This window comes from Spirosoma arcticum (assembly GCF_054779955.1).
Genome location: NZ_BAAGXG010000002.1, coordinates 1 through 57,671, shown reverse-complemented (window position 1 = coordinate 57,671; position 57,671 = coordinate 1). Strand labels below are relative to the sequence as shown.

At 48.9% G+C, this 57,671-nt stretch carries 44 protein-coding genes (1 of these 44 running past the window's edge); 9 read left to right on the top strand and 35 right to left on the bottom strand.

The window, feature by feature from the left end; genetic code table 11:
- The 3 genes from der to ACYVHB_RS04730 form a co-directional block, all read left to right on the top strand.
- Positions 1-739, top strand: the 3' portion of a protein-coding gene (der, locus tag ACYVHB_RS04740; RefSeq protein WP_461050120.1) for a ribosome biogenesis GTPase Der. Its footprint begins 569 nt before the window's first position; the window shows 739 of its 1,308 coding nt (coding positions 570-1,308); the start codon falls outside the window, past its left edge; it ends in the stop codon at positions 737-739.
- 83 nt (positions 740-822) lie between these two features.
- Positions 823-1,761, top strand: coding sequence for a DMT family transporter (locus ACYVHB_RS04735; protein ID WP_461050118.1), 939 nt, complete (start codon positions 823-825; stop codon positions 1,759-1,761).
- 202 nt (positions 1,762-1,963) lie between these two features.
- A complete protein-coding gene (locus ACYVHB_RS04730; protein ID WP_461050116.1) occupies positions 1,964-2,272 on the top strand; it encodes an ArsR/SmtB family transcription factor in 309 nt (102 codons plus the stop codon).
- Between the two features lie 97 nt (positions 2,273-2,369).
- Here ACYVHB_RS04730 and ruvB read toward each other — a convergent pair whose 3' ends face one another.
- Both ruvB and ACYVHB_RS04720 read right to left on the bottom strand, forming a co-directional pair.
- A complete protein-coding gene (ruvB, locus tag ACYVHB_RS04725; RefSeq protein ID WP_461050114.1) occupies positions 2,370-3,398 on the bottom strand; it encodes a Holliday junction branch migration DNA helicase RuvB in 1,029 nt (342 codons plus the stop codon).
- A gap of 99 nt (positions 3,399-3,497) precedes the next feature.
- Positions 3,498-7,166: a PKD domain-containing protein gene (locus ACYVHB_RS04720; RefSeq protein ID WP_461050113.1), complete on the bottom strand. Its 3,669-nt coding sequence runs from the start codon at positions 7,164-7,166 to the stop codon at positions 3,498-3,500.
- 233 nt (positions 7,167-7,399) lie between these two features.
- Here ACYVHB_RS04720 and ACYVHB_RS04715 point away from each other — a divergent pair, with 233 nt between their 5' ends.
- On the top strand, positions 7,400-8,431 hold the full coding sequence (locus tag ACYVHB_RS04715) for a PorP/SprF family type IX secretion system membrane protein (RefSeq protein ID WP_461050111.1): 1,032 nt from the start codon (positions 7,400-7,402) through the stop codon (positions 8,429-8,431).
- A 4-nt stretch (positions 8,432-8,435) separates the two neighbouring features.
- On the opposite strand, the gene ACYVHB_RS04710 is transcribed toward ACYVHB_RS04715, so the two are convergent.
- The 8 genes from ACYVHB_RS04710 to ACYVHB_RS04675 all read right to left on the bottom strand — a co-directional run bounded on the left by ACYVHB_RS04710 (position 8,436) and on the right by ACYVHB_RS04675 (position 19,453).
- Positions 8,436-9,674 (bottom strand): aspartate kinase, encoded by a 1,239-nt coding sequence (locus ACYVHB_RS04710; RefSeq protein ID WP_461050109.1) that lies wholly within the window; start codon positions 9,672-9,674, stop codon positions 8,436-8,438.
- Positions 9,675-9,770: 96 nt separating this feature from the next.
- Positions 9,771-11,705 carry a 1-deoxy-D-xylulose-5-phosphate synthase gene (dxs, locus tag ACYVHB_RS04705; protein ID WP_461050107.1) on the bottom strand — a complete coding sequence of 645 codons (1,935 nt, stop codon included), beginning with the start codon at positions 11,703-11,705 and terminating at the stop codon, positions 9,771-9,773.
- 246 nt (positions 11,706-11,951) lie between these two features.
- Positions 11,952-12,878, bottom strand: a complete 927-nt coding sequence (locus tag ACYVHB_RS04700; protein ID WP_461050105.1) for a rhomboid family intramembrane serine protease — start codon at positions 12,876-12,878, stop codon at positions 11,952-11,954.
- Positions 12,879-12,880: 2 nt separating this feature from the next.
- Positions 12,881-13,660: a rhomboid family intramembrane serine protease gene (locus tag ACYVHB_RS04695; protein WP_461050103.1), complete on the bottom strand. Its 780-nt coding sequence runs from the start codon at positions 13,658-13,660 to the stop codon at positions 12,881-12,883.
- A gap of 36 nt (positions 13,661-13,696) precedes the next feature.
- Positions 13,697-15,745, bottom strand: coding sequence for a DNA mismatch repair endonuclease MutL (gene mutL / locus ACYVHB_RS04690; RefSeq protein WP_461050101.1), 2,049 nt, complete (start codon positions 15,743-15,745; stop codon positions 13,697-13,699).
- A gap of 185 nt (positions 15,746-15,930) precedes the next feature.
- Positions 15,931-16,236 carry a 30S ribosomal protein S10 gene (rpsJ, locus tag ACYVHB_RS04685; RefSeq protein ID WP_077922220.1) on the bottom strand — a complete coding sequence of 102 codons (306 nt, stop codon included), beginning with the start codon at positions 16,234-16,236 and terminating at the stop codon, positions 15,931-15,933.
- A gap of 110 nt (positions 16,237-16,346) precedes the next feature.
- On the bottom strand, positions 16,347-18,464 hold the full coding sequence (gene fusA, locus ACYVHB_RS04680; protein WP_461050099.1) for an elongation factor G: 2,118 nt from the start codon (positions 18,462-18,464) through the stop codon (positions 16,347-16,349).
- 311 nt (positions 18,465-18,775) lie between these two features.
- Complete coding sequence (locus ACYVHB_RS04675) at positions 18,776-19,453, bottom strand: LexA family transcriptional regulator (protein ID WP_461050097.1); 678 nt, start codon at positions 19,451-19,453, stop codon at positions 18,776-18,778.
- Between the two features lie 155 nt (positions 19,454-19,608).
- On the opposite strand from ACYVHB_RS04675, the gene ACYVHB_RS04670 reads away from it, so the two are divergent.
- Positions 19,609-20,874, top strand: coding sequence for a DNA polymerase Y family protein (locus ACYVHB_RS04670; RefSeq protein WP_461050095.1), 1,266 nt, complete (start codon positions 19,609-19,611; stop codon positions 20,872-20,874).
- A 77-nt stretch (positions 20,875-20,951) separates the two neighbouring features.
- Here ACYVHB_RS04670 and ACYVHB_RS04665 read toward each other — a convergent pair whose 3' ends face one another.
- Positions 20,952-21,812: a pirin family protein gene (locus ACYVHB_RS04665; protein WP_461050093.1), complete on the bottom strand. Its 861-nt coding sequence runs from the start codon at positions 21,810-21,812 to the stop codon at positions 20,952-20,954.
- A gap of 79 nt (positions 21,813-21,891) precedes the next feature.
- Positions 21,892-22,716, bottom strand: coding sequence for an Fpg/Nei family DNA glycosylase (locus ACYVHB_RS04660; RefSeq protein WP_461050091.1), 825 nt, complete (start codon positions 22,714-22,716; stop codon positions 21,892-21,894).
- Positions 22,717-23,060: 344 nt separating this feature from the next.
- Between ACYVHB_RS04660 and ACYVHB_RS04655 the strand changes: the two genes are divergently transcribed.
- Positions 23,061-24,008, top strand: a complete 948-nt coding sequence (locus ACYVHB_RS04655) for a hypothetical protein (RefSeq protein WP_461050089.1) — start codon at positions 23,061-23,063, stop codon at positions 24,006-24,008.
- Positions 24,009-24,081: 73 nt separating this feature from the next.
- Here ACYVHB_RS04655 and ACYVHB_RS04650 read toward each other — a convergent pair whose 3' ends face one another.
- The 8 genes from ACYVHB_RS04650 to ACYVHB_RS04615 form a co-directional block, all read right to left on the bottom strand.
- A complete protein-coding gene (locus ACYVHB_RS04650; RefSeq protein ID WP_461050087.1) occupies positions 24,082-24,522 on the bottom strand; it encodes a hypothetical protein in 441 nt (146 codons plus the stop codon).
- The gene (locus ACYVHB_RS04645) at positions 24,519-25,406 is read right to left on the bottom strand and encodes a transglutaminase-like domain-containing protein (protein ID WP_461050085.1); all 888 of its coding nucleotides are present in this window, start codon (positions 25,404-25,406) and stop codon (positions 24,519-24,521) included. Before ACYVHB_RS04645 ends, ACYVHB_RS04650 begins: the two co-directional genes overlap by 4 nt.
- A gap of 107 nt (positions 25,407-25,513) precedes the next feature.
- On the bottom strand, positions 25,514-27,127 hold the full coding sequence (locus ACYVHB_RS04640) for an OmpA family protein (protein WP_461050083.1): 1,614 nt from the start codon (positions 27,125-27,127) through the stop codon (positions 25,514-25,516).
- Positions 27,128-27,382: 255 nt separating this feature from the next.
- Complete coding sequence (locus ACYVHB_RS04635; protein ID WP_461050082.1) at positions 27,383-28,156, bottom strand: hypothetical protein; 774 nt, start codon at positions 28,154-28,156, stop codon at positions 27,383-27,385.
- Positions 28,157-28,300: 144 nt separating this feature from the next.
- Positions 28,301-28,972: a hypothetical protein gene (locus ACYVHB_RS04630; RefSeq protein ID WP_461050080.1), complete on the bottom strand. Its 672-nt coding sequence runs from the start codon at positions 28,970-28,972 to the stop codon at positions 28,301-28,303.
- Positions 28,973-29,011: 39 nt separating this feature from the next.
- Positions 29,012-29,851 (bottom strand): DUF4097 family beta strand repeat-containing protein, encoded by an 840-nt coding sequence (locus ACYVHB_RS04625; RefSeq protein WP_461050078.1) that lies wholly within the window; start codon positions 29,849-29,851, stop codon positions 29,012-29,014.
- Between the two features lie 185 nt (positions 29,852-30,036).
- Positions 30,037-30,615 carry a hypothetical protein gene (locus tag ACYVHB_RS04620; RefSeq protein ID WP_461050076.1) on the bottom strand — a complete coding sequence of 193 codons (579 nt, stop codon included), beginning with the start codon at positions 30,613-30,615 and terminating at the stop codon, positions 30,037-30,039.
- Entirely contained in the window at positions 30,612-31,163 is a 552-nt protein-coding gene (locus ACYVHB_RS04615) for an RNA polymerase sigma factor (RefSeq protein WP_461050074.1), read from the bottom strand. The genes ACYVHB_RS04620 and ACYVHB_RS04615 overlap by 4 nt, the downstream gene beginning before the upstream one ends.
- A gap of 235 nt (positions 31,164-31,398) precedes the next feature.
- Here ACYVHB_RS04615 and ACYVHB_RS04610 point away from each other — a divergent pair, with 235 nt between their 5' ends.
- A complete protein-coding gene (locus ACYVHB_RS04610) occupies positions 31,399-32,628 on the top strand; it encodes an acyltransferase family protein (RefSeq protein WP_461050073.1) in 1,230 nt (409 codons plus the stop codon).
- Here ACYVHB_RS04610 and ACYVHB_RS04605 read toward each other — a convergent pair.
- Entirely contained in the window at positions 32,605-33,411 is an 807-nt protein-coding gene (locus tag ACYVHB_RS04605; protein WP_461050071.1) for a polysaccharide deacetylase family protein, read from the bottom strand. The two genes, ACYVHB_RS04610 and ACYVHB_RS04605, sit on opposite strands and share 24 nt — an antisense overlap.
- 185 nt (positions 33,412-33,596) lie before the next feature.
- Here ACYVHB_RS04605 and prmA point away from each other — a divergent pair, with 185 nt between their 5' ends.
- Together prmA and ACYVHB_RS04595 are read left to right on the top strand one after the other, a co-directional pair.
- Positions 33,597-34,499, top strand: coding sequence for a 50S ribosomal protein L11 methyltransferase (gene prmA, locus ACYVHB_RS04600; protein WP_461050070.1), 903 nt, complete (start codon positions 33,597-33,599; stop codon positions 34,497-34,499).
- 40 nt (positions 34,500-34,539) lie between these two features.
- Positions 34,540-39,561: a hypothetical protein gene (locus ACYVHB_RS04595; protein ID WP_461050068.1), complete on the top strand. Its 5,022-nt coding sequence runs from the start codon at positions 34,540-34,542 to the stop codon at positions 39,559-39,561.
- Positions 39,562-39,626: 65 nt separating this feature from the next.
- Here ACYVHB_RS04595 and ACYVHB_RS04590 read toward each other — a convergent pair whose 3' ends face one another.
- From ACYVHB_RS04590 to ACYVHB_RS04525, 14 genes are all read right to left on the bottom strand, one after another.
- The gene (locus tag ACYVHB_RS04590) at positions 39,627-40,022 is read right to left on the bottom strand and encodes a hypothetical protein (protein ID WP_461050067.1); all 396 of its coding nucleotides are present in this window, start codon (positions 40,020-40,022) and stop codon (positions 39,627-39,629) included.
- A 95-nt stretch (positions 40,023-40,117) separates the two neighbouring features.
- Entirely contained in the window at positions 40,118-40,342 is a 225-nt protein-coding gene (locus ACYVHB_RS04585) for a hypothetical protein (RefSeq protein WP_461050065.1), read from the bottom strand.
- A 108-nt stretch (positions 40,343-40,450) separates the two neighbouring features.
- Positions 40,451-41,578, bottom strand: a complete 1,128-nt coding sequence (locus ACYVHB_RS04580; RefSeq protein WP_461050064.1) for a DUF7005 family protein — start codon at positions 41,576-41,578, stop codon at positions 40,451-40,453.
- Positions 41,579-41,581: 3 nt separating this feature from the next.
- Positions 41,582-44,497, bottom strand: coding sequence for an NHLP bacteriocin export ABC transporter permease/ATPase subunit (locus ACYVHB_RS04575; RefSeq protein ID WP_461050062.1), 2,916 nt, complete (start codon positions 44,495-44,497; stop codon positions 41,582-41,584).
- An 11-nt stretch (positions 44,498-44,508) separates the two neighbouring features.
- The gene (locus tag ACYVHB_RS04570) at positions 44,509-46,701 is read right to left on the bottom strand and encodes an NHLP family bacteriocin export ABC transporter peptidase/permease/ATPase subunit (RefSeq protein WP_461050060.1); all 2,193 of its coding nucleotides are present in this window, start codon (positions 46,699-46,701) and stop codon (positions 44,509-44,511) included.
- A 15-nt stretch (positions 46,702-46,716) separates the two neighbouring features.
- Positions 46,717-47,979, bottom strand: a complete 1,263-nt coding sequence (locus ACYVHB_RS04565; protein ID WP_461050058.1) for an NHLP bacteriocin system secretion protein — start codon at positions 47,977-47,979, stop codon at positions 46,717-46,719.
- 11 nt (positions 47,980-47,990) lie between these two features.
- On the bottom strand, positions 47,991-49,568 hold the full coding sequence (locus ACYVHB_RS04560; RefSeq protein WP_461050056.1) for a TolC family protein: 1,578 nt from the start codon (positions 49,566-49,568) through the stop codon (positions 47,991-47,993).
- A 20-nt stretch (positions 49,569-49,588) separates the two neighbouring features.
- Positions 49,589-50,110, bottom strand: coding sequence for a cyclic nucleotide-binding domain-containing protein (locus ACYVHB_RS04555; protein WP_461050055.1), 522 nt, complete (start codon positions 50,108-50,110; stop codon positions 49,589-49,591).
- Between the two features lie 120 nt (positions 50,111-50,230).
- Complete coding sequence (locus ACYVHB_RS04550; protein WP_461050053.1) at positions 50,231-50,692, bottom strand: helix-turn-helix domain-containing protein; 462 nt, start codon at positions 50,690-50,692, stop codon at positions 50,231-50,233.
- A 297-nt stretch (positions 50,693-50,989) separates the two neighbouring features.
- Positions 50,990-52,594 carry a vitamin K epoxide reductase family protein gene (locus ACYVHB_RS04545; RefSeq protein ID WP_461050051.1) on the bottom strand — a complete coding sequence of 535 codons (1,605 nt, stop codon included), beginning with the start codon at positions 52,592-52,594 and terminating at the stop codon, positions 50,990-50,992.
- Complete coding sequence (locus tag ACYVHB_RS04540; protein WP_461050049.1) at positions 52,591-53,934, bottom strand: glycosyltransferase; 1,344 nt, start codon at positions 53,932-53,934, stop codon at positions 52,591-52,593. The genes ACYVHB_RS04545 and ACYVHB_RS04540 overlap by 4 nt, the downstream gene beginning before the upstream one ends.
- Before the next feature lie 128 nt (positions 53,935-54,062).
- On the bottom strand, positions 54,063-54,929 hold the full coding sequence (locus tag ACYVHB_RS04535; RefSeq protein ID WP_461050047.1) for a glycosyltransferase: 867 nt from the start codon (positions 54,927-54,929) through the stop codon (positions 54,063-54,065).
- A 397-nt stretch (positions 54,930-55,326) separates the two neighbouring features.
- Positions 55,327-56,862, bottom strand: a complete 1,536-nt coding sequence (locus ACYVHB_RS04530) for a type 2 lanthipeptide synthetase LanM (protein ID WP_461050046.1) — start codon at positions 56,860-56,862, stop codon at positions 55,327-55,329.
- A 48-nt stretch (positions 56,863-56,910) separates the two neighbouring features.
- On the bottom strand, positions 56,911-57,525 hold the full coding sequence (locus ACYVHB_RS04525) for a class I SAM-dependent methyltransferase (protein WP_461050044.1): 615 nt from the start codon (positions 57,523-57,525) through the stop codon (positions 56,911-56,913).
- Between the last annotated feature and the right edge of the window lie 146 nt (positions 57,526-57,671).

Genomic DNA, 57,671 nt, shown 5'->3' with positions numbered 1-57,671 from the left:
GTATCTGAACGTGCTGACGGGGCAGGAGCGCAGCATTGTCACCAGTATAGCGGGCACTACCCGCGACGCCATCAATACCCGATACAAGGCGTATGGCAAGGATTTCATCCTGACCGATACGGCCGGAATCCGGCGCAAATCCCGCGTCGACTCAAACATTGAATTCTACTCGACTCTGCGGGCATTGAAGGCAATGGAGGACTCGGACGTGTGCATTGTCATGCTCGACGCCACGCGCGGGATGGAAGCCCAGGACATGAACATCATTGGGCAAGCCATTAAGGCAAAGAAAGGAGTCGTCATCATGGTGAATAAGTGGGACGCCGTTGAAAAAGATCAGCGAACCGCCGATGTGCTGCGGAAGGAGATGATTCAGCGCCTGATGCCCATCGACTACCTGCCGATCATTTTTGCATCGGTGCATGAGAAGCAGCGCATTTTCCAGGTGATGGAAAAAGCCATGCAGGTGTACGAAAATAAGAGTAAGAAGGTTACGACCTCCAAGTTAAACGAAGCCATGCAGGCGGAGATTGAAAAATACCCACCTCCATCACTTAAAGGCAAATTCGTCAAAATTAAATATATGGTGCAGGTCCCAACGCCCTCGCCGACGTTCGTATTCTTCTGTAACCTGCCGCAGTACGTGCCGGAAGCGTACCAGCGCTTTTTGGAAAATAAACTTCGGGAACATTTCGACTTCGAGGGCGTGCCGATAACCGTGTTTTTCCGGCAGAAGTAACGACTGATGTTTGGGTTTATTAGCGTGCAGGTGTTTAGTTTTCGGGGCAACTGTAACTAAACATCTGCACGTGGCTTGTTTTAATGCAACAAATCATTCGCTCCCGCTACTGGATTGGCACTTTTCTGGTATTTCTGGCGGCTTTTTGTTTTGCCACGAAGGGCATTCTGATTAAGCTGGCGTATGCGTACCCAATTGACTCGATCTCGCTGCTCACGTTGCGGATGTTGTTCGCATTGCCATTTTACGTGGGTATTGCGCTCAATCTGGCGCGACAGGGACCACCAATGCACCTAACAGCCAAACAATGGACAACGCTGTTTGTGCTGGGCATTACTGGCTATTATGCCGCCAGTTTCTTTGACTTTTTAGGGTTGATTTACATCACCGCCAGTTTGGAGCGGGTCTTGCTGTTCACTTACCCAACATTCGTTTTGCTGTTGAATGCCATCGGATTTGGGCGACGGGTTTCACGATTGCAACTACTGGCGCTTGGCCTGACCTACGCGGGCATCTTGTTCGCATTTGTGGGTAACATCGATGCGACAGTTCAGAGAAACGTTGTACTGGGTGCGTTTTGGGTTGTTCTGAGCGGACTGGTCTACGCGATCTACTTAGTTGGCAGCGACCGGATGATTGCCCGCGTTGGATCGCAGCGATTTACATGTTATGCCATGATGGCAGCCACCGTTCCAACGGTGCTGCACTGCGCCATTCAGAATGGATTACAACTCGGCAACTACCCAATGCCTGTTTATGCGCTGGGGTTAAGCATGGGGGTTTTTGTGACGGTTGTTCCTACTCTCTTACTCGCAGAGGGCATTAAGCATGTCGGGTCGGGCAATGCATCGATCATTGGCAGCGTCGGACCGGTTTTCACCATTATTCTATCAGCAACGGTTCTGAACGAGACAGTTAGCTGGAAACAGATAATCGGTACATTATTCGTGTTAGCGGGCGTACTTCTGATCGGCTGGCGGGGAAACCGGCAGGCCAGACCTGTTTCGGCACTTAACGATTAATTAGCTACTGATTACAGCTCATCTGAAGCTATCGAGGCCATTTACTTATGAATATTCATACGAATCAATGCGTTCTCATTGTATTATAGGATTTCAACGACCTTTAAATAAATTGTAGCTCACATTCAATCAGTTATCCGCTATATATGCGCTATATTAATATAAATTTATTCATTACACGCGTCTGATGGACTCCACTACCATGACTACTAACAATGTTACAACCGACGATAAACGCATTGATAAAGCAGCTTATGTGCTGAAAGCTATAGCGCACCCATTGCGTATTAAAATTATTCAGATGCTGAATGAGAACAAGGAACTCAACGTGTCGGCGATTTACAAGAATCTAAATGCCGAGCAGTCCCTAATCTCTCATCACCTTATTAATATGCGCGATAAGGGCATTTTGGACATTCGGCGTAGTGGCAAGAACATCTATTATTTTCTGGTGGATAGCGCCGTATCAGAGGTTATCGAGTGCATCTATAAGAGCAAAATTCTGAATTAGTACCGGATTACGACCAGCCAACAAAAACGCGGGTTAATGGCCTATTTACGTATAGGTCCATCAACCCGCGTTTTTGCGTGTTAATCTACGGTGGAAACTACCCAAACAATTCGCCTGCCTTAAAAGGCGGTACAATACCTAAGTGCAGATACGCTTTCTCGGTTGCTTCCCGGCCGCGTGACGTACGCTTCAGGAAACCTTCCTTAATAAGGAACGGCTCATACACTTCCTCAATCGTCTCCGACTCCTCGCCACAGGCCGTTGCAATGGTTGTCAAACCAACCGGACCGCCTTTGAACTTCTCTATAATGGTAGACAATATACGGTTGTCCATATCGTCCAGACCGTTCTGGTCAACCTCCAGAGCGCTCAGCGCAATTTCGGCAATGTCGACGTTGATGTAGCCGTTTCCTTTCACCTGCGCGAAGTCGCGGGTACGGCGCAGGAGATTATTGGCAATACGTGGTGTTCCCCGGCTGCGTCGGGCAATTTCGTAAGCGCCCATTTCGTCGATGGCCGTACCCAGAATCGCCGATGATCGCATTACAATACTCGTCAGCAGTTCAGCATCGTAATACTCTAACCGGCAACTGATGCCAAACCGCGCCCGCAAGGGCGATGTAAGCATACCAGCGCGGGTGGTGGCACCAATCAGCGTAAACGGGTTCAGCTTGATCTGGACGGTGCGGGCGTTAGGGCCCGAATCGAGCATGATGTCGATTTTGTAGTCCTCCATAGCCGAGTACAGGTACTCCTCCACAATGGGATTGAGCCGGTGAATCTCGTCGATGAACAGAACGTCGTTGGGCTGGAGATTGGTGAGCAGCCCGGCCAGGTCGCTGGGTTTGTCCAGAACCGGCCCGGACGTCATTTTGATATTGGCATTAAGCTCGTTGGAAATGATGTGCGACAGAGTCGTTTTGCCCAGACCAGGGGGGCCGTGGAGCAGCACATGGTCCAGCGCGTCGCCCCGCTGCATGGCCGCCCGAACAAACACTTCGAGGTTGTCGAGCACCTTGGCCTGCCCCGTAAAATCGGCGAACGAGAGCGGCCGGAGTGCCCGTTCGATCTCTTTGTCAGTGGCCGTCATTCCTTCGCCGGAGCCTTTCAAAAATTCGTTTCGCATAAGTTGTGGTTGATGCAAAATTGGGCCTGATTCCCCAAAAACCAGCGAATCAGGTCATATCGTTTACGTCAAATTTACAAAAAAAACCACAGAAAAACACTACCGAATTAAGAGGACAGAGCCCTGTTTTACCACCCGTTTTCGCTCGGGAAACGACTCGCTTTTGTAGCTAAGCACGTACGGATATAACATGGGAGGATAGGCCGTTCCTTTGTACATACCATCCCATTTCTGCTCAGGATTGTTGCTTACAAAAATCACCTCACCCCAGCGGTTGTACACCCGAAACTCATAATCGGATACGTAAGCAGTGAATACCTGCAATACATCGTTCAGGCCATCATCGTTTGGCGTAAACGCGTCGGGGACACTCGCCCTCGGTTCGCACTGGTTCAGGACGCGGGCGACGGCCGTGGCGGTGCATCCCTGCGGGTCAGTTACAAGAACGCCGTACTGCCCCGCCTGGTTAACCGTAATGATTCGGGTGGTATCATTGCTCGCAAGCCACAGATAGCGCAAACCAGCGGCTCCACTGGCCGAGAGCTGCACGTTGCCCCGGTCGCCTTCGCAGAGCGCAGCCTCCCGCGTGAGCGCGAACGCCGGTGCCGCACGGTCGTTTACCCGCACACTGCTACGGCCAACGCATCCGTTCTGGGTGTTCCGGACAACAATGCTGTAAGCACCCGGCTGTGTAACAGAGATTGTTGGCGAAGTTGCGCCGGTACTCCATTGATAGATGTTACCCGGCAGGTCGCCGTCGCGGGTGGCGAGCGTAACAGGATTACCTAAGCACTTGAGTGTATCGGGAACGAGCCGGGCAAAGCCAGTACTATCCAACCCCACCCGGATACTGTCGAGCAACACTTTGCAGCCATTTGCGTCGGTAACCTGTACATTGTATAAGCCCGGTGCTGCTTTGTCAAATACCGGCGTCGTTGCCAGCGGGCTATTGGCCGGATTAAGCCAGGTATAAACGGCGGCCGTTCCACCCGACACAGTCAGGCTGATTGTCCCACTATTGGGTACGCTGCACAGCGCATCTTTCACCACCGGCGTTAATGACAGCGTGTTAGCCGACGATTTCAGCGTGAAAGCGGTATCTGCTTTACAGGCGTATACGGAGTCGGTAGCGCTGATTGTGTAGGTGCCTTCGGGCAAGTTAACCTGCCGGTTGGTGTTCTGGACTAACGCTGTGCTATCCCCCCCACCCCAGGTGTACAAATACGTACCGGCCGGGCTGGGAGTCAACTCAATAACGCCATCGGCCGACGTACACGCCTTCGGTGCGGTCAGCGCGGCCCGCAACGTGAGTTTAGGCAGTTCGTTTACCCGAATTGTATCGGAATTTTCGCAACCGGACGGGTTCGTAGCCGTAACCGTGTACGTACCAGCCTTCGACACGCTCGTGGTTCGTTCTGTACCTCCATTGCTCCACGCAAACTGGTTCCAGGTCTGCTGGGGTACTCGCAACGTGACCGCCGACCTATAACAAAAGACGGTGTCCGGTCCCAGATCGAGCGAAGGCACGGGCTTTATCTGCACTTCAATGGTGTCGCTCTTGAAACAGCCACCGTTAGCGGCTATGCCCACTACCAAATAGTAGCCCGGCCGGTCGAGTTTTAAGGTCTTTTCCCGGCTGACTACCCGGCCACTGACAAGCCAAACATACACTTTAGCCTCAACTTTGAGGTCGAGCGTAATTCCCTTTTTATTACAAATGGCGGTGTCGGCCCCCAGATTAATGTCGGGTGGTGTTTCAACAATGGTGATCGTATCGGTGATTGTGGTGTCTTTACAAATGCCCCTGCCGTTGCTCAGTTGCGTCACAATCCGCAGACTGACCGTGTAGTCACCTACCTGCGCGTATGTATGTACCTGGGGTTGTAGAGCCGTCGTTGAAACAGGGCGGCTACCATCGCCAAATGTCCAAGTGTAGGTTTCTTTTAGCTTAGGGCAGTTGGGACTGGCCTGGAAAATAGTCGGTTGCCTGGCGCACGTGTCGGCGTAAGTAAAGCCTGGTCCGCTGGAGTTGTCGTTGAAATTGGCAACCAAGTTCGGCAAGCCCAGTTGACTATTTTTGCCGCCCAGTGTTTGCCCGTTTGGATTAAAGATCAGGCTATCCAGTAATCCGCCGTTCGGATTTTCGATGGTTCCGAGCGAACTACTACCCTGAATGGCTACGTAGAGCCGCCCGTCCGGCCCAACCTGAATGGAGCCGTACTGCCGCGTGGTACTGCTATCGACCACCGTTCGGGAACCGGTTAGGAGCGAATCCTTCTGATTCAGGTCATACTTTACAATGTAGGACGCTCCTTTCTGGCTACCGTCGGTATTCGTATCGGCCAGCATCGTCACATATAGAGTCTTACCATCAGGCGAAAACTCGACGCCATACGCTTTGGGGGGCGCGGGGCCTAACTGAAGCGTTCGGTTAAAGGTCATATTACCCGTCGAGTCGTTAAAGGTGTAGAGATCAACCGAGTTCTGGGGCGGTCCCGGAATAACGACGGCCATTGGCCGGTTGCCTTCGTTGCCGCCGGTGGTATCGGCCGGTCCAATCTTGATGTAGCCTTCGGCTTGTCCCAGCGAGTCAATCTTCTGGCCTCCTTCGTACGTGGTGAGGGTAGGCGTTTCGGCGCGGGTCAGGTGCCGAATTTCAAACCGGTTCGTTCCGAAAACGCGTGTGATGACCCAATACGTTGAGTCGCGCTCGTTTTGAACCGACGCCGACTGCTCAGTACCTTGGCTCGATACGGGAACGTTCTTCTCGACAATAGCACCCTTGCCGCCGTTTTGGCGCATGTCGACTACGCTATAGGTCAGCAGTTTCCGACCCCGAATCTCGGACGTCGTGTACACGTAGTATAAATATTCGCACCCCCGGCAGGTAGGTTTGGGCACGATAAGGGCAGATTGAGTCGAGCGGGAGTTGCCACCCAGCGGCTGCTGCACCGTGCTGGTATCACCCGGCACGAGTGACTTCAGCGGCTTACCATCTTTATCAAAAATTATGACGCCATCCGTGTAAAATAGCAGTATGCCCTTTGTGTTGGCAATGGACGATGACCCTTCGATTGTGCTCAAATTGCCATCGGTGATCGGTTTTGGCGTGCCGCCCCCGCTGAAATCCAGCCCGGCATTCTGCCCGAAATACCATTTCACGCCCTGCGATTCTTTCTTCTCTCCGCACACATCCACGTTGATGCGATCCTGATAGGTACACCCATTAACGTCAATGGCTTCGACCGAGTAACAACCTGAGCTATCAACCTGAATACTTTGGGTCGTATCGCCCTTGGGATACCATAAAAATCGAACTCCCGGCGGAGTCTGACCGCCCGCGTATGGATCGAGAGTTATTTTCTCGCCTGTACAAATGGTGGTATCAGTCTTCCACTGTGGAAACGGTTGCGGCCGGTTATAGATCGTAACCCTCCTCTCCACTGTCTGCGTCACCCCATTGACCGTTCGGGTCAGGCGAACCGTGTACGTGCCGGGCTGCTGATAAACGTGCCGCGCCACCGAGTCTTGCTGCTTCGTGACGGTACCACCGTCACCAAAATCCCACACCCGCGTCGTAACGCCAGTCAGTGCACTATCGTTGAATGTGATGGAGTCGGCATTACATTCCTGGTCAGGAACGCAGGCTTTGCCACTGATGCGGAAAGCAGGAGCCGATGACTGAGCAAAAGCCGCACTTAGCCCCGCCAGCGAAAGCAGCAGCACCCAAAGTCCGACGAAACGTGAATGACTATTAGACCTAAACATGAAGAAATGCTGACAGTGCCCACCTACTCAAATTCATCCCTCGACATAACAGACAACGGGGGCATTACGTTAGTATAAACGAAGCGGCTGCGTTAAAATTTTATCGCTCTACAACCGGAAAACGGCTATAAAACCACCTAACTTTAAGGGTAGCTTAGGCCTACGATCTAATCTGTTTTTCGTCTGTCAACGTACCTGATTAGTTGGCTTAATCTTTGCCCCACTTTGTCATTATGAGTAAGCAATACGCACTGGCGATTCTGATCGTTGCACTGAGTCGCCTGGCCTTAGCGCAAGACCCGCAGTTCACGCAGTTTTATGCGGCCCCCCAATACCTGAATCCGGCTTTCGCTGGTTCGGCATTAGCTCCGCGCATCACGGCAAACTACCGTAATCAATGGCCCGCCATCACCAATTACGTGACATCGATGGTTGGCGTTGATCATTACATTGATAAATTTAACAGTGGCGTTGGATTACTGCTCATGAACGACAATCAGGGACAGGGCAACATTCGATCAACGGAAATTGGTCTGCAATACGCTTACCAGTTTCAGGTCAGTGAGTCGTCGTTTGTGCGATTGGGATTGCAAGGCTCGTATGTGACCCGAAACATCAATTACTTCGGCCTGACATTTGGCGATCAATACACCGACCGGGGCTTCATTCAGGGCAGCGTGAGTGGCGATGCCGGGCTTTTGGGCGGTTCGCCCCGCAATAGATATCTTGACTTTTCAACGGGTGGGCTGTTCTACTCCGACTGGTTTTGGGTGGGCGCTTCGGCGCACCACATCAATCGGCCCAATCAGGATTTTGTGGTTAGTGCAAATAATAGGTTACCCGTCAAGGGCAGTATTCATGCCGGACTGCGAATTCCACTGGCGGGCTACACGGGTTTAGCCGATGAGCAGGACCGAGAAATCAGCTTCTCGCCGGTCATTCTGTACAAATTTCAGGGTAAATACGATCAGTTGGATTTGGGGGCATACCTGACCTATTCGCCCATTACCCTCGGCGCATATTACCGGGGTATTCCGTTCAAGAAATACAACCAGACCATCAATAACCACGACGCGGTTGCGCTGCTAGCGGGTTACCGGGTCGACAAGTTTTCGATTGGCTACAGCTACGACGTTACTGTTTCGACACTCGGCAACAGCGGTGGTTCCCACGAACTATCCCTATCGTACATTTTCGACAGGCCCGAAGGTCGACGGGGAGGTCCCAGAAGAAAGAACCGTGCTTTGCCGTGTCCGAAATTCTAAGGTATCACGGACGGACGACCAATTGCACCGTGTAGCGGCTCTTCTGCTCTACTAACAGCTTCTTATTTATCAGCACCCGGTCGATGGTTGCCTGATCGTAATAACGGATGGTGATAAGTTCCAGACCGTCGTTGTAGCTCACCCGGAAATCCTGCTTCAGTTGCTCCAGCAATGCCGGAACCCGTTCAGAATCGCTATCGACCACGACCGAGAAGCTGATTGCGGTATTCTGCATCAGATTGATTTTAACGCCCATTTGTGCAAATCGGCCGAAGATCCGACTTAGATTATCCTCCGCGATAAACGAAAAATCGTTTGGATGCAGCGAAATCAGCACTTGATTGATTTTGAAGATGAACGACGGAATGGCCAAATGCTGCTCAAATTTGCCAATGACCGTTCCGGGTGCGTCGGGCTGCACAAACGAGCGGACGTAGAGCGGGATGCCCTTATTTTGTAACGGCTTAATGGTTTTCGGGTGAATGACCGTTGCACCGTAGTACGCCAGTTCAATAGCATCCTGGTAGGTCAATTGCTCCAGCAGCACCGTCTCGTCGAACCATTTCGGGTCTGCATTCAGCACCCCCGGCACGTCTTTCCAGATCGTGACACTCTCGGCGTTTAAGCAGTAGGCGAAGATAGCGGCTGTGTAGTCGGAACCTTCGCGACCAAGGGTTGTGGTCCGCCCCGGTTCGGCTTGCCCAATAAATCCCTGGGTCACGGTGACGACATCGGCCGATACGGCTGTGTTTATTTGCCGACTGGTTTCATCCCAATTCACGCGCCCTTCGCGAAATGTGGAATCGGTACGCACAAGCAGCCGGGCGTCGGTCCAGCGCGTTGGAATGCCGGTCTGCGTCAGATAAGCGGCTACGATCTGGGTGGATATAACTTCGCCAAGCGAAACGATCTGATCATACGTTTCGTCGTAAGAACTGGTAGTGGGTTGCGTCAGATAAGTCTCAAGACCCTCCATCGTTTGGTAAACAGCCGCAAAATCACCCGGCAACTCACGCATGATACCTTCATGGTAAGATCGCAGCGTTTGTAGCTCGCGTTGGACGTCACCGGTCTGCTGGTCCACATAAGCCCGGACCAGTCGTTCCAGCGCATTTGTCGTTTTGCCCATTGCCGAAACAACGACCACCGCCCCTTTTCCCTGCGTTCGAAGGATTTCTGCCAGGTTGCGCACCCCGACCGCGTCTTTTACCGACGCCCCACCAAACTTGAAAACCCTTCTCAAAATAGAATGAACAATGTAAAATGGATAATGCTTAACGAAGAACAGATAATGAGACAGTCAGCCATTATCCATTCTTCATTAAGCACTATCCATTGATTAAACTGCAACAGCCCGGCCAGTGAAAAGCAACTCCCGAACGGCGTCCGCAATGCCCTGGGGGTCGAAACCGCACTCGTGATGCAACTCGATTTGCTCACCATGTTCAATAACGGCATCGGGAATACCCAGCCGTTTGACGCGGGCCATGTAACCATGATTGGCCATGAACTCCAGTACCGCGCTGCCAAAGCCCCCCATTACGCAGCCATCCTCAACGGTCAGCACTCGGTCGAACCGGCTGAAGATTTGGTGCAGCAACGTTTCGTCCAATGGCTTCACGTACCGCATATCGAAATGCGCGGGGCGAATGCCTTCTTTGGCCAGCATCCGGGTAGCGTCAACGGCGTAGTTGCCAATATGACCAATGGTTAATATTGCCACGTCCTCGCCATCACTAACCAGTCGGCCCCGGCCAATAACCTGCTTTTCGAGCGGGGTCTTCCAGTTGGGCATCACACCTTCACCCCGTGGGTAGCGAATAGTGAACGCCCGTTTTCCCTGTTGCACCTCGTCGGACTGAGCCGTGAACATCATGTTCCGCAATTCCTGCTCGTTCATCGGCGCGGCCACAATCATGTTCGGAATGCAGCGCATATAAGCCAAATCATAAGCCCCGTGATGCGTTGGCCCATCCGCCCCGGCAAATCCGGCTCGGTCGAGACAGAAAATAACGGGTAGCTCCTGAATGCACACGTCGTGAATGACCTGATCGTAGGCCCGCTGCATAAACGTGGAGTAAATATTGCAGAACACCACTTCGCCCTGCGTAGCCATACCGGCCGAGAAGGTCACCGCGTGTTGCTCAGCAATGCCCACATCAAACGCCCGTGTCGGCATGGCTTTCATCATAATATTCATCGATGAACCCGAAGGCATGGCTGGCGTGACGCCCACAATGCGAGGGTTTTCCGCAGCCAACTCGACCAGTGTATGCCCGAACACATCCTGGTATTTAGGCGGCTGGGGAGTATCATACACTTTCTTTTTGATCTCGCCCGTCACCTTGTCGAACAAACCGGGCGCGTGCCATTTAGTCTGATCTTTCTCCGCCAACGCATAGCCTTTACCTTTAACGGTAAGCACGTGGAGCAGTTTCGGGCCGGGAATATTCTTCAGATCATCCAGAACGCTCACCAAATGGTCTATGTCATGACCGTCGATGGGACCAAAATACCGCAGGTGTAAGGACTCGAACAGGTTACTTTGCTCCAACAGCGAGCTTTTAACACCCGACTGCACCTGCGACACCAGTTCCTGAGCCGTTTTGCCGAGTTTATTCATTTTACCCAGCAGGTTCCAAACCTCGTCTTTTACCCGGTTATAGGTTTGCGACGTTGTAATATCAGTCAGGTATTCGCGCAGGGCACCCACGTTTGGGTCAATGCTCATGCAGTTATCATTCAGTACGATGAGCAGATTGCTGTCAGTAGCGCCTGCGTGGTTCATACCTTCAAAGGCTTCGCCAGCGGTCAGAGCGCCATCACCAATAACCGCAATGTGGTTGCGCGTTGTATTGCCCTGCAACTGCGAAGCCATAGCCATGCCTAAAGCCGCCGAGATGGACGTGGATGAGTGACCAACCCCGAACGAATCGTATTCGCTTTCCTTCCGTTTCGGAAAGCCAGATAAGCCCTTGTAAAAGCGGTTGGTGTGAAACCGGTCGCGCCGACCCGTAAGAATCTTGTGTCCGTAAGCCTGATGGCCCACGTCCCAGACCAATTGGTCGTCGGGCGTGTTAAACACATAATGCAACGCAACCGTTAGCTCAACTACGCCAAGACTGGCACCAAAATGCCCACCATAAACCGATACATCATCGATGATAAACTGTCGAAGTTCGTCGGCAACCTGAGGTAAGCGGGATTTATCGAGTTTACGAAGGTCATCGGGCGTGTTGATGGTGGCCAGTAAGTTGCCGGGGGTAATCAGCATATTGGTGACAGGTATGCGTCTGTGTAACAACAACAAACGTACAGATTACAATGTTTCCCTGAGCGGTCAGTCCAGGAGTTTATACTACGAAAGTACCTTAATTTTAGATTCGATTATAAAAAAACAAAGCCCAACATTGCCTGAATACGTTCAAATGCAATAAGGGCTATTATTTTTTGAGGATACAGAAATAAATTATCAGACGGTCTGTGGCCATCGGATGGCAGGGAATATGCAAACTAAGTTTTAATTTCGCTGACTGGCCCGGAACAACTTCTGTTTTTCTTCGCGGGTTAGACTTTCGTAGCCAGATCGCGAAATTTTATCCAGAATCATGTCCACCTCGTCCTGGTCGGGCGTTGCCGAGGTAGACGGCTGTCCTCCAGTCGACGCGAATGGACTGACTTGAGGACTGGCACCACTCCGCTGCCGGTACGATACTTTCACGGCGGGTTTTGGCCGCAGCATACTACTCCATCCCTCCATGAGCCAATAAATCGGTCGGCCGAGATCAGTACCGCTCTGGAGGAATTTTACATAGAAAAAGCCCATGATGGCGCCACCAAGATGCGCCAGGTTTCCACCAGCATTTGACCCTGCCGACTGAGCGATGGACAAAACGATGAAGAAGAAAACAATGTATTTAATTCGAACGGGTCCGAAAAACAGCAGGTGAAACGTATAATTCGGCAATAGCGTGGCCGCGCCCACAGCGACTGAAAAAGCAGCCGCCGACGCACCCAGCATTCGGGCAGCCGCATCGGACGTGTTCTGAAAGTACGGAACCGTGTTGAACATCAGCAAATAAAGCAATCCACCGGCTACGCCACCCATGATGTACAGACCAACCAGCCGACGATTTCCTAGGTACTCGTCGATCAGCCGACCAAACCAGTACAGAAACAGCATGTTGTACAGGATGTGGAAAATATCTTCATGCGTAAAGAAGTACGTGAACAGCGTCCAAGGCTTATGCAAAAAGCTCATGATTCCGGCCGGAATCAACAGTTGATTCTGAATAAGGTAGTAATTAGGCAGTTGCCCAGCCATTGTTAAACCGACTTTCGTCAGTAACAACACCAGGAACACCACCGTATTCACCAATATCAATTGCACCAACGTGTTGTTGGGCTTGCTGAATTCGCTCCGAAAATCATCAAACAACCCGCTCATCACTAATAAAATGTTTTCCGTTGTGAACCCCAGTACTTAATTAATATAAATGCAAACAACATGCCACCGATATGGGCAAAATGCGCTACGTTGTCGGCTTGCGTCTGGTATAATCCCGAATAAACCTCCATTGCTCCGTAAAAGATAACGAAGTATTTTACTTTTATCGGTATAGGTGGAAACAATAAAAATAGCTGAGTGTTCGGAAACAACAATGCGACCCCCATCATTACCCCAAATATAGCGCCCGACGCACCAACCATCGGCTGATCGACCTGTTCGAGATACAAGCGGTTAACAATCTGCAGGCTACCTTCAATCAGTTGCGGGTTGGTTGGCTGCTGCTCGTACCGCTCCACAAACGACGCTACCTGATCGTAGAACGATTGCGCCTGCGTATCGACGAACCCAATAAATCCTTCCGGCGTTGGGTTGGCCCGGTAGTCCCGAACCGCATCGTATACGTCGCGAATCTCAAAATAGTTTATGCCCGAAAACAGGAGCGCGGCCCCGATTCCACAGAAAAAGTAAAAGAACGTAAACCGGCTGGGGCCCCAAGACCGCTCCAGCATTGGCCCAAACACAATCAACCCGAACATGTTGCTCAAAATATGCCTAAACCCACCATGCAGAAACATGTGCGTAAGCAACTGAATTGGGTTGAACTCATCCGACAGGAATGAATGCAGACCAAACTGCTGAATTATGTTTTCATTCGTGATAAGGAAAACCAGTACGTTTATAATCAACAGAGCACGAACAACCGGGGTAAAAGAAAACATCTTGTTTTGACTAATTTACACTGCTTAACCCAATTTTTAGCGAAAAAGTCCCGCAATTTTATCCAACGTCAACACAACCGTCACCAAGTCACCGGTTGGGGTGTAAGTAGGATTGGTAGAAGCAAACAATTGATCGATAAGTGCCTTGCGCTCAGTAGCGCTAAGACGGGTTGTGTGCCGCATGGATGACCGCCGGGCCAGCGACCGGGCCAGCGACTCAGCCCGGTCCAGTTTTAAATGACCGGTATCGGACCGAAATTGGGCCAGCAGGTTGGCAAACAACTCTTCTTCATTTTCACCCATCGTCAGCGTTGGCACGCCCCTAATCACAAACGTATTCTGCCCTAACTCATCAAATTCAAAGCCCAGATTCGTCAGGTCGTCGCGCAGTTCGGTGGCTAACTGGAAATCGACGGGGCTAAGCGTAACTGTTTTGGGAAACAGCAACTGCTGCGAAGCACCGTTGCGCGTGGTTAGTGATGCCTGGAACTGATCGTATAAAATTCGCTCGTAAGCCCGGCGCTGGTCAATCAGCAACATCCCCGACTTCACCGGAGACATCAGATACCGATTTAGTACCTGCACGATGTTATCTTCCTCAATGACCACCTGACTGATCGGCTCCTGTGCATCAACAGCCTCTTTCAATTGATTGACCCGGCTTCCCAGCGTAACCGATTCGCTCTCGGGCGACGCCGGGGCAGTGGATATCGAACCGGATCGGGCCGGAGTGAGCCAGTCTCCACCCTCTCCTGGTTTGGCGGGCTCATGCGTTGGTGATTCAGTTCCGGCAACACCCTCGAACAAAGCCTGCCAATTGTTAACCGATGGCCGGGGCTTAGCCATATCGAAACTGCTTCCTGCTGCGCCATCCAACGATTCACTCCGGGAAGATGACGCACTGGTAGACCGACGTTCTGTAGTAGATCGGTCCGCCGATGCGGGAGGAGCGCTGGCTGATGCGCCTGCCGCCCATGACGCCGTAATGGGCTTGGCATCGGGGCGACCTTCGGCCCCCGACGCTTTGCCAGAACTGTTACCCCGCCCACCCGACAGGAAATTAACATCTGATTCAAAGTCGAGCGACGGCGACAGGTTATAAACGCCCACCGCCTTCCGAACGGCCGCCATCATAATAGCATACACGGAACGCTCATCGTCGAATTTAATTTCAGTTTTAGTCGGATGGATATTGATGTCGATGTGTGATGGATCTATTTCGATGAAGAGGACATAAAACGGATGGCTTCCTTCGGGCAACGTACCTTCGTACGCCCCCACTACGGCATGGTGCAGGTAATTATGCTTGATGAACCGGTTGTTGACAAAAAAGAACTGCTCGTTGCGGGCTTTCTTAGCCGACTCAGGCTTACCGATGAATCCATGCACCGTTACGTAGGGCGTCTGCTCATCACACTGATTCAACTGCTCGCGGTAGTTCTTACCGAACATGTCGATGATGCGTCGGCTAAGCTTTCCAGCGGGTAAATTATAAACCTCCTGATCGTTGTGAAATAGTGAAAATGCCACCTCCGGATTGGCCAGCGCCACCCGTTGAAATTCGTCCAGAACATGGCGCATCTCGACTGAGTTTGATTTCAGAAAGTTGCGCCGGGCCGGGACATTAAAAAACAGGTTCTTTATTAGTAAGTTCGTTCCTGGCAGACACGATATTGATTCCTGCGCTTTGATTTCTGACCCTTCAATGCGGATGAGTGTACCGAGCTCCTCCTCTGCCCGGCGTGTTCGCATCTCAATCTGAGACACGGCCGCGATGGACGCGAGTGCTTCTCCCCGGAACCCCATTGTCCGAATTCTGAACAGATCGTCTGACGTGCGAATTTTGGACGTAGCATGGCGTTCAAAGCTCATACGGGCGTCGGTTTCGGTCATACCGGCCCCATCGTCCACAATCTGAATCAAATTCCGGCCTGCTTCACGAATGATAACCTGTATGGATTTAGCTTTCGCATCGACCGAGTTTTCGAGCAACTCTTTCACAACCGACGCTGGCCGCTGCACCACCTCACCGGCGGCAATCTGGTTGGCAATCGAATCGGGCAGTAGCTGGATTACGTTTAACATGGCTGAGGAATTCTCTTCATCACGGCCATTCGCCGTGTTCTACAATATACGAAGAAAACGGCAAGCCGGGCGGTATAATTCAGATAAACTACAGGAGTTATAAATTGAACGAAGAAGCCACAAAAACGAGACGGATGTGTCTCATTTTTGTGGCTTTTCAAACGACTGACGTCTACAACCAATCGTTAAACTTTAATCTCTACATCAACTCCACTCGGCAATTCGAGTTTCATCAGCGCATCGACCGTCTTGGCACTGCTGCTGTAGATGTCAACTAACCGTTTGTAGGTGCAAAGCTGAAATTGCTCCCGTGCCTTCTTGTTCACGTGGGGCGACCGCAGCACGGTGTAGATTTCCTTGTCGGTCGGCAGGGGAATCGGCCCGCTGACAATAGCACCCGTCGACTTAACGGCTTTAACAATCTTCTCAGCCGACTTATCAACCAGCATGTGGTCGAACGATTTCAGCTTAATGCGAATTTTCTGACTCATTGTGTTGTGGTTCGTTATGTGAGAATGCTTGCCGAAAGAACCATTTACTCCGACAGCACAAAAATGGCCAGCAAGTCATTCGTGACTCACTGGCCAATATCAATACAGGCTTACGCCTTCACTGTTCCTTTTTCTTTAGCGACAACACCTTCAGCAATGTTGTTCGGCACAATTTCATAGTGCGCGAATGTCAAGTTCGCCGTAGCACGACCCGACGACATCGTCCGCAGGTCGGTTACGTAACCAAACAGTTCCGACAGGGGAACGTCGGCCCGAATCACCTGCGATCCAGCTTTCGTGTCCATACCTTTCATTACACCGCGACGACGGTTTAGATCACCCGTAATTGGACCGGTGTATTCTTCGGGCGTTAGCACTTCAACGGCCATGATTGGCTCAAGCAGTTTCGGACCAGCCTGCCGGGCCGCATCGCGGAAGCCCAGCCGAGCCGCCATCTCGAACGATAGCGAATCGGAGTCGACATCGTGGAACGAGCCATGTACCAGCCGCACTTTCATGCCCTGTAGGGGGAAGCCAGCCAACGGACCGTTTTTCAGCGATTCATTGAATCCTTTTTCGATGGCCGGAATAAATTCGCGGGGAATCACGCCACCCACTATGCCGTTCACAAACTCTAAGCCCGGCGGCACAACGCCGTTTTCATCTTCGCCACGAGGTCCAAGTTCAAACACGATGTCGGCAAACTTACCGCGACCACCCGTTTGTTTCTTGTACACTTCGCGGTGTTCGACGTTCTTGGACAGCTTCTCTTTGTAAGCCACCTGCGGAGCACCCTGATTTACTTCTACCTTGAATTCGCGACGCATCCGGTCGATGATGATTTCGAGGTGAAGCTCACCCATACCCCGGATAATCGTCTGACCAGTTTCTTCGTTCGACTCAACTTTGAGGGTTGGGTCTTCTTCGATCAACTTACCAATCGCTTTCGAGAAGTTATCCTGGTCGGCCGACTTCTTCGGTTCGATAGCGTACCCAATAACCGGTTCGGGGAATACCATCGACTCCAGAACAATTGGGTTCTTCTCATCCGACAAGGTATCGCCGGTTTTGATGTCTTTGAAACCAACTACAGCACCGATGTCGCCCGCTTCCAGCCGATCAATCTGATTTTGCTTGTTGGCGTGCATCTGAAAAATACGCGAGATCCGCTCCTTGCTGCCCGACCGGTTGTTCAGGACGTAGGAGCCTGACTCCAGCACACCCGAGTATGAGCGTACGAAGCACAAACGGCCAACGTAAGGATCAGTTGCAATTTTAAACGCCAGGGCCGAAAATGGCTCCTTTGAATCTGGCTTACGCGAGATTTCCTGACCCGTGTCGGGATGCGTACCTTTTATGCTTTCCTTGTCCATCGGCGACGGCAACAAGGCCATCACATAATCGAGCATGGTTTGCACACCTTTATTTTTGAAGGACGAGCCGCAAAGCATCGGCACAATTTTCATGCTGACAGTTGCCTTACGGAGTGCCGCCAGAATTTCGTCTTCGGTGATTGACGTTTCATCCTCGAAGAACTTCTCCATCAACGTATCGTCGAAGTCGGCTACGGCTTCCAGCAGTTTCCCACGCCACTCTTTGGCTTCCTCCAGCATGTCGGCCGGAATGGGCACTTCGCGGAACGTCATCCCTTTATCGTCTTCGTTCCATTCAATGCCCCGGAAGTTGACCAGGTCAACTACGCCTTTGAAGTTTTCTTCTTCGCCAATGGGTAACTGAAGAGGAACCGCGTAGCTGCCGAGCATTTCCTTTACCTGCTTGCACACGTTGAGGAAGTCGGCACCAGAACGGTCCATTTTGTTGACAAAGCCAATGCGGGCTACGTTGTAGTTGTTCGCCAAACGCCAGTTCGTCTCTGACTGCGGCTCAACGCCGTCAACGGCACTGAAAAGGAACACCAGCCCATCGAGCACACGTAACGAGCGGTTCACTTCAACGGTGAAGTCAACGTGGCCCGGTGTGTCGATGATATTAATGTGGTATTTCTGGTCGCGGTAGGTCCAGTCGACGGTTGTCGCGGCCGAGGTGATCGTGATCCCCCGCTCCTGCTCCTGTTCCATCCAGTCCATGGTGGCGGCCCCATCGTGGACTTCACCGATCTTGTGACTTACCCCGGAATAATAGAGAATACGTTCGGTAGTGGTCGTTTTACCCGCGTCGATGTGGGCAGCGATACCGATGTTTCTCGTGAATAATAAATCGCGAGCCATTAGCTTGTTATACTGAAAGTTATGTAATTCTAAAACAGTGGAAAGGGGCCGGTAAGTTCGGCAAATACCCCCTTTCGGGAATCAGGTCGCAAAATTACTGAAAGCCAGCCACAAAACAAATGGGTATTGAACAATTGACCACCGACACCAGACCCTATGTAGTTCTGTTGTTGGCCTACATTACTCCTTGATCGACCACTGATATTGGGCCAGCGTGTCCACCAGTTCCGTCGTCCGACGGTTAAAACAAAGGGGTACACTCAGTATGACCTTGCTGAGTGTACCCCTTGCCCGATAAAGGAACCGTAGTATTATTCGACCGGAGCCTCCACGATGGTTACGATTTTCCACAGCCCCCGAATGTCTTGGAGGGGAACCGTTACGTTGCCACCGTTAGGGTTATCAGAGTGGAGTGTAAGGTATTTACGGGTAATCAGTTCATTATCGCGGATGCGCTTAACCACAAAATAGTCCCGGTACATCACGGCAAAAACGCCCCCCGACTGGTATTCCCAGTCGCTTTCGTTGACGGGCACCGCCAGTACTTTGGCCCCGTGTGCCAACTGCGGACTCATACTATTCCCCGAAATTTCCAGCACAACAGCCTGTTTATACCCTTTGGTGACGGGCTTTCGGATACGGAACATTTCGGCATCCGTCGTACCAATGCCATCGGCATAGCTCTCAACGAACGTAGCGTAGAAACGCACCGGCACAAACGGCACCTCAATAGTGTCGTCGTTGGTAGTAGCCATCACTGCGTTAGCTTCGGGTGAATTGAGCACGGGCAGGATACCCCGAATCAGGTAGTCTGCGCTGATCTGGGGATAGCAAGCCAGCAAACTCATAATTGTATCATACGACGGTTTAGCCCGGCCATTTAGTATGTTATAAAATTTCGATGGGTTCTCGCCTAATTCCTTGGCAATCTGATAAATAGTGATGCCTAAGGCGTCGAATACCTGCTTTAGTCGATTCTGTACGCTCATTGTACCGTCAATTTTGTCCAAACATTTTTCCATTATTATCGTATAAATAATAGACATTATAATACAAGTAAAATATATTGCGCTTGTATTACGCAAACATACTATAAATACAGAGCAATCGCCATGCCTTTCATCACTTTCTTATCCAGCAATTCATGAATCGAAATCGGCTTACCGAACATGTTCTCCCTACGGTGCTGTTTATCGACATGAACAGCTTCTTTGCCTCCTGCGAACAACAGGTCAATTTCTGGCTGCGAGGACGCCCGGTGGGAGTGTGCGTTTATACCGGTAAGCAAGGCTGCGTTATAGCGCCTTCAATCGAGGCCAAGTTACGGGGCGTTAAAACCGGAATGCGCCTGGATGAAGCGATAGTCCTTTGCCCCGAATTAGTACCAGTTGAGACACATCCCAGCCGGTATCGAGAATACCACGTGAAGATTGTGGACGTGCTGAAGCGATTCGCCGACGACGTTGTGCCCAAAAGCATTGACGAAGCGGTTGTAGATCTGACTAACTATCAGTTGGTTTACAAGGACATGCGAAAGGTAGCGTTCGACATAAAGCGGGCTATTCGGCAGGACGTAGGCGATTACTTACGCTGTTCCATCGGTATTGCACCAAATGTTTTCTTAGCTAAACTGGCGTCGGATGTTCAAAAACCCGATGGCCTGACCGTAATTACTCCCGACACCATTGACGATGTACTGCGTTCGCTACGCCTGACCGATCTGCCCGGCATTGGTCACGGCATGGCGGCCCGGCTACAGGAGGGCGGTATTCATACGCCGTTGGACCTGCGCTATGCCTCACCCGAACACTTGCGGGCTACCTGCAAAAGCATCGTGGGCTGGCACTGGCATTTGCGGCTGAACTTTGCCGGAGAAGTCGATCTGGACTCGAACAGCGAGTACAAAAGCATGTCGGCGATGCGTACCATCTCGACCGAGCAGCGCAGTACTCCCGAACGATTGGACGAACTACTGCTGTCGCTGTGTCTAACCCTCGAACGGCGTATGGTTCGGCAGCGGGTATTTTGCCAGGAAATGTCGTTCTCCTGCCGGTATCACAGCGGCAAAACGTACAACTATGAGGTGCGCTTTCCCGAACCGAAGCAGGACGGCCCCGAACTATACCGTGTTATAGTGCAGCGGTTGATCAAGTTCCAGGAAGCGCACCGTTGTGAACCGGTCCTGAACGAACACCTGCGGAGTATGTGTGTGACGATTTTTCGGTTCATTCCGGCCGACTCGGTGCCGCTGAATTTGTTTGAGGATAACTCCCAAAAAGATAAGCTGCGCCAAACGCTCTACGATATGAAAACCAAATTCGGTGCCGACAAACTCCTCCGCGCTACCGAACTGCGCGACAACCCAGCGTACCGGGATGTAATCGGGTTTGGGAATATCAAGGACTTGTGAGTGTTTGGGTGTGTTTGAGTGCTTGCAGACGGCGCACACACACGCTCAAATACATACACACCCAAACACATCTACACTCAATTCAGCACACCCATCCGCCCGTTCTGAAAGTCGTCAAACGCCGTCAGTATTTCTTCGCGGGTGTTCATTACAAATGGTCCATACACAGCCAATGGCTCACGGATTGGTTCTCCGGCCAGAATGAGCAGTTTAGCATCTGTATTGGCGGCTACGCTGATTGTATTGCCATTAGGGTTAGTCAATGCGACCTGCCCATGGGAAACCGGATCGCCGTTTGTAGTTGCCGAGCCGTTTAGCACATATACCATCAGCGTATAGTCAGATGGGACGGTAAGAATCTCAGTTTGCCCGGCAACCAGCGTTAAATCGGCCACAACAACCGGGCTAAAGGTGTGAGCAGGTCCCTGCAATCCAGCGAACTCGCCCGCAACGACGCGCAATTGGCCACCACCGGGTAGCGTACCCGTCGAAATGCGCGACGAAGCGATGTCTTGATAGCGGGGCGGACTCATTTTATCTTTGGCGGGCAGATTAACCCACAACTGCACAAAATCTAATTGACCACCCCGGCGCGAAAACTCCTGCTCGTGTTTCTCTTCGTGGATGATCCCCGATGCAGCCGTCATCCATTGTACATCACCTGCGAAGAGTTTACCCCGGTTACCGGCCGAATCGCGGTGTTCCAGTGCGCCTTCATATACAATCGTAACCGTCTCAAATCCCCGGTGCGGGTGTTGATCGACGCCTTTAGGCCGCTCTGACGGCTGTACCTGCATTGGTCCGTGATGGTCGAGTAGTAGAAATGGATTGAACGGTCGCGACCCCTGTGGGTGAAAAGCATTTAATCCAATAAATCCATCGCCAACGCTGTTCGGCGTAGCTGTTCTTATTTCGGCGACTGTACGCTGAGTTTTCATGATTGATGTATATACATTTAATACAACAACTGATAATTTAATGCGTGAGTTCAGCGCACACAATGATCCTCTCGTGGTATCATCGGCGCGTTATTATTTGCTCGTTCGGGCAGAAGAATGTTGTGCGGCCACCAACGGTAGAGCGTTCAATGCGGGTGCGGCAACGGGGGCAGAATTTGTGCGCTTCAACATCATCGTAGGGCGAGTCGTCCCACTCCCGAACGTGAATCAGGAAACTGTTAGGAAAGTCGCGGTAGGTGGCTTCGTGACGGATGGCCGTTTCGAGTACGAACCGAATAGCATCGTGCAGTTGAATCATCTGCGCGTCGGTAAGTGTGTCAGCGCGTTGTTCGGGATGTACGAATGCCTGAAACAGCACTTCGTCCACAATCCAGTTGCCCAGCCCGGCTACCACACTTTGATCCAGCAAAACAGGCTTGACAAATGCTTTTTTGCGCCGTACCCGGTCGGTCAGCACATTCAGCGAAATGTCCAGTCCATCCTGCCCAATTTTCTTCTCTACTAAGTATGCATCGATGTCACCCACCAAACCAACCCGCTCAAACTTACGAGGGCACAGGAAGCCGAGGTTGTAGCCATTGCCGAATTCAAACACGATCCGGGCAAAGCGTGGCCGGTCGAGGGATGCGTGGTAATACTCCAGATCGCCGGTCATGCCGAAGTGCATTCTGACGATTATATTCGGCTCGTCGGTCAACACAAACAGGTTTTTGCCTACCCGGCGCGTACCCGTAAACTGCCGCCCAGCGAGGGTGTTTTCCAACGTGGTATAGTCAGTTGTCAACAATTTTTTATCTTCTACCTCAACGTGTTGAATAGCTTGAAATAAAGATGACGTTTCCAGATACTGACGGCGGATTTCGACTTCGGGAAGTTCGGGCATAAACTGAATTGTTTCTTACTTAAACCGACAAAACAGCCCGTTGTTAACTAATTACGCACGACCTCGTTTAAGTAGAATGATGGGGTCGTTGACCCGTCCAATTATTGATTGTATGGCTGATACGCTTGTTTGTCAGGGTTTTGTTTTAGAACTTTGCCACCAATCTACCGGCTGTGTGGAACAATACCGCTTGTACTGCCTGCGTTAGATTACTGCGATTATCGTTAGAAGACAATTATCTTGCAGCCAAATTTGCTCTTATCCTAAACCATTAATTCGTTCAGATGTAACAACCTCTACACGAGTAAGAAGTGCATGTTTAATCGTTAAACTGAAAATTTGCTATGGAGAATAATCCACAAAGACCCAAGACCAATGGTGCCCTGTTAGCTGCTCTGATTATTATGACGGGTTTGGCCGGCGTTGCAGGCTATCTGTATTTTGATCAGAAAAAAGTTTCAGAAAATCAGGAGGTAACCATCTCCGAGCGCGTTGAAGAGCTATCAACGACCCGCGTTAAACTGGATTCGATTTCGACAGCTTTGGATGCGAAGATTGCCGAAGTGCAGAAGTTAGGTGGTGACGTTACCGAGTTGGAGAAAATGAAAGTGCAGTTAGAGAACGACAAAGCTTCTCTACGCAAAGGCAGCCGAATTTCATTGGCCCGCTACGACGCTAAAATTAAGCAGTACGAAGCGTTCTTAGTTGAGAAAGACACGCTCATCGCCAACCTCCAGCGCGAGAACGTGACGCTGGCGACCAACGTAAAGGTGCTGGACGAAGAAAACACGGGTCTCAAAGTGAAGGGGCAACAATTTCGTGATTCGGTAACTACGGTGGTCTCTCAGGTTGTTTCACAGAACGAAGAACTGAGCACGAAAGTAACCCGCGCGGCTGCCCTGAAAGCGCAGAATGTGAAGGTGTTCGCAGTTAGCTCGAAAGGTAAGGTAAAAGAAGATGATGCCTACAAAGCAAGACGGCTCGATAAGATCAAATTGGTTTATACGCTGCTGGATAACCCATTGACCCGTGAAGAACCCAAAGACGTGTTCGTTCGGGTGCTTGACCCCCAGGGTGCCGTTGTATCGGACATGGCGAATGGCTCGGGTACGTTTAGCGTGGATGGTAACGAAACCATTTACACCACCAAGCAAACGGTCAATTACACCAGTAATGGTCAGAACGTAGAATTGCTTTACACCCGTGGCATTCCCTACAAGTCGGGTAAATACACCGTTGAGTTGTATTCTGAAGGATTCCGCATTGGTGCCGGTCAGTTTGCAGTCCGGTAGAAAAAAATGCTCATCAACCAAAAAGCGCGATACCCGACGGTATTGCGCTTTTTGGTTGATGAGCAAAAATCACTCATTTGAACCCGGCAAAATACAATGAACGTTGCGGGTTGTTCTGTAACGAAATCCGCAATAGCTTTCCTTTTTTCTCCATACCATTGCTCATGAAAACGCGGTCGGTTTGCAGCGTGCCGATGCTCGAATCAGCTAAGCGTAGTTGAATGGCGTCGGTCTCTGCGCGGCCTAAGCCTATGTTTGAAATACGTTGACTGCTTCTGTCCGGGTATAATTTTGTGTAGATCAGCGTAACCGAACTATCCGACTCAGCGCGTAGTTCAGCGTAGGGCATTTGATTCGCTGACAACGCCACGCAGGATGGATCGAGGTACGCGTTTGTGCGGTATGTGCCAGCAACCTCACCCGCCAGTGTCTGCGGGCTTGGTTGGACATCGGTATCGCGCTGACAGGCCGTAGCTATGGCGAGGAGGGCGAACAGGAGAAGTCGTTGGATCATCGTGTGGTTTGCGTTTGATTATTGGACCCTACCGAGTCTTCAGGGGTTGGCACGTCGGTTGATTTTTTTTCGGCCTCATCCATTGCTGGCTCAGCCTCATCGGGTTGGGCCGCTTCCACCCAAACCTTCATTTCGTTAAGCGTCATCGGTCCAAATTGGGTTGTAAAGGCTACATCGGCGGCATCACGGCCGTATGCCACGGTGATTCGATTTCCGCGCGGTTGTTGTTGAGTAGCATCGAAGGTAAACCAGCGGCCATCTACGTACCCCTCAAACCAGGCATGCAAATCCATCGGATCGAGCTCGTGCAGATAACCAACCACCATTCGGGCGGGTATGTTCAGCGCCCGACACAGCGAAATGCCGAGATGCGTGAAATCGCGGCAGACACCCACCCGTTTATCAGCCGTATCAATTGCCGACGTGCTGGCATCGCTGGTGCCGTATTCATAGCGAATATTCTCGTGAATCCAACAACGGATAGCTTCGGCTTGGTCGTAACCCGGTTCGGCGTTTTCCGTAATCTGATTGGCTAAGTCGCCCAATTGGTCAGACTGGCAGTAGCGGCTGGGTAGCGTATAATGCAACACATCGTCGGGGAGGTCTTCAACGGGCGTATACGGTGCACCGATCGCTACATCAATAATGTCGGCGGTTTGGACAGTAGCCGAAAAGTGAATGGAGAACGGCCCTTCGGGCGCTACGACCCGCTGGCAGAGGTTGCCATACATGTCCGTAAATTCAGTGATATTGACAGCAGGCATAATGCGGTATTCTTCGCGAATAATCCACTGCCCCGCCCCGGAGCGGGGGCGCAGCATTAAAATTAATGGCGTTGGCCCCTGCGCTTCAAACAGTAGTTCACACCCGGCGTTAAGTTGCATGCTATTGACTGTTGCAAGTGATGAGTAGACAAATCTACGTTCAATTCGGCAAATCTGACGTGGTCGCTATCTGCACCAATTGACGGCAAACGTAAAAACCCAGCCGTTCACTTTTTAACAATTACAAACTCTACCCGTCGGTTCTGCTGGCGGCCTTCGTCCGTATCGTTGGTTGAGACGGGTTTGGTTTCTCCGAAGCCCTTGCTGGCAACGCGGTCCGGCTCAATACCCTTACTGATAAAATACTCCCGGACAGCGTCAGCGCGGTCTTGTGAAAGTTTAGCGTTGATTTCGTTAGACCCCGTGTTATCCGTATGACCGCGCATTTCGATCACCATCTTGGGTGTTTCGTTGAGCGTTATCACTAACCTATCGAGTTCGGGGCCAGATTCAGGGCGCAACTCAGCCTTCCCTGTGTCGAAGAAGATATTATTCAATCGAATCGACCGCCCAACCTCAATCGCTACTAATTTGAGGTCCTTACCCTTTACTTCCTGAAATCCTTTTGTCTGGGTCAAATCGACGTTGTCTCCCTCAGCAATGAAGTCTTTCGCAATAGCCCGCATGGAATACTTTTGACCGTAGGGCAGTACGATTTTGTACTCACCCGTGATTGGGTCCGATGTAGCCTCACCCGCTTCGGCTCCGTCGGGAAGCGTTTGGTAGATGATTCGGGCCTCAATGGGCTTGCCCGTCGTTTGATCGATTACTTTGCCGCTAATGAGCGCGACCGGATCAGGCCGGGTGCCGGAATTGTCAGCAACATCTCCCCCACCACCTACCCGGCCCGGCTGGTCGGTTGGGCGCTCATCAATGAGCTTAACGCGCACGATGTCGCCCTTGCCGAGCGTGTTCTTAAACGTAGTCAGGTACGCATACTCACCCGACGCGGACAAGGTATAATACGCATCGTACCCGTCGGTATTCACGTTCGGGCCGAGGTTGACGGGCTTGCTCCAGTGCTTCCATGTTTTATCGACGCGCTTGCAGACGTAAATATCGTTACTGCCTAAGCTGCCATCGCGATTGCTCGAAAAATAGAGCGTTGCGCCGTCGGGAGCCAAAAAAGGCGTTGTTTCGGTAAATTTCGTATTGACCTCCACGCCGAGGTCCATTGGTTTGCTCCACGAGCCGTCTTTCTGCCGGAAACTGACGTAGATATCATCTTCTTTGCTATTCTTCTTCTCGCTGAAGGCCATCAGCAGCACCTTCCCGTCCGCTGACATGAACCCGCAGTCGAACTGGCCTTTGCTCATACTGACATAATTCGGGATGTCCATCTTCTGCGGGGGCGACCAACCGCTGGCGGTCTTCTTACTCAGCGAAAATCCGCGCGTTTCATAGTTACCGTTGCTGTAGGAGCCTTTCACGAGCATCGACTGTCCGTCGGGCGTGATGCTATACGCACAATTGTATTCGTCTTTGTTGAGCGGAAAACCCATGCGCCGGGCGGGACCCCATTTTTTGCCCGCTTCGTCAAACTCCGAATACCAGATATCCTGGCTTCCCTTAGCACCGTGCGTATTGTTGGGATGGCTAATACGGGCGAAATACAACGTCCGACCATCGGGCGCGATCATTGGATTAATTTCGTTGTACTCCGAATTAACCTGGTTACCGAGATTTTCGACTCGGGTAGAGTCTTTACCTGACTGACCGCTGGAGTGGAACGAAATCAGTAAGGAGATCAGGCTGGCGGCTATGGCACCGGGAAAGCTCATTGGGTTGCGTGGGACAGTAATGCACTTTGAGAAAGAACGACGGCGAGGACAGATTTTGTATGATTTCAGCTTAGACCGCGTGGCTGTGTCACTCCGTTGTTATCCCAAATCTGACATATCTATACCCGCATTTTTCGGAGGCCATCTAAAAATAATCTCCTGTACAAAGTTACTGGCTCCTGGCTTTACCAAAATACCGTTTCCAGACAATCTCTAAGGTTTGTAAAATGGAACTGAAGAGTCAGATAAAGTGCCTTACCAGCCAACACCAATTAGGGCGTTGAGTTGGAATGAATCCCGCGTACCGAAGCCATCTGTGAATAGAATCTCTGGGCCAGCATTAATATCAAAATACCCCCTTCTGCCAAGCCGTCGTTGAATACCGTAGGCTACAAAAACTCGTGGCTGAGGATTGACTAATAAATTAGTGCGGTATCGGTAATTGAATTTTTCCTGGGTCAGTTGATTATAATATCTATATGCATTGAATCCTATAAATGGTTCTGCAACCTGAGCCATTACATAATTACCGGAGAGATTATTAGCAGAAAGTCCCCTGCGAATATGGTCGGCCATTTCGTAGTAATACCGTACACCAACTTTTCCACTGAACGCTGTTCGCGTCATCCGCTCGGGTTGGTCGTACAAGCGAGGGTCTATCGTTGTTCCAATGGGAATATTCAGCGGAAATTTTGCGTACGTTTCGTAGTTAAAGTGACCACTCACCCCAGCAAATACCGATACAGAAGGCGTCAATTTGTGTTCAATTGAAATGTCCAGTTCCGTTCCTACCTGGAGTGTCCGGGTCTCATTCTCAAAAGCAGGGCTTCTGTCTACGTCTGGCCAGAACCCTACTTTCACCAGCGTCTTCTCCTCCACGTTTGCCCGCGTGATGTAGCGAATGAATCGCTTGATTTCGCTCTTCGAGATTGATTCGTCTTCGGTATGGTATTCCGTACGAACTGAGTCAGATTGGGCTTGTACCGTTGCAGAGAGCATTAGTGCAACGACGATAAAATTGTACCGCATGAGTATTGTTGATTAAAAGTTTCAAAAGTGAATGCAAGTCGTTGTTACCTGCGAGGCTTGTGAAGTGGAACTGGCGATGTACGGACAAAGTAGCGTCAAACTACCAGCCAAGGTTTAGCAATAAAGCTATCCGGCATATGCCAATTAAAATCCAATACCAATTTCCAGCGTGCCAACCACCGTAAACCGCGGTTTCTGAGTGGTTGTCACTCCCGGTCCGATGCTATAGTCGAAATAGCCAAATCGACCTAACCGGCGCTGGACACCCCAGCCGATACCAATTTCGCTGGTCATTACCCGCGAATATCGTTCGCCAGTGGTTTTTAGCCGGGCCTGATTAAAAAGCGACTGATTTGCCATGAACATGACGTACTGGTTCGAAAAGTTGTTGGCACTTTTTCCCTTACGGATGCGGTTATTCTGGGCGTAGTACCAGCGCAAATTCAGCAGCCCATTTACCGAAACCTCTTCCGAGATGCGGCTCACCTGGCTATACACGGTAGCCAGTGCACCCTGTATGGATACCGCCGGTATCAGTTTTCGTTCAACAGCCAGTTTTGATCGAAATCCGGACCTGGTCCCAACGTAACCCGCATAACCAAGTATGGGTGTAGCCGTGATCTTGATTAGCGTCTTTTCTTCCACCTGTGCCCGAATGAACTTGCGGTATACTTTCAAAAAGCGCGAACCAGACCTCTGCGTATTTGTGTCAGTTCGAGCAGTTTCCTCGTCATATATCGTGCGCACCGACTCGGTTTGGGCATGAGCCGTTAGAGCAATCAGCAGCGTAATTAAAGTGATCTGTAAACAGCGCATGGTCGAATGAATTTTTTGGTTCGATGAGAGGTGTACTTACTACTTGCTGGTGAATGATCGCTCGCTCTGAATCGTGACGGGCATATAGGTGTTCTGAATGATAATCTCCGCTTTTTTCCCCGGCGGCTTGTAGGTGAAGGTTTGCTTACTGCCGTGGATACCCAGCGTGCCTGCCACCGATTCGGGAACGCGGATGTCAGCGAACGTAGCGACAACATCATACCGAAAATCAGTTACGCGCTGGGGCGCAAAAGTCACCTCTGTTCGCGCTGCGTCAACGCGTAAGGCGTCCAGCGTAAGAGTATTCGGCCAAATAGACAATTTTCCGTAACGGCTCGTAATCCGGTTCGACCCGCCCAACTCCCGCAGGCTGATATCTGCTTTCTCAGCTTTGCAGACGAAGGTTGCGTCGACGCCCCGCCCGTCGATGTCGCCGTATTCAGATGTGACTGTCAGTTTACCATCAATATCATCGAGCGACAGTTTGCCAAACTCGAACTTGACCGTCACATCGCCGGATAGATTAGTCAACCGCACATCGCCGAAAGTATTGGTGAGTTGAATAAGCGCCTTCGCTGGAACGCTAACGTCATAAATGACCTTGAGCTGACTTTGCAGTTTCCCGGCCCGTTGTGGAATCACGAACCGGTTCGCCAGTTCAATGTCATTACCGTTTGATTGAAGCGTGTACTGGTGATAGGCCACTTCGCGCTCGGCCACGGCCCGGTCGCGGTGCTTGGCCACAAGCCGGAGCCGGACCGAAACCGTCGGGCGGTTCCAGCCCTTCAGCGTCACGTCGGCTTTCTGAGCGTTCACCCGAATGCGCTGCCCGTCGGCGTAGGGCAGCTCTTTCTCCACCACTTTCGTAACAACCTGCACGGGTGCCTGGGCGAAAGTGCTAAAGTTTAAGCACAGAGCGCACAGAGCTATCCACAGAGATGGCACGCCACTGCGACATAAAGAAGAACTCCGTTTTCTCCATGATTCTCTTCGCGTCTCCGTCGGTACCGCTCCGACCGGTGCGCCGGTGCGATACCGGCCGATGCGATTATAAAAAGCGATTATCATGAGCGTAAGAGCGTAATGAGTTCTTTGGTGACGTCGGCCCGCTGGTTCTCAATCTGCACCTGCGCCCGCACTAAGCGCGGGTCGTCGCCAAACGTTTGCCGTTCCTGCTCAATGCGTTCCTGCTCAGCGGTCAGATCGGTGAGTTGATTGCGGAGTTCGTGAACCTCGGGCCGCTGACAGGCCAGTGTCTGCTGGGCGCACTGCTGCCGGATAAACTCCTCGGCCCGCTGGTCGGCAGTCGATGGGACACCATCCGGTGAGGGTATCGACTGGCCCGTTTCAACGGCATATTCAACGCGCACCGACTCGTCATTTCCGGGTCGTAGGAACAGCCAAACGCCCACCAGCACAACTACTGCAGCCGCTGCCAACCCTGCCCAGAGCGGCCGGATGACCGTAAAAGTGTTCCGGCGGTCGGTCGGGATATCATCCCACAAATGGGCTTTCGGTTCAAACGTCGGCAGGTCGCCCACGGCACGGGCCAGCCGCTCGTCCGACGTCAGGTCGGCTTCGATCCGCGCCCAGAGGTCCGGGCGGGGGTCGTGTTCGGGCAGTTGGTTGAGTAAGTCGTTCATGATAGGCGCTGTCTCAGTAATTTTTTAGCGTAACTCGTCTGCGATTTGGACGTACCTTCCGAGATGCCGAGCATTTCAGCGATTTCTTTGTGGGCGTATCCTTCTACTTCAGCCAGCAGGAAAATCGTCCGGGCACCATCGGGCAGCGTTCGGATGGCGGCATCCAGTTCAACCCCGGTCAGCGTGTCGCGAAACGGCGCGGGCTGGTCATGAATGGTTTCATCGAGGGTCAGAAACCGGCCTTCGAGTTGCTGCTTGCGAATGGCCTGCCGCACCACAATGGTTTTGATCCAGGCACCCAGCGTTGAGCGAAAGGCGAACTGGCCGATGTTTCGGAACACCTCCACAAACGCATCCTGCAAGGCGTCGTTGGCATCGTCATAATCGTTCGTGATCCGGTAAGCCGTCGAGAACATAGCTCGCTTATACCGCTCGTACAGCAGCCGTTGGGCGGTGCGCCGGTCCGACCGGTCGTGGTCCAACGCCGACTGGCAGCGTTCGATCAGTTCGCGATCAGATATATCGGGCGGTGTTGCCAAGCGGAGCATGAGTTTTCAGATGCGTTGTGCTAAAGGGCAGCGGACCGACTAAAAGGTTGGAAACTGACAGCAGAGTTTTTGTTGATATAGGCCCCCAGAACCCGATCCGGCATCAGCAAATAACGCGTGCTTTTCTTCCTCCGGGAGTAGATGATCCGATAGCGCCTACCCTACCGCTTAATAAAGATAGTGCTGATTAGCAAGTAGATAATAGTTACTTTGAATTCCTACCGTCACTGAACTTATGTTAAATTTCGCGTCTCCGTCGTCCATCGGTCGATCATCAACGTCGCCCGTATACTTCCCAAATCTGAACGGAGTCCGCTTCATTGCCTGCTTCTCGGTATTAATTCACCACATCGAACAGGTAAAGTATTCGTTTCAACTGCCCAACAGCTACGATTTTTACCTGATCAGAAATATGGGCAAGCTGGGCGTGGGCTTGTTCTTTGTACTGAGTGGCTTCCTGATTACCTACCTGCTGCTAACCGAAAAAGACCGGTATCACGACATCAGTATCCGCAACTTCTACATGCGTCGGGTGCTGCGCATCTGGCCACTCTACTACCTGATCATTCTGTTGAGTTGTTTCGTGTTTCCCACCATTCCGTTATTCCGGGACTCATCGTATGGCCAATACTATTTCGACGCTAATTTCTATAGTAGACTTGGACTGTTCTCGGTTGTGTTGCCGAACATGGCAATGGTCGTCTACGGCTCACCCTACCTATGCGCTCAAACCTGGTCGATTGGTATTGAAGAGCAGTTTTACTTACTGTGGCCGTGGGTTATCAAAAGCAGGAGTCTCAAAGGAATGCTGCTAACGGTAGCTATTTTCGCGGTTATCCTGTTTGGGGCACTATATGGAATGCTTCTGCTGGTGGGTAAACATTTACCCGCAGAAACGCAGTCGGCGAAGCACGCGCTCCTCTTTTTTTTCGGTCAGTTCAGAATCCTGACAATGGTGATCGGTGGAGCGGGGGCCTGCCTGGTTTACTTTCAGAAAAAGGCTGTTTTACAGATTATGTTTGGGCCGGTTGTTCAGTACCTGGTGTATGCGGTACTGCTGATTTTGCTGCTGACAAACGTAACCATACCGGGTTTTAACCTTGAGTTCTACGGTCTTTTTTTCTGCTTCTTCATCACTAACTTAGCGGCCAATCCAGCGTCGGTTGTGCAACTGGAGCAACCCATTATTAACTACTTAGGCAAAATTTCGTACGGTATTTATATCTACCACACCGCGCTGATTGTGCTGTGCGTCAACGTCATTCACACCTATATTGGCCGCAATTTACCGGCTTCAGCGTTCAATGGGCTGGTTTATGCAGGCTCCGTCCTAAGCACGGTTCTGGTTGCCGCACTGTCCTACCAATATATCGAAAAACCGCTTTTGCGGCTCAAGAAGCGCTTTGAATACGTTAAAACAACCCATACACCAATTCCGGTTTTACCGGTTGCTCAGCCGAATTAACTCCGACATCGTGTAGGTTTTCAATTCCAGCCGCCTGCTTTCAGCCAGTATGCTGTCCAAACGTCCCGTCAGGAAACCGTACCCGCCCGTTTTAACAGCCCGTTGGTACGGTTTGTGACCGAACAACATCAGCGCAGTGCCATCCTCTTTAGCCTTCCGCATACCCGTCCGCAGGTCGCTCAGGCCCAAACCGGCACCCTCATCGAACAGGAGCGCGTCAACCGTAGGATCACCGTCGAACTGGTAATAGATACTGGGCATCAGATGAATGTTCCAGCGCAGGGTTACTCCCCACATAGTCCGCTCGATCAGGGCAACATCGCGCAGCAGCACGAAATACTTCAGCAGTTCGTGGTCGATGGCGTTGGTGTGCGCTCCCCCCGGATGCGCGAATGACGTTGGCCGAAAGCCGTGCCGTTTCATGGAGCGCAGAGCCGGATGAATTTCGTCGTTCAGGTATTGCGACATTGAGTTCTGCCGGACGTAACTAATCGAATTGGTGTGAATAGCTCCATGACAGCCGATTTCGTGTCCATCCTGTTGCAGCGTCTTTAACTGGGCGATCTCTACTGGTGTAAGGCTATCAAATTGTGTAATGTAGAACGTAGCCCTGGCGTTGTATTTCTGAAAGATTGGCCGTAGCTGATACCATTCATTGATGAACCGGTCATCGAAAGACAGGGCAATACCCGGTGGGTGGGCTGGCGTTATTGGGCGGCAGGCGATTAGCAACCCAACGAAGAATAAGGTGCCAAGCACTATGGGCAACTGTCTAACGCGCATTAGGGTCGTGTACGAATGTGAATCACTTAATCATCTCAGTCAGCAGGGTGCTCACTGGTCTGCGTAAAGTTAGCCATAGTACAGGGGTTTCTTCCCACAACCAACCTGACGCTGCGAGGAATACAAGGGTATGAGCGCCGGGGCAAAGGCAGTGCGCGATGCGGCTACATCCGTACCTTTGATCCATGAATTATACCGAATTACACCTGACGGTTTCGCCCGACTACGCCGACATTCTCACCGCTGAACTCGCCGAACTCGGTTTTGAGTCGTTCGTGGAAACCGACGAAGGCCTGAACGCCTACATTGGCGAGCCGGATTTTGAGGAGCGGGCGGTGCAGGAACTGATTGCCAAATACGCCGGTCAAACCGCAATAGCCTATCAGGTCAGTTCGTTAGAAAAGAGGAACTGGAACGCCGAATGGGAGAACGGATATGAGCCAATTGAAGTAGCAGACCAGGTCCGGGTACGGGCGTCGTTTCACCAGATCAATGCTCAGTTTCGGTACGACATCGTCATTAACCCGAAAATGTCGTTCGGTACGGGTCATCACGAAACCACGGCCATGATGCTGGAACACCAGTTAGCCTTGGATTTTGGCGGAAAGGTCGTGCTGGACGTGGGGTGTGGAACGGGAATTCTGGCCATTTTGGCGGCAAAAATGGGCGCACGGGCCGCTCTGGCATTTGACATTGAGGAGTGGGCCGTGGAAAACGCCCGCGAAAACGCCGACTTGAACGACTGCCCGCAAATCACCGTTTTCCAGGGGACGATTGACGACGTTGACTCCTACGACAGCATCTGGGACCAGACACCCCCTGTTTTTGACGTAGTGCTGGCCAACATTAACCGCAACGTGTTGCTGCGCGATATTCCTATTTACACCAGTTTGTTAAAAGCGGGTGGCTACTTAGTTGTCAGCGGTTTCTATGAACAGGACGCCGTGGATATTGAGCGTAACGCCGTTGGGGCGGGCTTGACACCCATTCGCGGCATGACCGTTCGCCAGTGGACGTCGCTTGTCTATCAGAAACCGGATGACACGGCCGCACTGACAACGATGATGACGACACTTTTTACGTTATAATACACGGAATGCCGCCCTACTGTGGCTGAATCTGTACCTGATGAAACGCTGCTTCTACTCTCTTTTGCTACTTGCTGCACCGCTGGTGACCTTCGCCCAGGCGGTGCGTATTTCCGACAAACCGGAGCAGTTTATGGCCGACGTGCAGAAACTGATGGCGACGGGCGGAACGGTAGCCGTACGAGCCGGAACGAACCTCCAAACGCTCTGGTCGGAAAACCGGCTGTCAGCGCAGCAACAGGAGCGGGTGATGGCCCTGAGCCGCAAAATGAATCAGAAGCGGCTCCAGCCAGCCGCGCAATTTGCCCCGTTCTACGACGCGCTTTACCAGGCCGTTACGGCCCAGCAACCAACCCTCACCCCCGCCAACATCGACGGGCTGCTACTGATAACCGAAAAGCTGTTCGAGACGAGCGACACCCGCACCTTCACCCGGAGCGTAGAGACGGTCCGGCGGTTTCTGGCACGACGCGGACTCTACGCCAGCAGTCATAATAAACTGTATGCTCTCGGCGGCACGTTTGAATTTCGGTACGTAGGTGGCACCCCGTCGGCAACAACGGACGGAGCGCAGCAACCAGCAGACTCGGCTACGGCCGCCAAAGCGGCAGCAGAAAAATCGCGTTTCGATGGCTGGGACGACCCCGTCCTGGACTCGGGACAGGTGCGGCAACTCGGCGTTCAATACGTGCCGCAGCGACGCCCCATTCCAGCGGTGAAAGGGGCAGTGATCACGCTCAGTGGCACGTCGCTGGCAATAGTAGCTAACGGTGATTCAGTCACGCTGGCGGGCACCACAGGCGATTTGCTGCTTGCCGATGGCGTATTTGTTGGCAAAGGCGGTCAGTTTACGTGGGAATCGGTCGACCGGCCGGATATTTTCGTGATTCTGAACGACTACGCCCTGACGGTAGCCAGCCCACGTCTGGCGGCTGACGATGTAGCATTGATCTATCCGCCCTCGAAACCCATCAAAGGCGTGTTTGAGTACGTCAGCAGAAAAAAAGGTGGCCCGGTAACCTACCCACGCTTCATGTCATGGCAGAACGACGTGAAAATTCCTGGTCTCGGCACCGACATCGTCTACCAGGGCGGATTGGCCCTGTCGGGTGTGCAGATGATTGGGGCATCGGCCAGCGGACAGCCCGCCTTGCTGACCATAAAACACAAGGGCAAACCGGCAGTGGCCGTTCGGAGCCGCAAATTCGAATTTCGTGATTCGCTCATCACCGCGCAGTTAGCCGCGTTTGTGGGCTACGTCGATACGGACTCTGTAACGCACCCCGCCGTGCAGTTCAAATTCGATAAAACGGAGCGCATCGCCTGGTTCAACCGCCCGGAACGGAGTGATTACGCCCGCGTCCCTTACGCCGACTCCTACCACAAGTTCTACATCCAGCCCGAAGTAACCCGCTGGGATTTGCCGCGCCGAAAAGTTGATTTTTACCAGGTTGGGGCCAAACGCGAAGTGCCGGTTCGGTTCGAGTCGTTCGATTATTTCCAGCCCCAGCGCTACGCCGACCTGACGGTTGACTACGGTTTTCACCCGTTGCAAATTGTGGCGAACTACGTGGCGACCAAAAAACAGCAGACCTTCACCGACGACGACATTACGCAGACGGTTAAGGTGAGTCCAGTCGCGTTGCGCGGTGCCCTTAACCGCATGGTACTGGAAGGCTACCTCACCCGCGACGCCAACACGGGTCTGATGCGCCTGAGCAGAAAGGGTGTTCTGTACGTGCTGGCCTACGCCAAAAAGGGCGATTACGATAACTTCGAAGTGCAGTCGCTGTTTGCCTCCAACGACAGTACCAAAAACGCCACCATCAACTTAGACGATAACATCCTGACCATCCGGGGCGTCGACCGCTTCACGTTGTCCGACTCGCTGAAGGTGTTCGGTATCCCGTCCGACAAGACGATGCGGGTGGGCAAAGGCCGGGCGTTCACCATCAATGGCCAGTTGAAGGCGGGTACCCTACGCTACGCCGGCCGCGATCTGAAGTTCGACTACGACAAGTTTGCCATGAACCTCAACAAAATCGACTCCATTACCTTCTCGTCGCAGAAACTGGCGGCTCAGGGTAAGGAAGGCGAGATTGGGGGCGATATTAAGTACGAGAATCCAGGCACAGTTTACTTTGGCGCATCGGACAACAAATCGGGGCAGATTAAGGGTAAAAAAACGACGCAGCGTCTGGTAATGCCCCAGGGAATGACGGTTTACTTTAACCAGCCGGTACGGGGCAATGTGACGTACAATGAGAAGGTGTATTTTAAGATCCCGGCCATTGACAACGACAGTCTGGGACAGGGCGACATCTCATTCTTGGGCACGTTTTATTCCGACGGTATCTTTCCGCCCTTCAAAGCCGAACTTAAAACCATGCCCGACAACACCCTCGGGTTTGTTCACAAAGCACCGGCTGCGGGCTATCCAATTTACGGCAAAAAGTCCAGTGTGAAACTCACTACGGAGATCACCATGGACAAAAATGGTTTGCAGGCCGAGGGGATCCTTAACCACTTGACAACCAGCCTGAACACACAGCGTATGCTGTTCACGACTGACTCGCTGCTGACATCGGGACCGACGGGAGAAATTAAGGAAGGATTAATTGGAAAAGCCTACTTTCCTCAGGTTAAGCTCAATGATTATAGTATGAAATGGTGGCCCAAAGCGGATAGCATGGTCATCGCTACCCAAAAGAACAACTTCAATTTCTACAACGCCACTACTAACCTCGACGGGGGTTTGGTCTTACGCTCGTCGGGTCTGTTCGGCAATGGAACGCTGCGCCGGAAGGATTCGGAAGCCGTCTCGAACAGCATAAAATTCAACAAAGAGGGTTTCTTAGCGGACAACGCTCAGTTCAAAATCGTATCCGATAAGGAAGCGGCCAAGCCAATTCTGGTGGGAAATGACATTGACGTAGACTTCAACCAGTCGAAAGGCATTGTTGGTCTGGCGATCAACAAACGAGGACAAAGCCTTGACGACACGCTTCAGTCGAGCATGGAGTTTCCGTTTGCGGCCTACAAAACCAGCATCAATCGAGCGCAGTGGAACATCAATGCGAAGACCATTGCTATGAAAGGTGACGTGAAAACGTCAACGTTTACGGCTACGGCCGAGGAACAGGAAGGATTGACGTTTGCGGGTTCGGCTGCGCTCTATGATGTCGAGAAAATGATGCTCAACATCAGCGGTGTGCCGTATCTGACCTCGGCCGACGCCCGTATTTTCCCCGACAAAGGCGTTGTGACGATCAAGCGGAACGGGGAGATGCTGGCCCTCAAGAACGCCCGGCTGGAATTAGATACCATTAGCCTGTTTCACCGGCTACGTGGAGGCAATATTGAGGTGATCTCCCGCACTCGGTTCGCGGGCGATGCGACCTATCAATTTGCCACCATGAAGGGCGACACGGCGAACATCAAGATGGGCAGTTTTGAATTGAAAGAAGCTCCGGCGGTAGCTTCAGCAACGCTGAGCGCCGATACAAAGAAACCAACCCGTCGTTCGGGACGAAACGCATCGCAAAAGCCGCTCACGACCTACTTTACCGTTGCCCGGGCTGACGTTGAGGAAGACGACAACCTGCAGTTAGCGCCGAAGATGCTCTACAAAGGCACCATCGCCATGCAGGCTCCCGACAAAGACCTGGCGCTGGACGGATTCATTAAACCGGCCCTCAGGAAACGCCCGGACTTGGTTGGCGGCTGGATTCCGTTCAAGGAGAAAGTAGAGGAACGACTGGAGATTAAAGTCGACAAGAATTTAAAGAACGAAGGCGGGCAGCAGTTGGTAGCCGGGATTCACGTTCGGGGTGGCGGTGCCGGATTATACCCAACGTTCTTGTCGCCGAAAGAAGACTCCCGCGACGATGATCTGTTTTCGGCCACGGGTATCATGCGCTATGATGAGAAAGACAAGGTATACCGCATTGTCTCGAAAGCAAGTGATGAACCCACCGGAGAACCAGCCGCCCAAACCGACAGTACAAGCACGGAGTCGGATGAGGTCGAAAATGCATTTACGTTCAATGATGCGAAGGGCCTGATGACCTACAAAGGCAAACTAAACCTGCTGTCGGCCAAACCCAATGAGTTTCTGCTGTCGGCGGGGTCAGCGCGGGTCAACATCGACAGCACGACCTTCCGGCTCAATACGCTACTGGCCTTCACCTTCCCGGTGCCGGAGCTAATTAACACGGCTATCGCGGGTAAGATTGTGGCGACGAATCAGGAAGAGAAAAACGACGAAGCGGCCGATGATGACCTCAACCGGCTGTCGGACAAGCTCGTGCCGCTGATCGGCCAGCCCGCCGTCGACGCCTATCGGATCAAAGCGCAAAATCAGCACGTGCCGCTTAATCAGGCATCGCCGAAGCTGAACGCCATGCTCGTGCTGGCCAACGCCAACCTACGTTGGTCCAGTAAATTCAACGCCTTCTACAGCACCGGACGGCTGGGTGTCTCCAACATTGCAGCTACGGATGTAAACGCGCAAATGGATGGCTTTGTCGAGATTCGCAAGACGGGCAACGGCGACGAGGCCACCATTTACCTCGAGTCGTCGCCCGACGTGTGGGTATTCTACGATTACAAACCGGGTAACGGGCCAGGGTCGCAGGGGCAATTGGCTATCATCACGTCGGAGCAGGACATCAACGACCGAATGCTGGCGGGATCGAAAAACAGCGGCAAATCTACGGTCGAGGTTGTTCCAGCTACGGTCGATGAAAAGTCGCTATTCGTAGACCGTTATTTAGATCAGTACAAAACCAAAGCACGAACAGCGCCGAAGCCCAAAATCAAACCGGCTGACACGAGCGCCCCGGTAGCAGCCGCCCCCGCCGATGACGTGGTCGATGAAACAGCCGAATCGGAGACGCCGAAAGTGGAAGAAACAAAGGCAAAACCAGGTAAAAAGGCGGGTAAAGCGGGTAAGACTACAGGCGTAGCGTCGGCCCCGACCTCGCTGACGGGCACGAAAGTGGTGAAGGAGGTAAAAAAGGAGGTTAAGAAAGATAAAGAAGCGGAGAAGGAAGGATTCTGATCTGATGTAACGAAAAATGACCTGCCAGTTTTGGCAGGTCATTTTTCGTTACATTCTCCCATACGTTACGCTTCTACCAACGCCCGCACCCGCAGGTTCCGCACCACCTCATCGCAGTTGGCGCAGGCTGATGCGCCTTCCTGATGATACCACCGGCAGCGGTCGCGGATGGCGCAGGTTACCAGCGTCACTTCGGCCTTGCGGTTTATGCCATCGACAATCTTGCCCACCAGCCCGCAGCCCGTGTCTTCGCCAGTCCAGTGACCGCAGCCGGTTTTGATGCAGTTGCTGGCGAACCGAAATCGCTCTTCGGGTGCCCGCCCCTGACGCGCCGTTTCCACAAACGTTTTGTCGACGACAATCGGCTCGTCGAGGTATTCGACATGGCCCGATGCGTTCTGAACACCGAAGAGTTTAGCACCGGGCTTAGCAATTGAGCTGGGACAGAGAAGAGAAGCCATTATCTGAGTGAGGGTCGAGCAAATCAGGCACCAGCGAAATCCGTTTCTGTTGGTGCCTGATTTAGAGTTAGCTACATTGTGGTCATATTAGGAAGCTACTCATTGATGGGCATAATGCCTATTGGCATGATGCCGATAGGCTCGCCAATAATGATCTTTCCCAATTTGAAATCCCCCAGCGCACCGCCACTTACAGCGTCCAGTACGTCGTCGGTTAGTTGTCCTTCTTCATCAATTTGTGCCAAAGACTTCATCAGTTCTTCCTGGTTTACCGCGTCGTTGCGCAGGTCCTCAATCTTGCTGTTTATTGGTTTTTCCATGATTACTACGAGCTTATTAATTTATGGTTTATTTACGATTCAAAGTTGGCCCTGTTACATTCCAGAAGCTATAACAGACGGTTGTAGCTCAGTCGATTTAGTTATAGTTTATGACCTCATCAGTTCTTCATATTTCTGAAGAAGTGAGGTTGATCCGTTTGCCGAGGACATGGTTGCCAGATCAGTTGCGCATAGAGCATCCATTCTGCACACCTGGTCATGCGCTGAATGGATTGTTCCCAATGCTGCATCGAAACAGGCAATGGACTCAATAGCGCTTTTGATCACGGTGACCAACTGCTTGAACTGTTCGACAGTCAGGTTGGCATCGCCCAGATAATTTTCAAGCCTTGCCCCTTTTCTATAGGCTGGATAGTCTTCCAGTCCCATAAAAGCCAACATCCACTCTTTATAATATGTCCCTGTCGTTTTGCTGATCCCGATGTAGTCAGCGATGAGTTCGTCGTGCAAATTGTTGGAAGCGCAGCCGTACCGGTTGAGGGTGTACAGGTGCGTACATTCATGCTCAAGCCGTATGAAAAGCGAATAGGATGCCCATTCTGCTTCCGTGAGGCCCAGACGGTCAGCGGGCACATTGCTATAAGGCTTTGTGCTTAGCATAATCAGCTTGTCCTTGTACAGACCAGACTTTGATAAGACGTTCGTCGAAAACTCTTGATTCCAGGTTTCTGCCGGATTATTGAGAAGCCATTTGTCCTTCAACGTATGAATTCGATCCCAGTTATTGACTCCGTTTGCCAGCAGGGCCCCCATTGACTGAGGAACGGGTGTTGGGTTGTTCTTGTGTAAAAAACATTGAACGAGCTTAACAAAGTCCTCGTCGTCAGCCACGAATAATACGGGCACTTTACCAGCGATACTGGTATGGAGTTTGATTCTAATAGCTTCCGGTTTATTGAGTCCTACTAAAGCCTTACCACTTGTGGCCAGCGGTTTTCCTTTCAGCACCGCATCAATGTAGCCCTGGGTTTTATTAATACCGTCTCCAATAGGAAAGTTGAGTTGAGGGTAGCATTTTCTCAACAATTGAAAAGCTTCTCCTTCATTGGCTTTCGTGACGTATTCCTCCCATGAATCAAGGTATGGCTCGTCAATAGACACCGGCGGTCTACGGGTTTCCTTCGCGCAAAACTTGTTCTGAAAGTAGCCCTTCAGTTCATCCGATACATGGATTGATTCGTTGTTTAAAACCCAATTTGACGAAATAGCGGTCATGAGTTAGGCGATTTGACGTTTAGCCAATTGGGCAAACAGCGAGTCTTTTTCCATCAGTTCTTCATACGTGCCGCATTCAGCAATAGTCCCCTTGTCCATTACGTAAATACGGTCGGCGTTCTTGATCGTACTCAACCGATGAGCAATAATGATCCGGGTTGCCTGGAGTTTATCTAAACTTTGCGACACGGTGTTCTGCGTGCGGTTGTCGAGCGCACTGGTTGCTTCGTCCATAAATAACAACCTCGGTTTATGAGCAATCGCTCTGGCGATCATGAGCCGCTGCCGTTGCCCACCTGAGAATGTGCCCGCTCCTTCACTCACAACGGTATGCATCTCCATCGGCATTTGCTTAATGTCTTCCTCCATGCCCGCCATGCGTGCAGCCTCCCAGGCATCGTCCAAGGTTAATTCTGAGTTGCCGATAATATTCTGAAAAATACTACCTGACATCAGCGCCCCATTTTGCAGGACAACACCAATCTGCCGACGCACCAGCTCCCGGTTCATAAGGTCAAACGAGTTACCATCGTAGTAGATGGACCCGGCTTCCGCCTGCTCGAAACCCAGTAGTAACCGCATGATTGTGGATTTTCCCGACCCCGAAGCACCCACAAACGCGACCATTTCACCGGGTTTTATCTTGAACGTAACGTTATTCAGGACAAGGGGCTGGTCTTCTTTATAGCGGAAAGAAACGGAGTTCATTTCTATTTCTCCATCCAGTTCGCCGGGGTCAACACTTTGCTCCGCCGATTCGGTTTCTTCTTCTAAAATTGGCTTTACCCGCTCGTAAAGGGTGATTACATTCAGCGAGGTGATTAACGCCATACTTAACCGCAGGCTGTCATTCAGAAACTGGTTGAATGAGACAATGAAGGCCATAAATACCCCTACGGACAGCATACCGGTTACCGCGTTGGCATTCAATACCGTATAATAGAGGAATGCGAAAAAGAAAATACTGGTCAGTAGCGGGTAAGACGCATTGAACACTTCCACAAAATTCTGATAGGTGCCCGAGTTGAAACCAAGCCTCTTCAGGGTCGAAAATTTATCGGCCCACAGCGCAAAAACTCGTCGTTCCCCACCGGTTATTCTGATTTTGGTTATGCCGGATAAAAACTCGAAGAGAAAGCCCTGAATTTCGCCTTGGTATTTAGAAACCTGTCGGTCATATTTTAGCTTGAGCAAACCAATAGTGAGCATGAACGCTGCGGCAATCAGTCCCAAACCCACACCTACCCAGGCCAAACCAGAGTCGTAATAAAAAAGCAGGATCAGGTTCACCCCCGAAAACGCCCCGCTCAACACGGCTGTCATCAGGGTGCTGGAAATTATCTGCCGAATTGTGTTGACGCTCAAAACCCGGTTTGTCAGATCACCCGCCGTATATTTTTTGTAGAACGTTACCGGCAACCTGAGCATATGGTCCATCATGCCGGCTTGCAGGTTGATGCTGGACCTCGACTCGACGCGTAGCTGTAACGCACCCTTAACCAACTGCAAGCCCGCATTCACTAAAGCGATCATAACGAGGATGGCAAACACCTCTACGTGCAGGGACTTATCGGCGGTTGGGATAACTTCGTCGTACATAACGCCCGAGAGCACCGGCACCAGCAAGCCAATCAGGCTACCCACCAATGCGGCCAGCATCAACCATTTCGCGTCTTTCTCTACACCCTTAATCGCAAACGTGAGTACTTTCTTTACGGAACTCATTTTGCCGTCGAAACCCGGGAAGAACATATAGCCAATCGGCTCCAGCGACTCCGCAATTTCATGATTGACTACCGATTCATTACCGGTCGACAAATCTCGGATAACGTAACTGTTGGGCGTTTTTTGTAATAAGGCGACCGGCGTTTTATCTTTCTTCGTAAATGCCAGCAGCGGCCCGTTTTCTTCCCTCCACCAAGTGTCTCTCAGAATGATTTTACGAATGCGCAGCTTAGAGCTTTTGGCGATCAGGTGAAGCTGGTTCGTGACATTATTCTGATGTGATTCAACGTATTTGGGTTCTTCCAGCTTGAAACCAATCTGGTCGCCGATTGCCTGACAGGTCTGAAAAAGAATGTTTTGCCCGCTTTGCTTCCCGTTTACCGTCGGCACACGCCCGCTACCGTTACCAGCAACAACCGACTTTATTTTACCAAGCGTACTTTCTAAGTCCAGTTGATCGACAACGCACTTCTCCGACAGATAGGTGCTCTCCTCTGCCCGCTGAGCGTCTATGATCTGATTAAGCTGCCCGTAGAAGTAGGCTTCCAGTTTGCTCAGGGCAAGCAGGAAGTACACCTCTTCCTGAAGCAGCGTCTCGCGGGTGCTCAGCACGCGCACGGTCGTGTTATTGGTCAGTGACTGTAACCACAGTTTGTTAGACACCGGCGCCAGAAAGTCAGGGTATTGGGCGTGGCTCACTGCGGTGCTTTGGGCAAACAAGCTAACCTCCCCTCCGAGTAACTGGATCCAGCTTATACCCGTAGAAGGAAAGGCAATTGTGTTTGCCTCCAACGTTGCTGTCTGGTAATCATCGAGTGGTTTATACGCTCTGGGGGCATTAACTGTGTTGACAACCGATGAGGTTTTTAGAATCCATTTGTCGATCATGTTCTTCAAAAAGAAATGATCCACTTCGAGAAGATTTGCTTTGTCAATAGACAATAAGGTAGCTTCACTGGAAAAAACAAGAAGCCGGGTGGTTTCGGTGCTCTCCGGGGTCAATAAGCTAAACAGTACTTCCCCTTTTTTCGCCGAGTACAGGTGTTTTAGTCTATTCGTATAATTTCCGTGGGTATCAATCTTCGTATAAAAAACGTTTATTTCGCCGGAAAGCACCATCCAGAATCGGTCTGTATTATTGAGGACAAAAGGGCTTTCGGCACAGACATATATTTTTTCTTTTATAGCTGACATCGGTATAGAGTTTATTTAGTTTCGATCAAGTGGGCGTAGACTCCGTTTTTCTTCATTAATTCCTGGTGCGTCCCCCGCTCTACCACTTTGCCGTATTCCATTACTATTATTTCATCGCAGTCAATAATCGTACTGAGCCGATGCGCCACAATCAGGCACGTACAGCCCCGCTTTTTAATATTATCCATGACAATCTTTTCGGCCGTAGGGTCCAGCGCACTCGTCGCTTCATCCATGATCAGAATAGACGGATTTGTGGCCAACGCCCTGGCTATTTCTAAGCGTTGCCGCTGCCCACCACTAAAATTGGCTCCTCCTTCCATGACCGAACTGTCGTAACCATCTTTACGTACCGATATCGTGTCGTGAATGGCTGCGTCGCGGGCCGACTGTATGATGTGCTTATCCGGAATGGTCGAATCCCAGAAACTGATATTTTCTTTCACCGTGCCGTTGAATACCAGCACTTCCTGATCGACAACCGCTACGGAATTGGTGATGACATGTCGGGGAATATCGCTCTTGGGTTTGCCGTCGAACAAGACCTCGCCACTCCAAAGCGGGTATAACCCGGATGCTATTTTGGCAACCGTTGATTTGCCACTACCCGATCCGCCCACCAAGGCGACCCGGCTACCGGGCTTTAATTTCAGGTTGAAATTTTCGACCAACGCGGGCATCGTTGTATTATACCCAAACGTTACGTTTCGCATTTCAAAGTAGCCCGTTAGCTTATTGTGCACGGCGTCTTTCTGCTCATCACCCGTAACGGCAACCGCCCTGAACTGATCATCCGTTTCGTAGTTCATCACGTCGTCGATACGCGCCATGTCGCTTTCCGTTTCGTGCAGCATCGTGCCCACGGCGATGAGTTGGTTGACCGGCCCAATGAAGTTGCCCATCAGGTAGGTGAACGATACCAGCGCACCAAGCGTCATCTCGCCGTCCATGATCCGCAGCGCACCCAAGCCCAAAATCAGCGTTGTCGTCAGCGACGAAATCAACGGGGGCAATACGTTGAGCCGGATCGTGAGCCAGCCCAGTTGCTGCTGCGCGTTCATCACTTTGGCTAAGTAGCCAATCCAGTTGGTGAAGAAGTCATTCTCCCGCCCCGACGCTTTCAGCGTTTCGATCATGCTGATGCCCGACGTAGTGGTGCCCAGCAGTTTGCCGGTTTCGTTGCTCAACGTACGGCTCCCGTCTTTTCTGGCTCTCGACACGTATTTAAGGGCCACAACATTCAACCCCGCCATAAATATTCCGATCAGCGTCAACTGAACGTCATACGAAAACATCAGGAAGGCGTAGAAGACGACGATAATGACGTTCAGCACCGCATTGGCCAGGTCTCCACTGAGTAATCTGGCCACCTTGTCGTTGAGAGAAACCCGGTTACCAATCTCACCGCTGTATCGCTGCGTGAAAAACGAGATGGGTAAGTGAAACACGTGCCAGAGAAATTTGCTGGACGTAGTGAGGGCGAGTTTGGTTTCTAATTTAAGCAGGTAGTATTGCTGAAGATAGACCAATACGGCATTGATGGCCAACACGGCGGCCATAATCAGCAGCAGGGGCATCACAAAGTCGGCATGGCCGTTCACCAGATACTTGTCGATGAAAATTTTGATAAACGACGGTATCACCAGACCCGGAATAACCAAGAAAAGGCTCGCCAGCAGAATATATGTAATGCTCAGTTTTGAGTTGGCGATTCGGGAAGTCAATGACGCAGTTAGGCCACGTTTCTCGTTTCCTTTCTCGAAGCGCTCGTTCGTTTTAAACGTGAGCACTACGCCCGTGTAGGCTTCATCAAATTCATCATACGTGACCTGATAGCGTCCCTGAGCCGGATCGCTGAGGTGAACCTTATTTTTTGAAAATCCCTCTAAAACCAGAAAGTGGTTGAAATTCCAGAAAATGATGGCGGGCGTTTCGATTTGCATTAGCTTTTCAATGGACTTTGCGTAGCCTTTTGATTCTAATCCAAATTCCCGGGCAGCTTTAATAATATTGGTTGCCTTTAATCCGTCTCTGGAGACGCCACAGGCAATTCTGAGCTTTTCTAAGGGCACAAACTTTCCAAAATGGCCCAGAATGATACTTAGCGCGGCTGCGCCACATTCTACACTCTCCATCTGTAGCACTGTAGGCACTTTGACAGGCTTCGCCTGTTTCCCAATGGGAAAGGTTGTATTGGTTGCCATCTTGAAAAATCAGTATCAGTATAAATTGAAGAATTTCTTAAATGCGGGCACAACTATCGTTATTGGATTCTCTTGTTTCACCGTAATTTGACCCATGCACGAGGTCCCTTCTTTTATATCGATATCCGGTCCTTTGGCAGACGTCCACTTGAATCCACTGTATGATTTACTGTCTTTTTCAAACGCTATATGTACTTCAAAAAGAGGCCCTAACGCCAATAATCCTTTGGCTAATTGATCGTTCTTCACCGAGGTCATCATGCCTTGCTGTGTGATTGGAAAGTCAGAAACGTAGGTAACCTTTCCTTTTATAAATCCATATTCCTGGGGCTGTACCGTCGAAGGCACCACAAAGGCCTCCATATCTTTTTTTATCTTTTTTCCATCCTGAGAAGGAATGTAGAGAACCCCTCTCAAATTGGCTAATTGCTCATCATGCTGATTTTTCAACTTGAACAGCGGGGTGCCGGGTCCCACCATGACGCCAGCGTCCGTTAAAACTTCGACAACCTCCCCACTGTAAGGACTTTTAATATTTGATTGGGTATCGTAGCGCTCGGTCAAAAACTGAAGATTTCGTTCAGCTTCAGCAATTTGTTGTCTTTGTACGGTAACCTTTTGCTGCATTCCATACCCTACGTCGTGCTGCCGACTGGAGACTTCTACCATCTGACCTTTTAAACGCTCAACTGTGTTCTTCGACGCGTCGATCTGCTGCCTTGTATTAGCTACCTGGGCTTTAACAATCAGCCCTTTATCGAGCAGGTTGACTTCCGATTCTAACTGATTACTGAGAAAGGACAGCTTCTTCTTCTCTGCTTCAATTTCGCCCTGAATACTCACTCTGTTCTGACTGACTAACTCACCTTCCAATAGCGTCCCTTTACTACCGTAGGATGTAAGTTTGACTAAGTCAAGCTTTTTCTCCGACAGAACGGCTTTAGCGTGTTCGATCTGTTGATAAAGATCCGGTTGTTGAACCGTTGCGATAACCGTTCCTTCCGCTACTTTGTCGCCAATTTTAACCTGTAGTTTCACAAGCTGACCTTGCGAGGTGGCAACTACTTCATGCACTTCGCCACCCAGTACAACACCCGTTACGTTGAGCTTTGTGCTCACCCGCCCAAAAACCGCCCAGCCGATGCCGGTAGCCAAGGCGGCAAAAACAACCGAAAGCGTAATCCATGCTTTTGGGCTGGTAACTTTAATGAGTTGATCCAGCTTTTCGGGTGTTGACAACTTTTCTAAAGCTGACTTTCTAAAAAAACCTGCTGCCATGACGTTAACGGTTAGTTATTAGTTGTTTCTGGGATTGTATAGAACGTATCTCTATCTATCGTAAAACCTTTACTATCCGGGACGATCAACGTGCCGGTGTCATGTCTAAGATTTATGATCGCATTGGCAAATTGTTGGTAAGCCTGTAAATACCGTAGTTGCGACGTCGTCAGGCGTTCCTGAAACAGAATTAAGCTTAAAAGGGTCGTCAAGCCGGATTGGAATTTGACCTGCTCGTCTTTGAATACTTCTTTGTTATAATTGAGGACTTCTTCTGATTTTCGTAGGTTGGAAACACTATTATCCAGGTAGTTAAGGTCGTTGCTTATGTCCAGTTCAATAACTCGCTGAACATTATTGACCACTACGTTCTGGTCACTCACAGCCATCTGACTCTTCAGCAGATTCCCTCTTGCCCAGTTGTTATTGACTGGAAAGGTAAACGTTAACCTGGCTCCGGTGCCAATATTTTGCCCTTCGTTATTCGAGAATGAGGACAAAACATCACCCATTCGGTTGCCGGTACTTGCGCTTCCATAAGCAACAAATCCAGTCAGGTCCAGTTGGGGTTTTGTGTTGTTCTGAGCCAGTTGGTACTGCTGCTCAAGGGCCTCGTGGCCGTGTCGCGCTCCTTTCAAATCCGCTCTCCTTTCTTTGGCAAGTCGAATAAAATCAGCCTTATCCAGACCTTTCTTGAATTCAGACTGAGCTATTGTCGGGAAATCGCTCTCTGGCACATCAATCAACAAACTTTCTTCGCCACTTAAACCGATCACTTTCCCCAGATAGACGCGTGCCGCATACAATTCCTGTTCGGCCATGATGGTTAATTTTTCCTGATTGGCCAAATCAGAACGAATTTGTGCTAAATCGCCCGCCGGTTTTTTATCACCCTTTACCAACTCTTCCGTCACCGACAATACGTTTCGGATCCTGTTTTCGCTCTGCCTGTATATCTCCAGGCTCTTGAACGCTGTGTAATAGTTCCAATACGCCAGTCCTATCTGCCAGATTTCATACGAGTTGGTGAACTCATTAGTACTCTTTGTATTCTGAACGTAGAGATAGTTCGCCCGCTCCAATGCAGTAGCTATCTGCCTTCCTTTTCCCCTCAACAGGGGTTGGGTTAGCGAAAAGTTAAGCGTACTGGCATTGTTCCCCAAATAAAGACCTATCGGCTGATTGAAGCTATTGAGCGGCAAGTTGTTGTTTGCAAAGCCGTAGTTCATGCTGAACTCCGTTAACTGCCCAGTGCGCAGCCGCTTCCGTAACCCTGCCGACAGATTGAGTACGTTGTTCTTCAGGATGCTGTTTTCAACGAGAGCAGTCCTGGGATCAGCTCCTAAAAGCGTATTTTGGTTGTTTCGAATCAGTACTTCCGAAAACGAATTAACGTCAAACGCGCTCCGTTGAATTTGCAGATCACCCTCGGCGCTCCGTATGGCCAGACCGCTCCTTACTACGTTCGGGTTCTTGTCAAACGCTCTCCGAGCAATCTCGATCAAGTCGCCTTTGACTACCGGTTGCCCATATACGTGATCGTATAGGGCGACCGATAGTAGCAGGATGGCATAGAGACAATGTTTCATTACGTGTATGATTTCATTGATTATGCCTCAGCGAACTTATGTAGTATTTTCACGAAGCGTGATCCTGCCTGCGCCACGCCGTCCAGTACGTTCGCATCGACCATGTCCTCTTCTTCAGGATTACCGAACCCGAGTTGATCGGTTGTTTTACGTAGTCGGTTCGACAGGAACAGGGCCAGGGCGTAGTAAAAATTGGCTTTAAACTCCGCGTTGGTCATAAGCCGGGCATTGATCTTATCGCGGGAGATTTGATAAATAACTGATGGTTCCGTAACGATGACCGATACGGAAGGCGGGCGCGATTCCAGGAACGACATCTCACCGACCACTTCACCCGTTTCCAGTTTGGCAATGCATTCGTTGTGGTTGTTGTTGGCACATACGGCCAACTGACCCGATAGAACAATGTACAAACTGTCAATGGCTTCTCCTTTGTTAATCAGTCTGTCACCGGTGTCTAAGCTTAGTTTGCTCCCATTATTAAGCATCCATTCTACATCTCTATCATTCAATTGACCTAAGAAAAACAGTACCCGTTTCATAAATTATTGATTTATAATGTATGTCTATTTTTATTTATACAAACTTATTACATCTCGATTGGTCAATTATGACAAAAGCACTGTCATTACTGACACGCAATGGCTGAGCGCGTTACGCCTTTATCGCGAGGCCCCTAACAATTCCTTTGGCGAAACACTGTATTGTCCCACGAACAGCTTCGAGAAATAATGCACATCCGTGTACCCCACGGCGTAAGCAATCTGTGGAACCGAACGCTGTACGTAATTATCAATCATCTGCTTTGCTTTGTGCAGACGTAGTACCCGGATGTATTTATTGGGTGTCAGGAATACGAGGTTGAAAACCTTCCGATGCAGTTGCCGCTCGCTTACCGCCATCTTATACGACAATTCGTACAGGTCTAAATAATCCTGGTCTATGTTGCCGTACACCTCTTTCTCGAGACCCACCAGCCAGTCCTGATCTACTTTTGCTACTTTTTGGGGGATTACTTCTCCAGCGCACAAGTTTCTGACATTCTCATTAGACTCATAAATGTCGAATATCTCAGGACGACTGTGATACGTCACGCTGAGTGACTTGGCCTGCGCCTTTGCCATGATCTCCTCGACTATATTTTGTATCTCCTTGCTATTTCTAAATATGATCTCCTCTATCTTGCTTTTATCGTACACACCACTATTCTCTCCTGCCTTAATAATGCTTTCTAACGGGCTTTTAATGCCAAGAAGGAGTTGTTCCAACACATCGGGTGAACTCCAATTAATGCCTGAGTTATTGGATGTATTCATGTAGAATATAGTTAGAAGTATACAACACTGTATAAGTATTCAACAATACTAACAGTGATCGATCAATTATTACGTTATTCTTTGAGATGATGAAGCTTGTAAACATCAATATTTATTACTCAAAATCCGAAATAGCATTGGCACCTCTTTTGTGCCATAAATTGAAGATAGAACATTATTATTAAGATATATCGTCGGAACAGTAAGAGGTATTCTTGCTAAGAAAGCCCAATTGATATTTTCATTTACACTGATAGCTAATTTATCATTTGCAGTAATATCATCAGAAAAATTACACTTCTTAAAACTAGTGTATTTATAACATTCTTTCAACGCGACAAGCCTTTGCTCATTGGAGTAGTTTAATATACTTTTTATAGTTTTTATTCCCAGCACGTCTTCAGGCGAATCGGGTACGAGTATCACTTTACAATTAATTTTTTCATTCAATGTTATTAAAGAAATTAGTTCATCTAATTTAGTCGCACACAAAATAGAATTTGGGTTTAACACAGCAAATAATTTATGTTGTGCCTCAGGATTCCCGATCATCACAGTCTGCATCGCTTCAAAAAAAGGAGGAATAGTTGGCTCCTTATTAAATAAACTTTGCACAAAATCTGCACTAAATTTTGTTCTTTGAAGTGAGATGTAGAGGCCTTTGCTTAAAAAAGAATTAACAAGGTGCTGTCTGATAAATACCCAAGAACCAGTAATCAATAGTAAATTGATTAGGAATACATTGGCTGGAAAAGAGTCATATTTTTGAATAAATAAGGGAATATTAATTAATGAAAAAAACTCTGCACAAAACAATGAGATTGTTGCCAGACATATAAAGCACCATTTTCTGATTACTACTATCTGATAATATATCGCCCATAGAATATAGAAGGTTGTTGCTAAATTAAACCATTTTATAAAAACTAATTTATTAACATTGTCTAACAAAAATAAGAAAGACAATCCAATTACAAAATATACTAATCCAAGCTCTGACCAGGTAAGCCATCCAAATATCTTTCTGCTTTCCAAGGTCAGGCTTTTGATAAAATCATTTTTCAGTTTATCGAATGTATTGGTATTCTCAATAATACTTTTATCTGCATAAATATTAGATCGTATTAAAATTACAGATGAGATCAAGCCAAGAACTTTTATAAATGAGATCTCATAAAAGTTAAGAATATAACGTAGGTCAATGTAATTAAAACCTTTTAAAAAGAAATATCCAAATAAGAAAATTATAGAGGCATAAACAAAAGGCATTCTAAATTTTCGGACAGTTTCTAATTTAAGTTTGTCTTCAAAACTTGTCTCCTTTAAATTTTCGTTGGGTTTTACGATCAAAATCAAACCTTGCCATTTTTGAGCAAACTCGGATATGCTCTCTCTCAATGTTCCAAGATGACTATGATGATATTCAACCTGGTTCTTTTCAACTTTGGTTATAGTGCAGTAGCCCATTCCATTTGTAAAATGAGCAATGGCGGGGAGAGGTATCTTGCATAATTGCTCTGGCTTAATTACTACAGGCACGTTATGCACATTAAAGTCTGTTAGAACGTTACTCAGCGCCATTAAGCCTGGAAAAGTCGGCTCTTGTAATAGTTGATTTTTTAACGTTGTGGATGTCACGCGTACTTTCTTCAAATTGAAGATTGTCTTTAGGACAAAAAAAGCGTTTTTCTCATCAGCCGAAAGTGTCATGTCAATATGTGATTTAGCACTTCTTTATGATATTCTGGCGTGTAAATTTTTTCTACACGCTTTTTGAAATCAGATATTTTATTTTTATAACTTTTATCAATCAGTAACTTTCTAATTTTTGCACTCATATACGGGACTTGCTCGTAAATAAAGTTGCCTCGTAAGCCAATTCCGTGATGCTCGACTTTCAGGGCATTTCCGCTCTGATCATAGTATGGATCAAGCGGATACACTAACATCGGAACTTTGTAGTGAATACTCTCTTTGATACCGCCCAATCCCCCGTGTGTAATAAATAAATCAGCTATTTCTAACACTTTTAACTGGGGGACCCTTGAGAAGAACATTACATTATCAAAGGCCCGGTTATTAAAAAGAATAGTCTTAATCACATACTTGTTGACCGAGCAAATTAGAAACGTGTTCGGAATAGCTTGAAGTGACTCTAAAAGTTTGTTGAGAAAGTCGACCAAGTGAGGAGATGCTACTTCAAAAAAAGTACCGAAACTACAATAAATAACTCGCTTACCTTGTTGCTTTTCATCTAAAATTTGTTGCCAATTGTTCTCAAAAGTGATGTCTAATTCGGTGTCTATCCTATTTTCACGCTGACAAAGACCAAGGTAATATTGATATTCCTTTCTTACAGTGGGCGAAAACTCAAATTCAAGTGGCAATAAAAGCAGCTCAGGAACATTGTTAAATAACTTAACAAATTTATTTTTTACAATACCATGATTGCTTGGGATCTTACTTACCTTTAAAAGGTATTGAAACTGCTTCTCTGATAACCATTGTAAAAAACTTTCTTTGGAAGATTTAAAAAAATTGAATACTTCTATGTCCTTTTTTACGTTTACTTCATTGCTTGTTAGCCAGTTATTTTCGGATATATTAGGATAACCCTCAGTTCTACACGTTGAAGGCATTGGATTAAAAAAAAGTATTTTTAATTTTTTATAATGCGAATGCAGAAATATATAATCAGTGCTATTGTAGATATCTATAATCACAACATCTGGATCAACCTTTTTTAACAATCCCTCAATCTCTTTTTTACGATTCCAGTATATAGTATTTTGTAAATAAGATTTAATCAATGCAAAAAAAGATGCTTTTCGTCCACTACCTTCAAGAAATCTTGCCTCGTGGCTACATCCTACTTTATATCTTGAGATAAGGTGTACTCTGAATCCGTTTTTATGTACAGATTCTGCCAAAATAGTGTCAGTGACAGCATAGACTACTTCGTAATCTTTCAAAAGAATATTAGCTAAGAAGAAAGAAGGTAATACATGACTTCTAATTTGAGCAGGTATAATTAACGCTTTCTTTTTCATAAATTTAACTCCCGTCAATAGCGCGTTGAGAAATTAAAAAAAAAGCTGATAGCCGTGTCACTTTTGTGGTCGTCAAGCTATAAGGAGATGACCGCTCCGGCGGCCCGGCAAACACGTTACTAAACTGGCTAACTACCAGTGGGCTGTAATACTGCCTTTTCTACCCCGCTACGGCGGCCCGGCTCAAACGTAAACACGTTCTTACTCCAAAGTAGAGGTTGCCACCCCATTTGTTCGATGAAATACCGAATAACACCTTCTCGACTTGCTTGGAAACCAGGTTTCATCCAGGATGCAAACGCATCACGTCCGTATAATACGTTTAAATTACCGGTTGTTTGCTCATCCGTTTGTTGGGGCACAATGGTTCGAATGCCTAATTTTAGTTTACACGTAGCGGATAAGTGGATATCTTCAGCGGTTTCCAACGTGTAAGGAGATATTTGCCAGAAGGCTTTTATCCAATCCGTCTTAAAGAGCCAGCTATTGCAGCCGAAGTCAACCTCGGTGTCCTCCCGACAAAAATTGTAAACAAGGTTAGCTGGGACATCACCGAAGAAGTACTGCTTTACATTCTGCATGCGTTCGGGTAAATAATCACCGTCGGGTATGATACGTCCGGCACTGCTAATGATGGCGTTTTCCACTTCACACTTCAAACGACTATTAGCCAACCAACCACGGGAAGGAATGACGTCATCATCGAGTATCCAGACATATTTCGATCTTATAAACTGCGCCAGTGAAAAGCGCCCAAAGTATTTAAAATTGACCGTTGAGTGAACGAACTCAATCTCAGGATATCTCTTAAGAACACTTTCAATATTAACGTAATTACCGCACTGGTATACCCAAACCTGATACGGCTTTTCTGTTTGAGCAAACAAAGAGGTTAATTGTTCCTCCAAACGATTTCGTTTCCATACCGTTAAAATGACGGTTACTTCAGCGAATTCGGATGATAACAAGCGAGAAGGTATTTGACGTTGGATCATAGAAGGGTGTTTTTGATAAAACTTTGGCTGGCTGGAGCATTGATCGCTCCGGCGCCCCGGTTCGAGCGGGCTGCTCGTCCCGAATCGACACAGGGCTTTGCGCCTATTGCCAAGCCGCACCAGTGGACCACCGGTTGGGTGATTGAGCCGATTTGCCGGTGCGGAACCATTGCGCGGACTAATTTTTTTGACGTATTGTCAAGGATTCCAAAGACACGCTACTTCCGCTCCGGCGGCCCGGTTCGGTGAGTTGATTGCGTTGAGTTAACGTTCAAATCACACTGCAACGCATTTTGCTGTGCTTTCAAGCTTGATTTTCCAACACATTTTTATGTACTGATAATCACTGTATGTATGTTACACTAACCAACTATTAGTAACTACGCATTATATTCACCTAAATATTCAACCACTTAGTAATATATCCTAATTGTTCTTTTTTGTGAACGTCAGAAAAAAGGTTAATCCGGTGAAATATATTTTGTAAACAATTGTATTTAAATACTCTTAATGATTCGTTATCCTCTATAAAATTATCCATACTCAATAAACTAAAAATAGGTATATCTCCATTAAGCATTTGACTTATTTCAAGATTCAGTATAAACCTGTAATCTTTCCTATTTTCTCCTTTAAAAGCCTTTGATAATAAATTGTACAGAGTAGAATAATATACTTCATAACTTGACATAAAAGATGCTAACCTCATATATTTTAAGATTTTAAAGTATACAAAGGTTGGTCGCCAAACATAACGTACTTCATTATTTATGAATAATTCAAGTGGAGAATTTTTAGATCTTAATTCCTCTTTTGAACTTGAAAACATATCATATGCAACAGAAAAACCATTAATAAAATGTTCTTTATAATCATTTACAAAAATATATTTACCTTCGAATGCAGGAATGTTTTTATTTACTATTTTTCTTGTAGCAAAGCGAGTAGTTCTTTTAGAATTTATGGTATTAGGATTTATCACTTTTTTTTCTAATTCTGTGACTTCAATATTTCCTTTCACTCCATATCCTACAATATCTAAAGGTGATCCAGTGTTTGGATTTACGATTAAGAAACTTTCTAATACAGAAAAAGGGGGTATTTTATGCTGAGAATCCCATGTTCGAAAAGATTGGTTATTGAAAAAAGGCTGAATAATGGTTTCATGATCAATCATGAAAGGGTTATTCCCTGATGCAATTACATTTTCATGATGACAGTCCTTACTACCTAAAAGTAAAGTAATCGATAATAATACCCCTGCTTTATAATAGTATTCTTGCAAATCCTCTTCTGAATTTACTTCTTCATAATTAACAAATTCTATCCAACCATAATTTTCACAATCTATTACTTTGAAAGTCTTTAAATCTGTTTTTAGTTTAAAATTAACCCACTCGATAAAAGAATTATATGAGTTGGTTATCCTTATATTTCTTGGTTTATATATTAGCTTTGTACCATCTGACAAATATACTAAGGCTGTACCTTCACCATTATGACCATCACCAAGACTTACATCAATATCTATAATTTTAATATCATCTAAATTAAATTTAGTTTTTATATCTCCAATATCTTCTTGAAAACGATTAATAATATTACAAATATGGTTTGAGAAATTATCGACTTTTAACTTTAATATTTTATCTAAAACAGGGTAATTTATGGCTAACGATAAACTCGTTCTTTCTCTAAACTCATCAAAATTAGAGTTTCCATTTCCAACAAAACTGTCTAATTCTGTTTGCAATGTAACCTCTGCAATAGAACTTAACTCTTCCAATAGTTTGTGTTCTAACTTATTCTTGACCAAAGGCGATAATTCTAAATCAGAATTATTTGTAAAGCCTTCTGTATAGCTTAAAAGGACTTCAACAAACGGAATTGTTTTGAAATTTTCCTTAATTAAGTATGTGGATTGACTAATCATTTCTATTTTTTTTTAAAATAAACATAGATATTAAAATTAAAATTGGTCTTAGTCACAATTTTGTATATTGGGATTTACTAAAATTCCAAGCCCGAAGTGATAAGGATAATTATACATTTTATAACCTGTGGCGTTAGCAATATCTATGACAGCACGTTTAACCTCTGGAAAACTTTCTGTATCATGAAAAATAACACAATCACTATTTTGAGCCGCCCAAAGTCCGCATTCATAGGTTTCCTTGTAGTCATGAACAATATCAACATGAGCAAAATCATAATGATTTGTATCATTTGGTATCCAATTCTGATAGGTTGACTTAAATAAAGTTATGTTTTCATAGGTGGACAGTCGTGCTTTGGTTTTTTCAAAATGCTCTCCTTTATAAAAGGTATGTTTATCCCCTTCAAAAGTATCTATACCTGTAACTTTATCAAAATAATTAGATAAAACCACTGTTGAATAGCCAAATTCAACCCCAAATTCAATACAAGAATTTCTACCTAAGTTTAACTGAATAATTATATCTTCTATTATTAACTCCAATCCTCTCCAAGCAGAAAAAATATTTATCATTTTTTCTGGTCTCTTTTTGCTAACTGGCTTATAGATGAGCATCTCAGTGTTTAAAATTTGTACGTTTCTAACCGCTTCTTGTAACATAATATTTCATTTTGGTTAAATGTAAATTTTGAAATTAATTCGCACATTTACATTTGCAGTGCATAAAGCTCATTCTTGACGAACTCAGCCGGACTTAGATAGCCCAAACTTTTGCGGGGTCGATCATTTAATTGGGTCTCGATCCA

What these genes read in the sequence shown, in the direction of transcription:
- ACYVHB_RS04525 (WP_461050044.1), bottom strand. Translation starts at nt 57,525, where the DNA reads ATGTTACAAGAAGCGGTTAGAAACGTACAAATTTTAAACACTGAGATG.
- fusA (WP_461050099.1), bottom strand. Translation starts at nt 18,464, where the DNA reads ATGGCTCGCGATTTATTATTCACGAGAAACATCGGTATCGCTGCCCAC.
- dxs (WP_461050107.1), bottom strand. Translation starts at nt 11,705, where the DNA reads ATGCTGATTACCCCCGGCAACTTACTGGCCACCATCAACACGCCCGAT.
- ACYVHB_RS04630 (WP_461050080.1), bottom strand. Translation starts at nt 28,972, where the DNA reads ATGCGCTGTTTACAGATCACTTTAATTACGCTGCTGATTGCTCTAACG.
- ACYVHB_RS04595 (WP_461050068.1), top strand. Translation starts at nt 34,540, where the DNA reads ATGAAACGCTGCTTCTACTCTCTTTTGCTACTTGCTGCACCGCTGGTG.
- ACYVHB_RS04570 (WP_461050060.1), bottom strand. Translation starts at nt 46,701, where the DNA reads ATGGCAACCAATACAACCTTTCCCATTGGGAAACAGGCGAAGCCTGTC.
- ACYVHB_RS04540 (WP_461050049.1), bottom strand. Translation starts at nt 53,934, where the DNA reads ATGAAAAAGAAAGCGTTAATTATACCTGCTCAAATTAGAAGTCATGTA.
- ACYVHB_RS04560 (WP_461050056.1), bottom strand. Translation starts at nt 49,568, where the DNA reads ATGAAACATTGTCTCTATGCCATCCTGCTACTATCGGTCGCCCTATAC.
- ACYVHB_RS04555 (WP_461050055.1), bottom strand. Translation starts at nt 50,110, where the DNA reads ATGAAACGGGTACTGTTTTTCTTAGGTCAATTGAATGATAGAGATGTA.
- ACYVHB_RS04720 (WP_461050113.1), bottom strand. Translation starts at nt 7,166, where the DNA reads ATGTTTAGGTCTAATAGTCATTCACGTTTCGTCGGACTTTGGGTGCTG.
- ACYVHB_RS04605 (WP_461050071.1), bottom strand. Translation starts at nt 33,411, where the DNA reads ATGCGCGTTAGACAGTTGCCCATAGTGCTTGGCACCTTATTCTTCGTT.
- ACYVHB_RS04565 (WP_461050058.1), bottom strand. Translation starts at nt 47,979, where the DNA reads ATGGCAGCAGGTTTTTTTAGAAAGTCAGCTTTAGAAAAGTTGTCAACA.
- ACYVHB_RS04735 (WP_461050118.1), top strand. Translation starts at nt 823, where the DNA reads ATGCAACAAATCATTCGCTCCCGCTACTGGATTGGCACTTTTCTGGTA.
- ACYVHB_RS04715 (WP_461050111.1), top strand. Translation starts at nt 7,400, where the DNA reads ATGAGTAAGCAATACGCACTGGCGATTCTGATCGTTGCACTGAGTCGC.
- mutL (WP_461050101.1), bottom strand. Translation starts at nt 15,745, where the DNA reads ATGTTAAACGTAATCCAGCTACTGCCCGATTCGATTGCCAACCAGATT.
- ACYVHB_RS04675 (WP_461050097.1), bottom strand. Translation starts at nt 19,453, where the DNA reads ATGAGCGTACAGAATCGACTAAAGCAGGTATTCGACGCCTTAGGCATC.
- ACYVHB_RS04660 (WP_461050091.1), bottom strand. Translation starts at nt 22,716, where the DNA reads ATGCCCGAACTTCCCGAAGTCGAAATCCGCCGTCAGTATCTGGAAACG.
- ACYVHB_RS04635 (WP_461050082.1), bottom strand. Translation starts at nt 28,156, where the DNA reads ATGCGGTACAATTTTATCGTCGTTGCACTAATGCTCTCTGCAACGGTA.
- ACYVHB_RS04610 (WP_461050073.1), top strand. Translation starts at nt 31,399, where the DNA reads ATGTTAAATTTCGCGTCTCCGTCGTCCATCGGTCGATCATCAACGTCG.
- ACYVHB_RS04545 (WP_461050051.1), bottom strand. Translation starts at nt 52,594, where the DNA reads ATGACACTTTCGGCTGATGAGAAAAACGCTTTTTTTGTCCTAAAGACA.
- ACYVHB_RS04585 (WP_461050065.1), bottom strand. Translation starts at nt 40,342, where the DNA reads ATGGAAAAACCAATAAACAGCAAGATTGAGGACCTGCGCAACGACGCG.
- ACYVHB_RS04655 (WP_461050089.1), top strand. Translation starts at nt 23,061, where the DNA reads ATGGAGAATAATCCACAAAGACCCAAGACCAATGGTGCCCTGTTAGCT.
- prmA (WP_461050070.1), top strand. Translation starts at nt 33,597, where the DNA reads ATGAATTATACCGAATTACACCTGACGGTTTCGCCCGACTACGCCGAC.
- ACYVHB_RS04530 (WP_461050046.1), bottom strand. Translation starts at nt 56,862, where the DNA reads ATGATTAGTCAATCCACATACTTAATTAAGGAAAATTTCAAAACAATT.
- ACYVHB_RS04615 (WP_461050074.1), bottom strand. Translation starts at nt 31,163, where the DNA reads ATGCTCCGCTTGGCAACACCGCCCGATATATCTGATCGCGAACTGATC.
- ACYVHB_RS04730 (WP_461050116.1), top strand. Translation starts at nt 1,964, where the DNA reads ATGACTACTAACAATGTTACAACCGACGATAAACGCATTGATAAAGCA.
- ACYVHB_RS04670 (WP_461050095.1), top strand. Translation starts at nt 19,609, where the DNA reads ATGAATCGAAATCGGCTTACCGAACATGTTCTCCCTACGGTGCTGTTT.
- ACYVHB_RS04645 (WP_461050085.1), bottom strand. Translation starts at nt 25,406, where the DNA reads ATGCAACTTAACGCCGGGTGTGAACTACTGTTTGAAGCGCAGGGGCCA.
- ACYVHB_RS04665 (WP_461050093.1), bottom strand. Translation starts at nt 21,812, where the DNA reads ATGAAAACTCAGCGTACAGTCGCCGAAATAAGAACAGCTACGCCGAAC.
- ACYVHB_RS04580 (WP_461050064.1), bottom strand. Translation starts at nt 41,578, where the DNA reads ATGACCGCTATTTCGTCAAATTGGGTTTTAAACAACGAATCAATCCAT.
- ACYVHB_RS04590 (WP_461050067.1), bottom strand. Translation starts at nt 40,022, where the DNA reads ATGGCTTCTCTTCTCTGTCCCAGCTCAATTGCTAAGCCCGGTGCTAAA.
- ACYVHB_RS04695 (WP_461050103.1), bottom strand. Translation starts at nt 13,660, where the DNA reads ATGTTTTCTTTTACCCCGGTTGTTCGTGCTCTGTTGATTATAAACGTA.
- ACYVHB_RS04550 (WP_461050053.1), bottom strand. Translation starts at nt 50,692, where the DNA reads ATGGCAAAGGCGCAGGCCAAGTCACTCAGCGTGACGTATCACAGTCGT.
- ACYVHB_RS04535 (WP_461050047.1), bottom strand. Translation starts at nt 54,929, where the DNA reads ATGATCCAACGTCAAATACCTTCTCGCTTGTTATCATCCGAATTCGCT.
- ACYVHB_RS04575 (WP_461050062.1), bottom strand. Translation starts at nt 44,497, where the DNA reads ATGTCAGCTATAAAAGAAAAAATATATGTCTGTGCCGAAAGCCCTTTT.
- ACYVHB_RS04700 (WP_461050105.1), bottom strand. Translation starts at nt 12,878, where the DNA reads ATGAGCGGGTTGTTTGATGATTTTCGGAGCGAATTCAGCAAGCCCAAC.
- ACYVHB_RS04620 (WP_461050076.1), bottom strand. Translation starts at nt 30,615, where the DNA reads ATGAACGACTTACTCAACCAACTGCCCGAACACGACCCCCGCCCGGAC.
- ruvB (WP_461050114.1), bottom strand. Translation starts at nt 3,398, where the DNA reads ATGCGAAACGAATTTTTGAAAGGCTCCGGCGAAGGAATGACGGCCACT.
- rpsJ (WP_077922220.1), bottom strand. Translation starts at nt 16,236, where the DNA reads ATGAGTCAGAAAATTCGCATTAAGCTGAAATCGTTCGACCACATGCTG.
- ACYVHB_RS04640 (WP_461050083.1), bottom strand. Translation starts at nt 27,127, where the DNA reads ATGAGCTTTCCCGGTGCCATAGCCGCCAGCCTGATCTCCTTACTGATT.
- ACYVHB_RS04650 (WP_461050087.1), bottom strand. Translation starts at nt 24,522, where the DNA reads ATGATCCAACGACTTCTCCTGTTCGCCCTCCTCGCCATAGCTACGGCC.